This is a genomic window from Mucilaginibacter sp. Mucisp73 (assembly GCF_059491465.1).
In genome coordinates this window covers 5,938,194-5,995,864 of sequence record NZ_CP168507.1, presented here as the reverse complement: position 1 = coordinate 5,995,864, position 57,671 = coordinate 5,938,194, and the positions used below count along the sequence as shown (strand labels likewise).

The following is a 57,671-nucleotide window of genomic DNA, read 5'->3' as shown; positions in this document are numbered from 1 at the left end:
CCGCCCCATTGGATATGGGTTTATGATCATTTGTATCAGCACTAAGGATCTCATCTGCAAGCTCAAGTATCGACCGCCCGCTTTTATGGATCAGGTTGGTAAACTCCAGCACCTCTTCTATCTGGTTTGACTCTCCCTGTTCGCTGATCAGCTGGGCAAGGCCGATGATTCCGCTTAACGGCCCGCGGATATCGTGAGCTACCTTTTTTTGAATTTCGCTGGCTTCAGCAAGCTTACTTTTTAGTTTGTTAATTACTTTCAGGTCTTTTAACCTGCTTAGTATTTCATTGGCAATGATCTTTAAAAGTTCAACCTTTTCAGGTGTGAGTTCCTTAACGTTTTTATCAAGCACACATAAGGCGCCGATATTATGATCGTCGCCTACCTTTAGCGGTATGCCATAATAATATCTTAATTTGGGCCCGTCGGTTACATAAAATTTATCCCGGAAACGTTCGTCATTCCGCAAGTCTTCAACCTCAAAATACTCTCCGTCTATAATAGTATACTGACAAACCGAATCCTCACGGGGCATTTGTTCAATTTCTAAACCATGACCACTGATACTCCATTGGGTATAGGAGTCGATAAGGTTAACCAGCGAAACCTCCGTGCCGGTAACTTTGGCTGCCAGCTTGGCCAGGTCCTTAAAGCTTTCTTTGTGTTCGGTATAATCAAGATCAAACTCCGAAAGGCTTAAAAGCCTTTCCATTTCATTGTCAGGGATTGGCGGGACAGGCATATTAAATATATATTGATAACTGTTATATACGTGTTTTTTACCCACATAAGATTCAGTAGATAATAAACAGGTGTGCATTAAATTTTAGGTAAGTGTGTATACATTATCATAAATTTATGCCGGTTAATCACATTATCCCCCGTAACTAAAACTATATTATCAACGTAATTGTTTTAACGCACACCAGCATTCGTTAACATAAAATTGAACCCTATGAAAAAACTACTCTTATTAACATTATTTATCAGCTTAACCACTATAACTTTTGCGCAGCGCAAAGTAGTTTGCTGCAGCAATTCATCGGCAACACAGCAGTTTGCCATGCTGGCCTCCGATACCCGGTTCAAAATGTCGCACAAAAATCCTTTGCCAATCCGCTTTCAAAGCAGTATCGGCGAGGCCATCACCTACAAAACGCCGGATGGTAAACAGGCATCAGCATTTTTAATGAAAGCTAAAAAGCCTACTAATAATTATTTATTGGTGATACATGAATGGTGGGGCCTTAATGACTATGTAAAAAAAGAATCAGAAAAGCTATATAATGACCTGGGTAACGTCAACATCATTGACCTCGACCTATACGACGGCAAGGTAGCTACCACACGCGAAGACGCGGGTAAATTTATGCAGGCGGTAAATGACGACAGGGCCCGTGCTATAGTAAACGGAGCCATAGCATATGCCGGCCCCAAAGCACATATTGCTACTATTGGCTGGTGCTTTGGCGGCGGGTGGAGTTTGCAAACCAGCTTACTTGCGGGTAAAAAGGCGGTAGCTTGTGTAATGTATTATGGCATGCCCGAGCAGGATGTAAATAAACTAAAAACCTTAAACGCCGATGTGCTGGGGAACTTCGCCAATAAAGATCAGTGGATTAACCCTAAGGTTGTAGCTAAATTTGATGCTGATATGAAAGCCGCCGGAAAAAAGGTTTACCTGCACCAGTACGATGCCGACCATGGTTTTGCAAACCCGAGCAATCCTATTTATAACAGCGATGCTACGAAAGACGCGTATGCAAATACGCTGGAGTTTTTAAAGGCGAGATTGAAGTAAACAAAATTAACCGTGCAGTGTTGTATGGGGCAAGCTTTAGCATGCCCCATTTTTTTGTAACATTGCATAAAATTTATCTATTTGACACGCTCTGCTAAAAAGGTTGTTTCGTATCTTCTTAAGGCCGGTATATTAATAATTGCAGGGTGGTTTATTTACCGGCAGTTCAACAAAAAGAATAACGACCTAAAGCAGTTTGAACATTTCGCATCGCAAATAAGTACTACCCATGTTGTTATTGTTATGGGGCTGGTGGTTATATTGATGTTTTTGAACTGGTTTCTGGAAGCGCTTAAATGGCGCTATGTAACCAAAACATTAATCAATATTTCATTATGGGAAGCTGTTGAGGCGGTTTTTTGCGGCCTTACCTGGGCAGTAACCACACCAAACCGGCTGGGCGAATATGGCGGCCGCGTTATGTTTTTGCCGCCCCGCAAACGTATTCCGGGTATTTTTGCTATGGGCGTAGGTTCATTTAGCCAGGGTTCGGTAACCAATGTTTTGGGCGTAATAGCCATGACCTGGTTCGTAGTCAATTTCATTCATGCCAATTTATTGCTGGCCTGGGGGGTAGTTGCTATCGGCGTTATAATTGTAGCTATGCAGCTGATATTTTATTTTCATATCAAGTGGGCGGTTACTTTGCTTGACAGGGTTCCGTTCATTAAAAAATATCATCGCTTTTTTGAAGTAATGGGCCGGTATCACACCCACGAGCTTATCAAGATCATGGGTTTTAGCATTGCGCGGTATATCACGTTTTCAATGCAGTATTTCCTGGTTTTTCAGTTGTTGATGCCGCATATGGTTGTTGTACCGATGATGCTGATGCTGATGCTGTTTTTCGTGGTATCATCAGCCATCCCATCGCTTGATCTTTTTGATATTGGTGTACGCGGCTTCACTGCTTCGCACCTGTTTGTGTATGTAACCGATCAAAATATCGCCGTAATAGCCGGTGTATCGTCAATATGGCTTATTAATTTATTTATTCCTGCTATTTTAGGATCGTTTTTTGTTTTAAAACTCAAATTCTTTTGACCGCGCTGATTAGTATTATTTCATTATTTTCCATGGGCCTTTATGTGCTGTTGCTCATCTATCTCCGGATAGGCTGGGCAAAGGTCACCACCCCTCCGGTTATCGCCCAAACATTTAGCACCAAAGTTACTGTGCTTATTGCGGCCCGTAACGAGGAAGAGAAGATTCACCTTACCATTGAAGATATTTTGGCCCAGGATTATCCCAAGCACCTGGTGGAGGTCATTATTGTTGACGATCATTCAACCGATAATACCGCGGCCATCATCAGCAGTTATGCGGCACAGGGCGTAAAGCTGTTGCAACTTAGGCTTGGCGAAACACTTAACTCCTATAAAAAGAAAGCGATAGCCGAAGCCATTAAACTTTCAACAGGCGACTTAATGGTAGCAACGGATGCTGATTGCCGTATGGGTAATCAATGGCTGCGTACTATAGTTGGCTTTTATGAGCAGCATGACCTGGTTATGATTTCTTCGCCGGTAACTTATTTCCAGGAGCAATCGGTATTTGAGCGCATGCAAACGCTTGATTTTTCATCGCTTATTGGCATGGGGGGCGCGTTTTTAGGTCATGGTTTTGCCGCCACCTGCAACGGGGCAAATTTTGCCTATCGTAAAGATGTATTTTATGAAGTTGGCGGTTTTACCGGCATTGATGACCTGGCCTCGGGCGATGATGAACTTTTGTTGCACAAGGTTGGGGAGCGTTATCCTGGCAGGATAGCCTTTTTAAAACGGCGTGAGGCAATTGTATATACACACGCAAAGCCTAATTTAAAAGAGTTTATGCAGCAAAGGCGCCGCTGGGCATCAAAATCAACCAAGTACAAAAATAAAAAAATGGTTGCCTTTGCGCTCAGTATCTGGCTGTGTAATTTTATGCTATTGTTAACCGCCGTGCTGGGTATTTTCGATAGCTGTTTTCTGAAATTGTTTTTGCTTACTATCGGAATTAAATATGCGATAGACTTGTTATACATGACGCCAATCATGAACTTCTTAAAACGGCGCGAACTGCTGCTGTACGTAAGCTTTGTTTTGCCGCTTAATATCCTTTATTTCGTCATTATCGGTTTTTTAGGAAAAAATAAGAAGTATGCCTGGAAAGGCAGAATCGTTAAATGAGCTAAAAGCTGAAAGCTCAAAGCATAAAGCTGAAATTGGGGCTTAACCAAAGCAGATTGGATGTACTTGATTTAGTCATGCCAGGCTCGTAAGCTTTATGCTTTCGGCCTTCAGCTTTCCGCTTTGAGCTTTCGGCTATCTAAATGTAAAGAAAGCCGTCCTTATTGCTAATTGCACCTATTTAAGCGATATTTAGCCAGGACACATGAACTATTAACACATTGGCCGAAATTACACCAGCAAAACGCACCTGGCGTGTTTTTAAGCGTAATAAAATTGCTTTAGGCGGGCTTGCATTTATCCTGCTTACGCTGCTTGTTGCGATACTGGGCTACCTCATTATGCCCGATGATACGCCCCTGGCCAATAATATGGTCATACAGCTCAGTATAAAAAAGCCAGGCTCAACCTATATGATGTTAAAGCTCAGGAAAGCGGAGGCTGTTGATACTGTAAATTTGTTCAGCAGGATGCTGTATGGGCAGCCATCGTTTTATAAAGAAGTTCCTGTTACGGGGTATCATTTCGTTAAAGATTCTATTTACGTTAACGGATATATTGGCGATGAAGATAGGCCCGAGAAAAAAGCCTACAATATTTTTGAGGTAATGACCGGGCAAAAGCCGGTTTATAAAAACGGGAAGGTTATTTTTAATTATAACGGCCAAACAATTGCCCAGCCTGCAATCCCGGCTGTTTATCAAAAGTTTGAGGCTCGCTTACGGGAGGAGAATATCGGGGCTAAAACCTTTTTACTTGGTACTGATGGTTATGGCCGGGATATGCTAAGCCGCCTGCTGCTGGGCACACGGATCTCGCTCGCTGTTGGTTTGATGTCGGTTATCATCAGTATGCTGCTGGGCGTAACTGTAGGTGCTGTAGCGGGTTATTTTGGAGGATGGGTTGATTCATCATTAAGCTGGCTGATGAATATTTTATGGGCGCTGCCTGCCCTGTTATTGGTGATCGCCATATCATTTGCGCTGGGTAAAGGATTATGGCAAATATTTATAGCCGTTGGCCTTTCCATGTGGGTTGAAGTGGCGCGCCTGGTGCGCGGCCAGGTAATGGGCCTTAAACAGGTGGAGTACATTGAGGCCGCACGTGCATTGGGTTTTAGCAACAAGCGTATTATAGCGAAACATATTTTGCCTAACATAACCGGGCCAATACTGGTTTTGGCCTCCTCAAATTTTGCCTCGGCTATACTTTTAGAGGCGGGGCTTAGCTTTTTGGGTTTTGGTGCACAACCGCCTATGCCAACCTGGGGCGGCATGATCAAGGAGCATTATGGATATATTGTTATGGACTCGGCTTTTTTGGCTATCATTCCTGGTATGGCAATTATGCTGCTGGTTTATGCTTTTAACCTGGTTACTGTTGGCTTGCGCGATGCCTTTGATATAAAATCACAAAGTACTCGTATTTAAAAATTATTTCTTCTATTTTAGTCAGCGTACTTATATCAATATGCTGAATATAGACGACGGTTCCGGCGAAGACGAATTGATCAGGCTTTTGCTCAAACGGCAGTCGGAATTAAATTCTTTATTGGAAATTACGCGGGCCATAAACAAAAACACCGCTACTCCTATCCTCATTCAAATGCTGGAAGTTATCCTGCAAAACTATTTGCAGGTAGGTAAACTCAGGTTTTTGATTGAAAAAGATGATAAATTTGCCTGTATAGCCAAGTATGGCGGCGACGTTGAATCGTCGGTAGTGCTGGCCCGTGCGTGTAAAAAGCTGAGTAAGGTTAAAGCACCTATAGCTATTGCCGGGCACCGCGACCCTGTCCTTAAAAAATATAATTACTTTATCCCGGTATATCACAAAAGCAAGGCACTTGCCTACGCCCTTATCGGCGATTTTAATACCTCGGGCGAGATGCTTAATAATGATCTCAATTTCATCCAAACGCTGATGAACGTGATCATTGTGGCACTTGAAAATAAAAAACTTTTCCGCGAACGGCTGCAATCAGAACGTTTTTTGCGCGAGATGGAGCTTGCGGTGGAAGTGCAGAATATGCTGATCCCCATGCGTGAACATAAAGACGACAGTGTGGAGATTGGGGCTAAGTATCTTCCGCATCAAAACATAGGCGGTGATTATTTTGATTTTATCCGCCTTAATGAGCATGAGTTTTTATGGTGTATTGCCGATGTATCGGGTAAGGGTATTTCGGCTGCTTTGCTGATGGCCAATTTCCAGGCCAGCCTGCATGCCTGGGCGGCGGTTGAGGATGATTTGACCAATATTATTGACCGTTTAAATAAGATCGTGCTCAGCAATACCAAAGGCGAACGGTTTATCACCCTGTTCCTTGCGCGATATAATCAAAAAAAACGGCGGCTTAATTATATCAATGCAGGGCACAACCCAACTATACTTTATTCAGAAGGCGGGGCCATTCCACTTAAACTGGGTACCACCATGATCGGGATTTTTGAAGATCTGCCTTTTTTAAACGAGGGCGAAGTTGATGTGGAGCCCGGCAGCCTGATCTTTAACTATACAGATGGGCTCATGGATTTTGAATCGCCCAGCACCAAAATATGGAATGAGGATAAATTACTTGATTTTGTGCTTGCGCATGGCGAGCTATCGCCCGATAATTTTAACCAGGCGCTGTTGGATTATTTGAGCAACGTTTATAAAAGCAAGCCTATTGATGATATTACCCTGCTTACACTAAAAATTTTTTAAGTAAAGGATGCGTTAACCACATGTTGAAAAACTCATCATACTAATTGTTTTACTAACACGTTTACAACTCTTATTATATTTGTCGGATGTTATCAGCCAGGTACCAGTACGAATTTTTGGAAGCAGGATGCGATGAAGCGGGACGAGGATGTTTGGCCGGGCCTGTTTTTGCCGCCGCAGTTATTTTACCCCCTGATTTTGATCATCACCTGCTAAACGATTCCAAACAAGTTACTGAAGAGATAAGGTACCAGCTTCGGGCCGAAATTGAGGAAAAAGCGGTGGCTTATGCCGTAGCATCTGTTGATAATCTGGAGATAGATGAGATCAATATTCTCAACGCGTCATTCCTGGCCATGCACCGGGCCATCGAAAAATTACATCTTGAACCCCAGTTTCTGATCATCGACGGCAATCGCTTCAAAAAATACCGGAACATCCCACATGAGTGTATTATACAAGGCGATGGAAAATATTTCAGCATAGCGGCCGCATCTATCCTTGCTAAAACCTACCGGGACGATTATATGATGCAAATAGCGGCCGAACACCCGGAATATGAATGGCATACCAACAAAGGCTATCCAACCATTAGGCACCGCGAAACCGTAATGAAGATTGGTTTTACGCCCTATCACCGCCGTACTTTCAGGGTTACCGATCCGCAGTTAAGTATTTTTTAATGAAGTTTTGAATACCACGTTCAGGATGGTATTTTTGTTAAAAACCAATCCACCGTTTGAAGATCCTAATTTTAACACATCGTGTACCATTTCCGCAGAATGGCGGTTACGCTATTGTGGTTTGCAATACCATAAAAGGGCTGATTGCACTTGGGCATGAAGTTGCATTGGTAGCTTTAAACGGGAAAAGATATCATGGCAGTGTACAAACAAACGAAGATGAGCTGATGCAGAAGATCAGGTACACATCATATGACATTAACATTAATATATCTGTACTTGATTCCATAACCAATCTGTTCAGCAAAAAATCAAACGACGTTGATCGTTATTACAATGCCGAATTTGAAAAACTCCTGCTGCGCGAATTGCGCCAGACATCATACGATGTTATCCAGTTTGAAGGCCTGTTTGTAACGCCTTACCTGGCCGCTATGCGTAAGCATACCAAAGCCAGGTTGATTTACCGGTCACATAATATTGAACACCAGGTATGGATGAGGCTGGCACAACGAAAAAGCGACCTGTTTAAGAAGTGGTACTTGCATTTGCTGGCCCGCCGGGTGAAAGATTATGAACTGCAGCAGCTTAATAAATTTGATGCCATTGCTGTATTTACCAATGAAGATAAAAAAACGCTGTTATCATACGGTGTTACCATTCCGGTTGATATTTTTCCGGTAGGTATTTCCCTGACCGATTATAAGCCGGACTATAATAAAACGGAATTCCCAAGTTTGTTTTTTTTAGGTTCGTTAGATTGGATGCCCAACCGGGAAGGGATTGAATGGTTTATTGAGAATTTTTATAAAGACCTTACCGAGGGCGACCTCCGCGTAAAATTTTATGTTGCCGGGCATAATATCCCCGATAGCTTTGATGAGTATGAAGCGATGGGAAAGATCTTTATCCAGGGTGAGGTTGACGATGCTTCTGAGTTTGTGAACAGTAAGGCTATTATGGTGGTGCCCTTGCTTTCAAGCGGTGGCATGCGGGTTAAAATAGTAGAGGGTATGGCGATGGAAAAATGCATTATCTCTACCTCATTAGGTGCCGAAGGCATCAATTTTACCAATGGCACTAATATCCTTATTGCTAATAACCGGCAGGAGTTTTATGATGCCATTGAACGCTGTATTACCGACGAAGAATTTTGCCGTAATATTGGCCTCAACGCCCGCCGTTTAATTGAAGAACAGCACGATGTACATGTAATAGCACCGGGCCTTGTTGCTTTTTATCAAAGCCTGAACGTTGATTTACCTGAATGAGGGATTCCCTATACCGTTGTTGGTGTGACAACAATTTCTCCGCTGCCAACTGCCACTGAAAACTGCCACTGCCAACTAATCTACTGTTGCTGTTGTTGTTGCTGCTGAATGATCTCCATATATCGCTGATAGCTGTTTTTAGGAAATTCGGCTACCGTGTGCATAGCCGGCGATTCGTGGGTTTTATCCTCAAAAACAATAGTATCTGCATCGTCAACAATTACTGACACTTCCAGCTTGTGGCCGTAGGCGCCTTTATAAACACCTTTAACCGGCGAACAATCTGAAAAATTGCGGCCCACAGCCAGGCGTACGTGGGTTTCATTGGCAATACAGTTATTTGTAGGGTCGATGCCAAGCCAGCCATAGTCGGGCACATACACTTCGGCCCAGGCATGGGTTGCTCCTTCGCCACGCATAGCGCTGCTATGGGTACAGATATAACCGCTTACATAACGGGATGGTATTTTAAGCTGGCGGAGCATCACCATTAAAATATGGGCAAAATCCTGGCAAACGCCGGCTTTAAGCTTCCATACTTCATCCAGTGTGGTTTCAACCGTGGTAACGCCTTTGATGTACTCAAAGTTTTTGTAAACCCAGCCGCAAAAACGAAGTGCAATCTGAAAGGGCGTTTCATCTTTACGCCGTTCCTGCTCAACTATTTCCTGTAGCTCGGGCAGGCCTTCAAAATATTCCTGCTTTAAAAAATCAATATAGGGCACCATGTATTGAAGCCGCTTAAGATCCTCCCATTGCTGCTCCGGAAAAATATCATTAACCGGAAGGGGGCGCTGGCGGGTAATAACAACCAGCTTTGAGTTAATGACCAGCATGTTATGCTGGTCGCTGTAGGTGAAACTGCCAACCTCGTTGCCATAGTAATCGGTATGAGTATCAACTACCGGGCTGCCTGTTATACTTAGCTCCTGTTTTACCACTTCCTGATATTCATCTTTTATCGGGAACAGGATGATTTGGTTGGCGCTATCACGAACAGGGCCTTCATAAGTGTATTTGGTGATATGTTGGATCTTAAATTCAGGCATTTTTTTAATTTTTTAATTTGAGGATTTGAAAATTTGAAAATGAAAAGATAGACTGGCATTTTCAAATCTTCAAATCAAAACATCTTCAAATTGTGATCATGAATTAGCAAAGTAATGTTGGTTTAATGAATTGCCTATGCCGTATAGCTCACTCCTGATCTGGGTGAGGAACAAGTGCAAGCCCTCCTGCTTGATACTTTTTACCGAACTATACTTTATGCGGCTTTGCAACCGGCCTATCTGAAACGACATTTCCCTGTAGTCATCGGCATTGCTGTCATTCTTCAATCTGTCGAAATAGCGCTGAATATTATTTACCGAATAAATAACCGAGCGCGGAAAATCGTTGTTCAGCACAACCTGCTCCAAAACATTTTCGGCCTCAAAGCCTTCTCGGTATGTTTTTAAATACAGCTCGTAGCCACCCAATGAAAGCAGCAGGTGTTTCCAGTAAGTGGTATCAGTAAGCAGATCGGGGTTATCACTTATCGAGCTGAATTTAGTATCCAAAATATCAACCGACTGGATGGCCCGCTCCAGGTATTTGCCAATGTTCATAAATGCACGGCCTTCGCCGCGCTCCATAGTAATCTCCACTGTGCCGTAATAAAGCATTACTTGTTTTATCAGCACGTCCAGTACCCCTATCGGGTCTTCCCGGTGCAGGGCGCGTTCCAGCCGCGGATCTTTTACAGTGTGGTAATATTCATTCAGGCATTGCCAAAGGTCCTTGGTAATGTGCTCCTGTACGCCGCGTGCATTTTCACGCGCCAGTGTGATGATATTGAGTATGGAATTAGGGTTGTTTTTCCCGGTAACCATATACTTTAAAACCGACCGGCTGTCGTTGTCCAGCTTTTCGGCTTCACCGGCGTTTAGTCCGGCAAAGATCCGCATTACGGGTTCCCAGGTAAATTCCTGCACCGTATCCTGCGATGACGCATAATTAATTTTGAGCATCCGCAGCATACCATCGCTGCGTTCAATGTAACGGCTTAACCAATAAAAACTTGCTGCAACCCTGCTTAACATAAAAGCCCCCTAACCCCCTAAAGGGGGAATGATTATGCCGGCGGTTTTGTCGCCGGTATTTTGTTGTTTATATTTTAATTACTTTGTTCAATTAAGTTTCTGGCCCGCACACCCCCTCCCGGAAAAAAATTTAAAAAGCATACGCTCTGCAATCCTCCCCCTTTAGGGGGCCGGGGGGCTTAACACCCATGTATCCTTACTGCCGCCACCCTGCGAACTGTTTACCACCAGTGAACCTTCTTTTAAAGCCACACGGGTTAAACCGCCGGGTACTATCTCAATGCCATCGGGGCCGTACAGCGCGTATGGCCTTAAATCAACCCTGCGTGGCTTCAGTTCGCCCTGCATGTAACATGGCGCCGCCGAAAGACTGATGGTTGGCTGTGCTATGAAGTTACGCGGATCTTTCAGGATTTCCTTTTTATACTCGTCTATTTCCTGCTCGCTTGCCGCATGTCCCATCAGCATCCCGTAGCCGCCGCTACCATTGGTTTTTTTAACCACCATTTTATTGAGGTTTTTAAATACCATTTCGCGTTCATCCGGATTGCCTAACTGGTGTGTTGGTACGTTTTTGAGTATGGGTTCTTCGTTCAGATAATAGCGGATCATATCCGGTACATACGCATAAACCGCCTTATCGTCGGCCACGCCAGTGCCTGTTGCATTTACTATGGCTACATTGCCTTTGCGATAAGCGCCCATAAGGCCTGCTACGCCAAGCATACTTGCCGGGTTAAATACCAGGGGATCGAGAAATTCATCATCCACCCGGCGGTAGATCACATCAACCTGTTGCAGCCCGGTGGTGGTTTTCATGTACACTTTATGGTTGTTCACTACCAGGTCGCGTCCTTCTACCAATTCAACCCCCATTAGGCGGGCCAGCGTGGTATGCTCAAAATAGGCCGAATTATAAATACCCGGCGTAAGTAAAACAATGGTTGGGTTATGGATTTGCCGGGGTGAAAGCGCCAGCAGGTTTTTATATAGTATTGACGGATATTCGGTAACGCTGCGCACACTGCATTGCGGCAGCAGGTCAGGAAACAAGCGTTTGGTGATCTCCCTGTTCTCGAGCATATAACTTACGCCCGATGGGGTGCGCAGGTTATCTTCGAGCACGTAAAAAGTGCCGTCTTCATCACGGATAAGGTCGATGCCCGAAATATGTACATAAATATCATAAGGCACCTGGAGCTGGTACATCTCGCGCAGAAAGTGCGGACACGAATAAATAATATCAATAGGTACTATGCCGTCCTTTACAATAAACTGATTATGGTATATATCCTTTAGAAATAAATTAAGCGCGTTAAGGCGCTGCTTGATTCCTCTTTCAACAAAAGCCCATTCATCGGCAGTGATGATACGGGGGATAATATCAAAAGGAAAGATCTTTTCAATGCCTTCGCCGCTGTTATAAACGGTAAAGGTGATGCCCTGGCTCATGAAAAGGCGCTTGGCAAGCTCCTCCTTTTTGTTCAGGTCGTCGGCCGATTCCTTCGAAATGTAGTCAATAACTTTACGGTAATGCTCCCGAACATTAGCATCCAAGCCATACATTTCGTCCCAAACATTATCAATTGGGCTGTACTTGTCAAAATAAGCTGATTCTTCCATGAAAAAATTACAATAAATTAAAAATTGACAATCAGTTATCTTTCAGAATTGTAATTTATGAAGTGTTTTTGAAAAAAAAGCAAATTATTTTGAAATTTTTGAAGATATTTTAATCAAATTTTCAATTCATGGCAATTTTTAAAATATAATTCTTGTTTTATAGGGGTGTTGATACAAAACTGACGGGCTTCAAAGTATTAAACAAAGGGATGCAATTCTCCTCCCGCTTTCCTAAAATCCGAAGGATTCATACTTCTGTATTTTTTAAAAATACGGTTCAGGTGGCTCTCATCATTAAAACCAAGTTCATTGGCAATTTCAACCATACGCATGTTGCTGTGCAGTAAACGGTTCTCAATCAGCTTCAGTTTGTAATTGATGATATACTGCTGCATAGTTTCGCCGGTATGTTTTTTAAAATACTGGCCAAGGTAGTTTTCAGAGATTCCGGCTTTATCGGCTATGACTTTAGCTTTTAGTTTTTCGGGGAAGTAGATATTGGCCTGGATGTATTGCAGGATATCAAGCGTTTTTTCTTCGGTGTTCTCACTAACATCATCGGGCATGCTCATAGCCACATTACGGGCGGCGATTACTATAACCGTATTGATATATTGCTGAAGGAGCGCTTTACTGTAAAGCCCTTTTTTTTCTTTTTCACTGATGATGGCCTGCATAATGGGTTTTACAACGGCCTTGTCTTCATCGGTTTTTAATATGCATCCCGGTGCCTGGCCTGCGTTTTTTAGCAGGAAATCGAGGTGCTGGGCTGTTTCGCCGCTAAGGCCGCGATCTTTAATATAAAGTGGGTTGAAGCGGATAAACAGGAACTGCGTTTCAGTTAGTATCTCAAAATAATGTGAGTCATCAGGAGTAAGTAAAAACAGGTGACCGGGTTTATAGGTAAACTTGCTTTTGTTTATGCACTGCTTTCCGGTGCCGCTTAGGATATAAATAAACTCGAAAAAGCTGTGTGAGTGTTCGCTGCGGGGACAAGCGCTGAGTGGTTCGCGCAAAACAACTTCAAAAGGCTGGTATAAATTATCTTTTACCATAGTGTAAATGTACAAATGTTACGAGGGATTGTACAAGAAATATGGCTGCCTGCTTGTATAATTTTGTATTGTAATTAAACAACAACACAATGGAAGCTCAAAATACAACAATGCAGGCCCTTATCGCTCCTGAAGCAAATGCGCCTTTCACAATAACCGTAGTTGACCGCCCAATTGCCTCCAAAGGCCAGGTACTGGTGCGTATTATAGCCAGCGGCGTCAGCGTACTGGATAATAAGATCCGTACCGGTAAAGGCGGGCATGCCAGGCAGCCCTTACCTGCTATTTTAGGGATGGACTTTGCCGGCATAGTTGAAACCGTTGGTGCTGATGTAAATACTTTTAAACCTGGCGACGAAGTGTATGGCCTTGCCGGTGGTATTGGTGGGCTACAGGGTACTTACGCGCAATATGCTGCCTTTGATGCGGACCTGCTTGCTATTAAACCATCTCACTTAAGTTTCAGACAGGCGGCTTCGATGCCGCTTAATTTTATTACTGCCTGGGAAGGCCTTGTAGACAGGGCAAATGTGCGTGAGGGACAAAAAGTGCTGGTACATGGTGGTGCCGGAGGCGTTGGCCATTTAGCGGTTCAGGTAGCGAAAGCCTTTGGCGCGGATGTATATGCTACCGGCAGCGCGGCCCAGCAGCAATATATCGAAAGCATTGGCGCTACCTTTATTGATTACCGTGCCACAACTGTTGACGAATATGTGAACAATTATACTAACGGCGAAGGGTTTGACATTGTATATGATACCCTGGGCGGAGCCACTTTAGATGCATCATTTAATGCGGTACGTTATTATACCGGTCATGTGGTAAGTTGCCTGGGCTGGGGAGAGCATAAGCTGGCGCCCTTATCATTCCGGGGAGCTACATACTCAGGAGTGTTTACTTTGATGCCGATGCTCACCGGTAGAGGCCGCAAACATCATGGTGAAATTATGCAGGAGGCTACAAAACTTGCTGAGGCCGGCAAAGTTGTTCCGCTGGTGGACGGGCGTACATTTACATTGGCTAACGCCAATCAAGCCCACGAGATCTTAGAGAATGGTAAGGCAAGCGGTAAATTGGTGATTGACGTTGCTGAGTAAGGTGATTCGCCCTAAAATAAGTTGACCTCTCCGTTTTCAAGGCCCAGGATTTTAAAACGGCCTGAATAACGGGCGGCTGATCAACGGCGAAAACGACCAGGGGATGGAACTTAAAATAACCAGCAGGGCAATGGTTAGCCAAATGGCCGTGGTTTTAAATTTGTCCTTATCAAGTGTTTTTCGTTTGGCTTTTGATGAGGCAATGGTGATCAGCGTAATGCCGATCAGCATCATGGTAACGTGCTCCATGCCAAAAAACCTGATCTGCCGCTCGTGCACCGCCTCTTTAAAATGGCTGATGAAATAATTGGCTATCGGGCTGATGAAATACAGCCAGAGCCCAATAGTTAGCTGGATATGGGCAATGTTGGTGGTAATAACCCGTACGCGGTCGTCGAATTTTGAATAGCTTTTGTTAGTAAGCCATCCGCTGTAAGCGCGATAAATGGCAAAAAGCAGGCTGGCCAAAACAAACCAGCGCGTAAGAGAGTGTAATGCTAAAATAAAAGCGTACATATATTATATGTATGACAACCGGCAAAGGAAAAGATTTTATCCGAAATAAAATTATTTTGATACCAATCCCCTTATGTAAATTTCACCGGGTTTATCAGTTGGGCGCCTTCCGGCAACAGGGCCTTTGCGGGCTTCAGGCGCCAGTATCCATATGTTGATCGTTACACCCGGCGACCCATCTTTATTCTTTTTCCAGGTTAGGTTTATTTCGTTAATGTCCTGCGCTGAAATGAGCATACTTTCATCGTCAACAAAATAGCCGTCAACAGCAAACCTCACATTACCACTTACTCCAAACCTCCTTTTTATATCGTCAAAAGTATTTGTTTCAATTTTCACTCCTTTTTTAAGGGTTATCATTATTATACCAAACCTGCTTAGGTTAGCCAGGTTTGGAAGAACAGCCTCCCTGTCTTTCAAAACCGATAATGAAGTGATATCATTTGGATTTATATGGCCAAGACCAGTAATGATTTTGGAGTTAACAATAATTAATGGCTGCCGTTCCTTTGCATCAGGTAAATGGCGGTATAAGGAATCGGCGGGAGAATTAGACTGGTAGCTTTTATATGTATTAGTTGTGTCTTTAAACGAGGGGCTTTGATTGGGGTTTAACAAAGCTTTGCCGGTATCTGGCTTTGCCGGCAACGGTTGAGCTGATTTACTTTGCGGCGGTGGCGTTTGAGGTAGGGCTGCCTGGGCAAAAGCAGTAATTCCATAAAACAAACACACTAAAACAGGTAAAAGATTTTTCATGGTTGTATTTTATGGATAAGATGCAGACGCTGTGTGATTTCCATAAATTAAATTAATTAAAAGAAAGCAATTTGATATTTTAGTGCTCTACTAAACCTGGCCTTAAATATGAATAAAATTCAAGTCCTTTTGATCTGTTTTGCTTTATTTTTCATTGCACTATTCTGCTATATATACTATGAATATTCTATATTTGACGACAAGCAGATTAGAGCGTATACACACACCAATCACTATAAAATAAAATCAGTTAGGAACGACCATTACCAATGGTATGTTCATATTATGGTAGATAAAAGCGATGGAAAACGAATCTTTAAATTATATCCATTTGAGCATAAATATTATTCGCAGGAAATAACCCTTATCCAAAACAGAGCTGATTCATGGTATTACCGTATTTCCCAAAAGGGGGCATTATATAGCGTAATTGCACTAAGCTCTGATATGCGATCCGTTGAGATATATGAATTAACGGGCGACTAAAACCCTTTTATAACGGGTTAGTAATCCACCATGTATTTCCGAACGGATCTTTTACCCCTGCGCTCCTGCCGTATGGTTGATCGGCCGGCGGCATAATGCTTTCGGCCCCGCTATCAATGGCCTTCTGGTAAGTTTCGTCACAGTTTTCTACATATACAAACATACCTGAATTTTGCTGTTGATAAGTATCGGTACAATCGGCAAACATGATGGTGCTGCCATTGATGTTAACCTCGGCGTGCATAATGGTGTGTTCATCGCGCATGGTTTTAAACTGTTCCGTTGCACCAAAAACCTTTTGGGTAAACCCGATAAACTGCGCGCCGTTTTTAACAATGAGATAAGGCATAACAGCCTGGTAATTTTCGGGAATGTTTATTGTTGCCATAATTTGTTTTTTTCTCAAAATTAGCTGTCCCCCTGTTCTCAAAATTGTAAAAACCGGACATTATGTGTTCCGGTATTCAGTTCCCTCAGCTTTGCCTGAAAAATAAAAGCCCGGATGATAGCCTGTAAACTCCTTCACGTCATGAATAAAGTGCGACTGGTCATAATACCCGCATTCCAGCGCTATCTGCGTTAATGTTTTATCCGTATTGTATTGCTTTAACGCATCCTGAAGGCGCGTGAGCCGCATATAGGTTTTGGGGCTAAAGCCCGCGGACTCCTTAAATTTACGGTCAAACTGTCGTGCCGATAAATTATAGGCATCAGCCAGTTGAGCAACCGTTCTGTATTGTTTATTATGGATCACATTCCTGATCGCAACCGCTATGCGATCGTCTTTTAACACATTTTGACGTAACCGGGCTATTAAAAATGCAGACAGGATCTCTGCCCGTTTATAGTTATTTCCGGCTAACATGATCTGCTCTTCCAGCTCCCGGCCGGGCCGGCTTAAAAACGTATCGAAATCAAATGCGAGGTTACTGGTTTGGCTGCTGGGGGTATTAAAAAAATAAGGCACGGCAAAAGGATAAATATAGGCGCCAAAAATGCCAAAGCTTTCGGTTGTTATAAACCTGCGGTATTGTGTAGTTTGAAATTGAATGCCTGATAAGCTTGGGCTTTGCTCATTCTTCTCCTTCAATTCATTAAACGATGAATGGTAGTGAAATACCAATTCGGCACAGGCATCAGCAACAGAACGATAAATATATGACGAATGATCCGGCTCCAGCTCATGCTCCAACACCCAGTAAAATCTTACATAGGGTTTCAATTCGGCCGGTGGCTGGATCGTGAAATAGCGCATCGTTCTGATTTGGGATTGCGGATATTCGATTTCGGAATTAAATAAATTTAGGGTTTTTATTTTCAGATATTTAAGTTCTTATTCCTATTGCTGCGACAAATGTAAAATGAAAGTACCATTTACAAGAGTGTGCTCCGTTTTTATAAATTAGTTTTTCAATCTTTAAGTTTTTTCAATTCGTTATTCTAATTTAGCTACTAAATGAACCTTTCACTTTCAATTCAGGAGCAACTACAATTTCTTCTCGAACAAATAGGATATATTGATCAACAGTACCGAAAATCAAAAGAAGATAACCGGTTTAACGTTTTCAATATTCTTTCCAATAAGTTCGACGAAGTAAATCTGCATTCTAAATTTCTTTTTGAATTACTTAATCCTAAAGGCAGTCATAATTGCGAGTCTGCCTTTTTAACTCAGTTTATCAATCTGATGAATATTTCAGATTTTCCTTTAGAAAAGGCTATTGTTAGGAAGGAATACAGGAAAATTGACCTTTTGATCTCCAATGGAAAACAGGCAATCGTTATTGAAAATAAACTTTGGGCAATTGATCAGCCTGCACAATTGCAACGATATTACGAAGTGTTGATGGCTGAAGGGTTCCAGGATGTCAGGATTCTCTATTTATCGCTTGATGGAAAGGAACCGGAAGAATATAGCATCGGCACTCTTAGAACACATCCAAATCTAAACGCACTAATTACGTGTATATCTTATAAAGTCGATATTGAACAATGGCTTGAACGTTGTATAAAAGAAGCTTACTCAAAGCCAGTGCTTCGTGAGACGCTTGTTCAATACCGTGCACTAATCTGGGAAATTTCAGGAAAAACTATGTATAAGGAAGAAATGGACGAAATCGTTGAATTCCTTGCCAAAGGCGATAATATGATTAAGGCAAAAAAGATCGCTGAAAACTGGAACCACGCCCGGTGGTTCACTGAATGGTATTTCTGGCGGGATCTTGAGAAACTGATATCTCAATACTATGAAATTAGCTCCGTGATGAAATACAGTGCAGAAAAGCTGAACAGTGTTATTCACAATCGGAGGAACCAAAATCCCTGGTATGGCATTATGTTCAAAATAGGAACTTATTTAGACGCAGATGCGTGCATCTATATTGAAAGAGGTGATGGCTCAGAAAATGTTTATTATGGCTTGGGGATGGTAATTGGCAATTCTAAGGAACAAAGCGGTGATGTGCGCTTCAAACCATTAGCTGAAAAACTGGAAGATTTTTCTGATTGGCACCAAGAAACACACTGGATCGGAGGGAATTATTGCAAACCAGAAATAAATTTCTCTGAATTTTCCAATCCAGAAACATTAAAACTTTTAAATGACGACTTTAGGTTAACATATATAACTGGCCTGTGGCAACAGATAACAGAATTTATAAACAAAGTCATTCCATTAATAAACCATTTGTAAAATAATTAAAAACAATATTGGTGCCTTGTAGCATTTAGTGGCTTTCAAGATCGAGGTAAAATTTATAGCTTCCATATATCATCAAGGTTAAGTTTGGTGACTTTACCTTGATGCTCTTGCTCAATTGATTTTTGCAGATGCTGAGCATTTGCTTCTGAAGAAAGCAAGTAAGCAGTATCATCCGTTATTTCACTCGTTTTATAATCAACATGCAGGGCGTCCAAAAAAATCCGGATAGCAGTTTCCTGATCTGCATCTGCAGGATGTATGGTTAATGTTGTCATATATCAAATATACCCGTTTTTATTTCAACCGTCAAATCTGTCTAAAATACAACCCGATACAGCCCCTGCAAATAATGGGGCAAATCCGAAATCAAAATCCCTAATTTCGAAATTCCCTTACAACCCTTTAGTTATAGCCTCATATACCACGTCCTGAATCCTCGGCCTGATATTAAGGCTGCCCAATTTACTGGACACCGAGGGGTTCACCCTGTTTGACAGGAATACATATACCAGGTTATATTTAGGATCAACCCAGATACAGGTGCCTGTAAAACCGGTATGTCCAAAAGCCTGATCTGATGCCAGTTTTGAAGGATAATGTCTTTCGGCTATCGGGTCCCAGCGGTCAAAGCCCAGTCCGCGGCGGCTCACCGGCGATTGTTTGGAGGTGAACAGGTCAACAACCTCCGGCTTAAAATATTGGGCACCGCCATAGCTCCCCTTGTTTAAAACCATCTGGTATAATATAGCCACATCATTGGCACTGCCAAACAGACCGGCATGCCCGGCAACACCGCCTAAAAGCGCTGCAGTTGGATCATGTACATATCCATCCAGTAATGACATGCGGTACTCCTTATCGTTTTCGGTAGGGATTATCCTGTCGGGCGTAAAGCGGTATAAGGGTAAAAAGCCTGCAGTTTGCATCCCCAGCGGGGCATAAAAATGCTGCTGTACATAAACGTTGAGCGGCACGGCGGTAATGTTTTCAACAACCTCCTGCATAAAAAGCATGCTTACATCGCTATACACGTACTGTCCCCGTGTTTTCAGCGGCGAGTTCAGCATGTCGGGCAGCATTACATCTTTATAATAGTCTTTACGCAGGTAATAATGATCAGATACTTTTGTTGGGTAAGCGGCAGACGAATCGGTACTGTGATCAGTTGGCTTTACCTTTTCAAATGACTGGATATCGGGGATCAGGCCTGCCTGGTGCAGCAGCACTTCGCGGATCCGGATGTCGTTTTTATTGCTTTTACGGGCAAGGGGAATATAATCGCCAAGGGTTTTCTCCAGGCTTAATTTACCCTGGTCGGTAAGCTGCATGGTTTCCATGGTAGTTGCCGATACTTTGGTCATGGAGGCAAGGTCAAAAATATCGGTCAGCTTGTCTGGGATCACATTATCATAGGTGTGATAACCGTAAGCTTTATTAAATATCACCTTACCATCTTTAGCAACCAATACTACGCATCCCGGGGTGGCATGCTCACGGATAGCTTCCTGTGCTATTTTATCAATGCCCTGCAGGTTGGCAGCATTTATACCGGCTTCTTCAGGAACAGTATATTGCAGTCTCGTTTTCTCGGTAGCAAACCCCATCCCGGTTTTATAAACGGCACTATAGCTTTTTGCTAATTTTTGAGAGATACTTACCCCGCCGAATATAGCTTCGGCGCTGTACATGGCCGACACCTCGGATACCCGTTCTGTCCAGATCACGGGGGCGGTTATAACATCAAGCTTGCCCAATAGCGAACCGCTGCCAAAAGCCGCGACAATTATATTCTTGTTTTTTTGATTGGTACTGATAAAATCAATCACATCCGGATTGCTTAAGTCGGCATCGTTTACCTGTACTATAATGGTGTTGTAAAACTTCAGATCGGAAGTAAGATTGGCCAGCGTTTTATTACCCCAATAAGCGGCACCATCAAACAGCTGTACTTGGTTATATTTATTAAGCAAGCTATCAAAAACGGCGGCGTACTGGTTATTAAAATGCACACTGGCAATTTTTAAATCCTCCAGCTTTTGCAGCGGCACCAGGTATGAGGCATTGTTAAGCAACACGGTAGAGTTGCCAACCAACCTTTCTTCGGCAATGAAGGCCTGCCCTGTTAACGGCGGATTTTGCGCACAAGCGGTATTAAATAATGCAAACCCTAATAGTACTAAAGGAACACGGCCCCATTTATTTTTTATCATATACTTTAACTCCGTTTATATAGGTTTGGGTCACTTTGGTTGCCGGGATCTCGCTGCCTTTTACTTTCATAATATCTTTGTTCAATATCACAAAGTCGGCGTATTTACCGGGTTCAATGCTGCCTTTTTCTTTTTCTTCAAAATTGGCTTTGGCAGCCCAAATGGTCATTCCCTTTAATGCTTCAATCCGGCTTAGGGCGTTTTCAGGCTGAAAACCGCCTTCCGGGAAACCTTTCAAATCTTTGCGCTCAACCGCTGCATAGAACGTATAAAGCGGGTTAATGTTCTCAACCGGGAAATCGGTACCCAAAGGGATCCAGCCGTTTTGCTTTAACAATTGTTTATAGGCATAAGCAGTTTTAAGCCGTTCGCTGCCCAGTCTTTTACCGGCCCAGTACATATCTGATGTCGCGTGTGTAGGTTGTACTGATGGAACAATACTGTATTGACCAAACATGTCCAGGTCTTGCGGTGATACGATCTGCGCGTGCTCGATACGCCACCTCAGGTCGTTTTTGCCTTTTAAATTAGCCGCATAAATCTTAAGCATTACCCGCACTGCCGAATCACCAATGGCATGGGTACACATCTGGAAACCGCGGGCCGCTATTTTTGGAGCTATTTCTTCAAAATGTTTTGGGTTACTCAACAAAAAGCCGCTCCATTTGGCCGAGTCGGCATAAGGTTTTAGCAGGCAGGCCCCTCTTGAACCGAGGGCGCCATCGGCATAAACTTTAAAAGCCCTTACATTTAACCGGGGTGTTTTAACAGCTCCCTTCTTAAACAGGTAATCATAATTTTCCTGCCTGTCGGCCAGCATCACGTACAGGCGCATTTTCAGGTCGCCTTTATTTTGCAGCTCGGCAATGGTGTTTACCATGGTATAAGGCAGCCCGCAATCATCAACAGTAGTTAGGCCAGCGGCAAAACAATTTTTCTGTGCCGATAGCAAGGCTGTATCTATAATAGCAGCCGTAGGTTCAGGGATTTTACGGGTAACTATACCAACCGCGTTGTCAATCAAAATACCGGTAAGTTTCCCGTTACTGGTTTCTATTTCGCCGCCATTAATGGTTTGCCCCGGTTTAACACCGGCAATGTTCAGTGCGGCCTGGTTAGCTATCGCCGCGTGCCCGTCAACACGGCTAAGGATCACCGGCCTCATCGGGAACAGCGAATCCAGCTTTGCCTTATCGGGGAAATGTTTATTAGTCCAGTCGTTTTGGTCCCAGCCATTACCAATGATCCAGCCATCGGTATTACGTTCGGAATAAGCTTTTACCGAGTCGATAATTTCGGGCCAGCTGTGGGTGCCTACCAGGTTTACTTCCTGCAGGCCCAGCCCATAGTCATAAAAATGGGCGTGGGCATCAATAAAGCCGGGATAAACCGCGGCGCCCTGCGCGTCAACTACTTCGCGGGCGTTGTATTTTTGTTCAAGGGAATCGGCATTGCCTACTGCAAGTATCTTTCCTCCGCTTACTACAAATGCGCCTGCTGTTGTAAAATTGCTATCTACGGTGTACACAACCGCGTTTTTTACCAGCATATCGGCATTGTATTCCTTTTGTTTGCAGGCCGCTGCCAGTAATAGCAGCGCGGGCAATAGTCTCTTCATAAAGTAATTGTATGTTTATTGTAATTGTATTAAACCACAAAAGTATATACAACTATCAAATCATAAAGTTATGCCTTCAAATATTTAATTTAGCATCGAAATAGAAATTGGAGGGAGTTTTTTTTAGATGTCAGACATTATTCAGCTTTTACCGGATGCCGTTGCCAACCAGATTGCCGCGGGCGAAGTAGTGCAGCGACCGGCTTCTGCGGTAAAGGAATTGGTTGAAAACGCTATTGACGCAGGTGCGGATAAGATCCAGCTTATTATTAAAGATGCGGGTAAATCACTGATCCAGGTTATTGATAATGGCTGCGGCATGAGCCTTACCGACGCCCGTATGTGCTTTGAGCGCCATGCAACTTCAAAAATACGCAAGGCCGAAGATCTGTTCGCGATCCGTACCATGGGTTTCAGGGGTGAGGCTATGGCATCTATCGCCGCTATTGCCCAGGTAGAGCTGAAAACCCGCCGCCATGAAGACGAACTGGGCAGTTGTATAACTATTGAAGGCTCTGAAGTGATAAGCCAGGAACCATGTGCTGCTAACGCGGGCACATCAATCTCTATAAAAAACCTGTTTTATAATACCCCTGCCCGCCGTAATTTTTTAAAGAGCAACCCGGTAGAGATGCGGCATATTATTGACGAGTTTCAACGTGTGGCCTTAGCACATCCCGAAATCTTTTTCACCCTTCACCATGATAGCCAGGAAGTTTATCATTTGCCTGGCACCACGCTTAAACAAAGAATAGTACACCTGTTTGGTAATAATTATAACCAGCGGCTGGTACCTGTTGAAGAAGATACAACCATTATCAAGCTCCGCGGCTTTGTAGGCAAGCCCGAGTTTGCGCGCAAAACCCGTGGCGAACAGTTCTTTTTTGTAAACAACCGCTTCATCCGCGATTCGTACCTTAATCATGCTGTAACTACAGCGTTTGAAGAACTATTGCCCGATGATTGTTTTCCGTTTTATGTTTTGTTCATCGATATCGACCCTTCAAAAATTGATATCAACGTACACCCAACCAAAACAGAGATCAAATACCAGGATGAAAAGGCTATTTATGCCATAATCCGGTCGGCAGTGAAGCGGTCATTGGGCAGATATAATATTACGCCCAGCCTGGATTTTGACCAGGAAAACAGTATCGAGCACCTGATAACCCCCAAACCATTTGAGGAGATCATCGCCCCTACTATTTCCTTTAATCCAAACTTTAACCCCTTTGCCGATAAAGCAGAAAAACCCCGGCAGGAGCATCCATTTTTAAGAGAGAGCGGGGGTTATAAAAAAGACCCTATTCCACAAAACTGGGATACTTTGTATGAGATCAGCAAAAAGGAAACCCTTTTTCAGCACGAGATCCACGAGGAAAAAACCATAGCGGTTGATGAGCAGGATGTAAGTAAACCAAGCGAGCGGCAACTGTTCCAGATCCATAACCGGTTTATCCTGTCGCAAATAAAATCGGGCTTTATGCTCATTAACCAGCAGGCCGCGCATGAACGTATTTTGTACGAACGCTTTTTACAGCAGCTGCAAAATCATTCGGGGGTGAGCCAGCAAAGCTTATTTCCGCAATCGGTAACACTAAACGGTGCCGATTTTGAGTTATTGAAAGAGCTTTTGCCCGATATCCGGTCGCTGGGTTTTGACATCCGTGAATTTGGAAAAAACACCGTGGTAGTAGAGGGAATCCCGGCCGAACTGAACAACGTTGGTGAGCATGAGCTTTTAGAACATTTACTGGAAGGTTTTAAAAACAATATGGCCATCCTTAAATTAGATAAACGGGATAACCTGGCCAGGTCACTGGCCCGTAACGGCGCTATTAAATCAGGAACAAAGCTATCCCTGGAGGAAATGAACCAGCTTATCGACCAGCTTTTTGCCTGTGAATCACCTAACCAGGCATTGAATGGTAAGCCCGTAATCAGTACCTTTACGATGAACGAATTAATGGAACGATTTGAAAAATAGCCCCAGGCTAAATTATATATGAACGGATACAATCAATCGCCTTTTGCTAACCTTACACCTGTTGTTAAAAACCTGCTGATTATAAATATAATATGCTTTTTGCCATTTGTATTGTTTGGGCAATTTTATGAGGCCAAAATAGTGCCATTGTTAGGCGGCTTTTATTTTAATTCACCTTATTTCAAGCTATGGCAAATCATTACTTACATGTTCCTGCATGGGGGGTGGGGCCATATTTTCTTCAACATGTTTGCCTTGTTTTCTTTTGGCCCTATTGTAGAATATGCTATCGGCTCAAAAAAGTTTTTTAACCTCTATTTTTTATGCGGAATAGGGGCAATTCTGTTTCAAATTGCGGTACAGGCCATAGAGGTGCATGGCATAACCGGCAGCTTTACCATTGCCCATCCCTCACTTCAGTCATCATATGCAGAATATGGCGAAAATGCTGAAAAACTTATTGATATTTATTCGACACCGATTGTGGGGGCATCGGGAGCAATATTTGGTTTGCTGATTGCTTTTGGCATGCTTTTCCCAAATCTTGAACTGATGATATTGTTTATACCTGTGCCTATCAAGGCAAAATATATCATTCCTGTATATGTAGTGATAGAATTATTTTTAGGGGTAAAGCAATTTTCAGGAGATTCGGTGGCGCATTTTGCACACCTTGGCGGTGCGCTTATCGGGTTTTTACTGGTTAAAATTTGGCGATTACAACGGCCAAACAATTTTTATTAATAACAGTAGTTATCTTTGTAATACAGCTTTATTATGAGCACCCTTTGGCAAAATATCCACTACAAAATGCTGCGCTCCGGCAATAGGCTGAACCTGCTTATCGGCATTAATGTGATTGTTTTTCTGGCGATAAACATTTCGGCAATAGTTGAACAGTTACTAACGCATTTTGGGGGCAGTATCATTTTACTTTATGCCGATAAATATTTAAACATGCCGGCATACCTGCCCGATTTGCTGAAGCGCTTTTGGACGCCTTTAACCTATATGTTCATGCATGCAGGTATACTTCATATCCTGTTCAATATGCTTTGGCTTTATTGGATGGGGCAGATATTTGAAGAGTACCTTGGTAATAAACGTACTATAGGTTTATACTTAATGGGCGGCCTGGCCGGTGCTTTGTTATACCTGCTGGCCTTAAATCTGCTGCCTGCATTTACCAGTGCTAACGCTGCACAGAACAGTACTATAGTTGGTGCATCGGCCAGTGTAATGGCTATTGTTGTGGCAACGGCCACACTGTTGCCCAACTACACCATATCGTTAATTTTATTTGGGCCGGTAAAATTAAAATGGCTGGTATTTGTAATCCTGGTTATTGATTTTTTGGGTATAGTTGGTGCAAACGCGGGCGGCGAAATAGCCCACCTGGGTGGTGCTTTAATGGGGTTTGTGTATATTAAGCAATTACAAAGAGGCCATGATTGGGTGGGCGGAATAGCCGGGCTGTTTAAACGGAAACCCAGGTTAAAAGTGGTTTCAAATAATATGGGCAAAAACGCATCCGACTACCCGCGCCAGGAAGAAGTTGACCGTATTTTAGACAAAATATCGCAATCGGGCTATAATAGCTTAAGCAAACAGGAGCGGGAAATTTTATCGCGTGCAAGCAAACAGGAATAAATGATAAAAAAAAAGCAAAGTATTTTTAGCAGGGTGTTGTTATGGATAAACCTGTTTTTTTGTTTTGCTTTACTAATAGGATATTTAGCCCCCTCGGTTGATCCGCGCAAGTATTGGTTATTCGCTTTCTTCGGCCTTGCCTATCCTCCTATACTGTTGGTTAATATAATCATGATGCTGTATTGGCTGCTGCGCAAGCGCTGGCAGTTTTTATTTTCGCTGGTCAGTATTTTAATTGGCTGGGGAGTACTTAATAATAATATCGGGTTCAGATTTAAATCAAGTTTTTCGCTGCCCCCCGGGCTCAACGTTGTACATGTCATGACCTACAACGTGCATAACTTTAAACATTTTGGCTTCAATAACGATATATCAACCAAACATGAGATCCTGGAGATCATCAATAGCGAACAGCCGGATGTGATAGGGTTCCAGGAGTTTTATACCCGCAATAAAGGGCAGTATGAAACACGCGATTCGATCAACAAAATATTAGGCAGCAATAACTTTTACTTTGAACCCTTTAGTTTTAACAGCCGTGAAGCCATTGGCATGGCTATCTTTTCGAAATTCCCTATTCTATCAAGAGGTATGATCCGCCTTGCGGCCGACAGAACATCCGGCAACCAGTGCTTATATGCTGATATAAAAAAGGGAGATAAAATTTTCAGGTATTATAATATCCACCTGCAATCCATTAATTTTAACCCGGACGATTATAAATATATCGACAGCGTATCAAAAAAAGGAAAAACCGACATTAAATCAACCAAGCGCCTTGGGAGCAAGCTTAAAATAGCTTTTATGAAAAGGGCCGAGCAGGTTTTTAAAGTAAAGGCGCATGCTGCCCAATGTCCATATCCTTATATTATAGCCGGTGATTTTAATGATACCCCATCATCATTCGCGGTTAACCAAATGGCCAAAGGCTTAAACAACTCATTCCGCGAAAAAGGTTCGGGCTTAGGGCGCACATATAACGGCGACTTTCCCAATTACCAGATAGATTACATTATGAGCAGCCCGCAATTCTCAGTTTTTAACTACAAGGTGATCGAGAAAAAGCTTTCAGACCATTATCCTTTACGCAGCGATCTCGTACTGAATTAACATAGGTCATTGCTCTTGGTTTGTAAAAATAAACCTGAAAGCCGGCAGGCAGTAACTTAAAATTGAAAAAATCGTAAGTTTGCGCTCATGCAACAAAATTTGTTTGTTTACAACACTTTAACCCGTAAAAAAGAATTATTTAAGCCCATTAACACGCCGCATGTTGGCATGTATGTTTGCGGGCCTACTGTTTATAGCGATGTTCACTTAGGCAACTGCCGTACTTATATATCTTTCGATCTTATGTTCAGGTACCTTACAGCTATTGGCTACAAGGTACGCTACGTACGTAATGTGACCGATGCGGGCCATCTTGAAGGTGATGCCGGCGACGAAGGTGAAGACAAAATTGCAAAAAAGGCCAAGCTTGCACAGCTTGAGCCAATGGAGATAGTGCAAAAATACACCGTTGGCTTCAGGGATGTGATGAGGATCCTGAACAACCTGCCCCCAAGTATTGAACCTACAGCTACCGGCCATATCATTGAGCAGATAGAAATGGTGAAGGAAATACTTGCCAGGGGCTATGCTTACGAGGTGGATGGTACTATTTATTTTGATGTTGAAAAATATAACAAAAGCCAGGATTATGGCATATTAAGCGGCCGTAATCTCGAAGATCTTTTAAATAATACCCGCACGCTTGGCGGTCAGCAGGAAAAACATGGCAAGCTTGATTTTGCCCTGTGGATAAAAGCCAAACCCGAACACCTGATGAAATGGCCTTCGCCATGGGGTGTGGGCTTTCCGGGCTGGCACCTGGAATGCTCGGCCATGAGCCAGAAATACCTGGGCAGCCACTTTGACATTCATGGCGGCGGGATTGATCTTGTGCCAACGCACCATACCAATGAAATTGCCCAAAATGTAGCTTGCTGCGGTACCAACCCGGCCAATTACTGGGTGCATACCAATATGCTTACGGTAAACGGGCAAAAAATGTCGAAATCATTAGGTAACAGCTTTTTACCGCATGAACTGTTCAGCGGTGAAAATTCGATACTAAATAAAGGCTACAGCCCTATGACGGTAAGGTTCTTCATGCTGCAGGCCCATTACCGAAGTACACTTGATTTTGGCAACGAAGCAATGGAGGCATCCGAAAAAGGGTTTAAACGCCTTATGAACGCCTTCACCCTGCTAACCGATGGATTAAAAGCCTCTGCCACTACCGAAGTTGAAATAGCACCATTAATGGAGCGTTGCTATGCGGCTATGAACGATGATTTTAACAGCCCCGTTTTAATAGCCGAGCTCTTTGAAGCATCGCGCATTATCAATTCGGTGTATGATGGTAAATTGAAAATTGATGCCGCTAACCTTGAGCAGTTAACCGCGCTTATGAATTTATTTGTGGTTGAAGTACTGGGTTTACAAAATGAGCAGGCAGCTAATGACGATCTGCCAAAAGTGTTAAATTTTATCGTCGATCTGCGCAGCGGTGCTAAAGCCAATAAGGATTATGCCACGTCGGATAAGATCCGTGACGGTTTATCACAGATAGGTTTCCAGCTAAAAGATAGTAAAGAAGGTACCACCTGGAGCAAAGCCTGATAACAGGACATGATTTTAAAGCGAGTTGTAGTAGCTGAATAATTTAGCTAAGGCAGCATCGCTTTTAAAATTAACTTTGTTGGTTTTGATATACTCCTGCATTTTATCGCCCTTGTCGCTCATTGCTGCGAGGATGGTTTTTTGCGACGGCCTGATCTTTGTCATTTGGTTATTGGCAAAAATGTAATAGCTGTTGGCCAGCGTGAAGGTTTTGGTGGTCACCTGCGAAGCAAAACCCGTTGATTCAAGTACTTTTTTCTTGTAATAACGGAGCAGTTTAACCTTTCCGTCTCCTACTACCTGGTAAAAAGTTTTTGAGGTTTGATCGTCCACAGCCGGGAAGCCGCTGCTAAAGTTCATATCCGTTTGGTCACTTTCATCAAGCGCAATGCCTTTTATTGAAAAACCTTTCACCGGGTCAACAAAGGCCTGTACCGATGAATCCCGGGGGCTTTTAAACAAAAGTTCATCCCCGTAAATATTATAGTTCAATATTGCATTAGCTGTTTTGCCGTTAACGAAATAAACAGTGCCATTCAGCCAGTTATCGGTAAGGAGGGCGCTGCCTTGTATGCCATCATTGGTTTTAAGATAATATGGACGGCCGGTATAGTCAGAAAGGTATTGCGCTTTAGCCTTTGTACCTAACAATAAAAGTACAAATACACAGTATAGCTTATACTTTTTCATGAAAGCAATTTATATTGATTTAAACAAAAACAGGTTAATTGGGTTATGAAGTTAAGTGTTTTTTTATTCAACTTCATTATTAAGTAAATTTAAATATTTACGCATATTTTATATGATCAAACCCGCGCTCTGCAATTATTTGCCCATATCTTCGTTTCAGGATAAAACAAAAATAATGCAATTGTTAAATTATGCCATGCTGTTTAATGCATTTTGACTATTGAGTTTCCGACTTAAAATTTATTACTAAATTGCTCCCTAAAACCCGAATATAAATATGAAGAAAATAATATTAGCTGCTACATTTATTGGTTATAGTGCTTTTGCCCTGGCGCAGGACGCTGTTAATGTAAACAAGGTGGTTAGTGTTGAACAAGCTTTTGATAAGTTAGTTGAACGTAAAGGAATAAAAGATGGTTTCCTGGCAGTTGCCGATCCCGATGGCATCATATTTAAGCCCGATGTAGTAAAGATTGTTGATTTTTATAGTAAGATTGATAAACAGGCAGGAAAGCTTAGCTGGCAGCCCAAATTTGCCCGGATCTCGGCCAATGGCGACCTGGCTTTCACCGCGGGCCCTTATATATATCAAAACGGAAAAACTGATGATGATAAGGTGTTTGGCGATTACGTATCTATCTGGCGTACTAACGCCGATGGTAAATTAAAGCTACTCATCGACCTTGGTATCCAGCATCCTGAAGCTGAGGAAGAAGTTGTTACCGATTTTAAAGAACCCGACCCGGCGCACCGTTCAGGCCCAAGTAAGGATCCATTCGGCGCCAAAAATGTTATTATTGGTACCGATAAGACATTTAATCATGGGTTAACATTATCTGCCATGGCCAGCTATAAGGAGTTTTTAAGCCCTGAAGGCCGCTATTATTTCCCCGGCTTTCCGCCAATGACAGGAACCGATGTGGTGATGAAATTTATCAATAACGAAGCCATCAGCATCACTGCCGAAACTACTGATGGCGGCCGTGCCGCGAGTAATGACCTTGCTTATACCTATGGCCACGCCCGCATTACCAAAGGAAATGTTGTAGGCAACTACAATTATGTAAGGGTTTGGGAAATTGACAAAACAAAAAAATGGAATATCCTTCTTGAGATTTTCTCGCCTATTGAGAATGAATAATTAGTTTCAGTGATTAGAGGTTGGAGATCAGAGATTAGTTCTCAATAAAACTCATAAAGAAATAAAAGGAAGGCCTTGCAAATTAACTTTGCAAGGCCTTCTCTTTTTTATCATTGTATTAAAACTAATCTCTGATCTCCAACCTCTAATCTCTTGAAGCAAGCAGCCTCTAATCACTAAAATCAAAACAACTGCTCAATAATATCAGCTGCTGATAATCCTTCGGCTTCCGCATGATAGCTTCGCACTATACGGTGGCTTAAAATAGGTTTGGCCACTGCCTGTACATCTTCAATATCAGGCGAGTATTTACCGTTAAGTACCGCGTGGCATTTAGCACCTAATACTAAAAATTGCGATGCTCGTGGTCCTGCGCCCCAGCTTAGCAAACGGTTAATTTGTGGTGTGGCAAACTCGCTGTTTGGACGGGTTTTGGATACCAGTTTCACCGCGTACTCCATCACATTATCGGTAACCGGAATATTGCGTACCAGTTGCTGAAAATAGATGATCTGCTGGGCGTTTAATATTTTATTTACTTCTGCTTTATTAGTACTGGTGGTGTTCTTAACAACCAGCAATTCCTCTTTAAATGAAGGATAGCTGAGGGCTACATTAAACATAAACCTGTCCAGCTGTGCTTCGGGCAATGGATAAGTACCTTCCTGTTCAATAGGGTTTTGGGTAGCCAATACAAAAAAAGGCTGTGCAAGTTTGTGTGTTACGCCGGCTGCGGTAACCGCTTTTTCCTGCATGGCCTCAAGCAGGGCTGCCTGCGTTTTTGGCGGTGTACGGTTTATCTCATCGGCCAGGATAATGTTTGAAAAAACCGGCCCGTGGATAAATTTAAAATTGCGGTCTTCACCTAATATTTCAGAGCCAATGATGTCTGAAGGCATCAGGTCGGGCGTAAACTGAATTCTTTTAAAGTCAAGGTCAAGCACCTGCGATACCGTTTGCACCAGCAGGGTTTTTGCAAGCCCGGGCACACCAACCAATAAACAATGCCCGTTACTGAAAATAGAGATCAGCACAAATTTTATCACTTCATCCTGGCCTACTATTACCTTACCTATTTCGGCGCGGATTTGCTGGTAGGCCTGTTTTAAAGCGTTTGCGGCTTCTACATCAGAGCTGTGTTGCATAAAATTATTTAGATGATGATTTGGTTTTGGTTTCGGGTATTACAGGCGAGGGATTAGTATTTACCCATTTCTTCAACACATCATATGCCTGATATTCTTTATCAATTTTAATGAAAGTTTCCTTGCGGCGTTTTTCGAACCATTGAGATACAGTTCTGTTAACTTTATCATTATAGGCATATTCCTTAAGTTTAGGGAAATCCTGCTCTAAATTGGCTTTATGGGCATTTGTGGCCGATTTAAGCATCAATATTTTGTAGCTCTTTTTACCATCGGCACCGGTAAACAGATCAGGTTTTGAAATGCTGCCAATTTTCATCGTATCGGTAATAAGCGCCACTTTAGGATCAAGTTTATCGGTAGGGATAAATGTTGAACGGCTTTGTACGTCTTCGGCATTAAGCATCATACCACCGTTGTATTTAGTGTCTTTATTGTCTGAGTAATAGGCTGCGGCGCTTGAAAAATCGACACCTACATTTTTGTCTTTTATAAGTAAGTTGTAAATACTATCGGCTTTTGCTTTTGCCCTATCCAAACTGGCCTGGGTAACAATGGGTGTAATGAGAATATGCCTTACGTGAACCTGTTCGCCGCGGCGCTCAATCACCTGTAAAAAGTGGAACCCAAAATCCGTTTCAAACACCGGGGAAATTTCACCAGCTTTTAACTTGAAGGCGTTTGCGGTAAATTCCTTTACAAAAGTGGTGCGGTCGGCAAAACCAAGATCGCCTCCTTCAGGTGCCGAACCCGGATCCTGCGAATAAAGCCTGGCCAGTGTACCAAAGTCTTCGCCCTTTTTAACACGCTGCCTTAACTCTTCGGCCTTAGCTTTGTAAAGGTCTTTTTCTTCTTTAGTTAACTTAGGCTGAAAAACAATCTCACCAACTTCAACTTCTTTATTAAATGAAGGCAAGCTGTCCTTAGGGATTCCATCGTAATATTTTTTAACATCCTGAGGGGTAACATTCAGCTTCTCGGTAATGTGCTGCTGCATTTTTTGAGCAACCATCTGCTCTTTCAGGTCGGGCCTGATCTCATCTTTGTACTGGATAACCGAACGCCCTAAAAATGCTTCCAGTTTTTCCTGCCCGCCCGCGCGCTGTGTCATTTCGCGCATACGGCGGTCAACGTTGGCGTCAACATCTTCTTCCTTTACTTCAATACTATCAATTGCGGCTTGCTGGGCAAGCAGTTTTTGGGTTAACAAAGTTTGTAAAATACGGGCTTTAACAGATGGGTCAGGTTGGTTTCCCTGCACCAGGAAGTTAGCGTAAGACAGTTCAATGTCTGATAGCAGTATCGGGCTGTTACCAACTACCGCTGCAATTTTATCAAGCGTTTTGCCGGGTGTGGGGGCAATAACCGAATCTGCCTTAACCAGTTTTTTTGCTGCTGTATCTGATGCTACCTGTGCCTTTGCAAATGTTATTGTTAAAATAAAACTTAGTACTAATACTCCTAACTTTCTCATGTAACGCTGTTATACTAAATAAAACGGGATAGTTAACCCGTTAAAAACTACGAATTTCGGTAAAATTTATTAATTATAACCGAACAAATATTTTCTGCAAAACCAACCGGCTATAATTGTGCTAATATGCCTATAAAGCTTGAAACCGTTTAACTACTTTTGGTTAAAATTTGTTAAAGTGAAAGTTGAGAACCCCGCCGCGTTTCGTTTTGTATTAGAGGATGAGCTTTACCTGCTCAATGCAGATAAACTGTTATATGATAAAATTACTGAATCCGAACCTGCCGCGGCGGTACCACTACCTCCTGTAACTGAAAATGCCAAACCGGCCCCGGTAACCATTATTACATCTTTAGCTCCTGAACCTCAGGCTGTAATAAAAACGCCGGTTGATGACTTTAAGTATCTGGGTAAAAACTTAAAGAATTTTTTGGTGCTAACATGGTATAAAAATGCCGGGTTTATAATAGCCGAACATTTGACTGCCCTTGAAAACATCTTGAAGCGTAAAGAACTTAACCCCGACGACGTGGCGATATTCAATCTGGCAAATTATAGTGAAACCAAATTCAGTCAGTTAAAAACATTTTTTAAACCAACCAAGGTGCTGGTTTTGGGCGGGCACGCCCTGCCGCAGGATATAAAGGTGCTTAAACCAAATAAACCGGTAACCTCAAACGGGATCACTGTGCTTTACAGTTATTCATTTGATGAAATGATGGATAATGTGGAGTATAAAAAAACCTTTTGGGAGTTGGTTAAAACATTATAAATAAAACACGCCACTAAGATATATGCAGCAATTAGTTTTTGCTACCAATAACCGCCATAAGCTTGATGAGGTTTCGGCCAAGCTCAATGGAGCTATCCAGTTACTAACCCTGAACGATATTGGTTGTCATGATGATATTGAGGAAACAGGTACAACTTTTAAAGCTAATGCTTCCATCAAAAGTCACCATGTGTATGCCGAATATAAGCTTAACTGCTTTGGCGATGACAGCGGGCTGGAAATTGATGCCCTGAACGGAGAGCCGGGCGTATACTCGGCCAGGTATGCTGGTGCCCATGGCAATCATGCAGCAAACATCAGTAAAGTGCTCGATAATTTGAAAGGCGAAACTAACCGTAAAGCCCGCTTTCGTACGGTAATTTCATTGATATGGAACGGCGAAGAGCATTTTTTTGAAGGCACTGTTGAAGGTAGCATCCGGCAGGAGTTAAGCGGGAGCGGCGGTTTTGGTTACGACCCCATTTTTGAGCCCGAAGGATATGACATTACCTTTGCCGAGATGAGCATGGAGGAAAAAAATGCCATTAGTCACCGGGCAAAAGCTATGGAACGCTTGATCGCTTTTTTAAATGAAGCCGGTGAATGACCGCTTTAAGGTATCAGCCTCAATTTTAAACTTAGCACTTTACCATACGGAAGTTTACCGGTTGTGAGGTTTTTTTTCTGTTTGGAAAACGTTAAACTAAGTTTATTCGATATTCGTGGCATAAACGAAACCTTGCCGGCATATCCCTCGTAAAATAGAGCTATAAGGAATAACCTATGAACATTATTAAGCAAATCGGTAAAATTTTATCGGAAAGGGATACTAATCCTAAGTTTATTAGTAGCCTTAAAAAAGTGCGGGAAGCCGACCAGATTGCCGAAACAATCAGTAAAAGGCTAACTGAATTAGAAAAACGCGCCCGCAAGCAAGCGGTGAATTTATAATTACACACTTTGGCAGGATTTATGCTATTTATGCATAAAAATATACTGTCATGAAAAAGTTAATTCAGACCTCAATCGCAATCTTTTCACTTGTTTTGGTCATTTCGGCCTGCTCGTCAACCAAAAGCACAACTACGTCTAATGTATCGCGCGGTAAATTTGTTGGTACCTGGACCTGCAATAATGTAAGTTATGACGGCCTTGTACAAAATGCAGTACAGAGCGTATTTGATCAGGCTCCCCCCGAAGCCTTTGTTGGCAGCACATGGAAACTCACCAACAGCGGTAACGGTATCTACACTTTGACCAACGGAACATCGCAAACCATTTTCTGGTCGGTTTATAACGGTGGTACAACCGGTACCCAATTCCAGTTCAAAAAACTTTTTGAAGGTGATAAAGCCAAAAACGTATCAGAAGGATATCGTTTGGATATTGCCAGCAACGATGGCTCAACCATGACCCTGAAATCACCCGTTACTGTAGGCAACAGTACCGGATACATTGTTTATTCGTTTACTAAAAACCCTTAATTGAGGTTAAAGGTAAAAGGCGAAAGGATAAAGGTTAAAGGTTTCCTTTCCAGCTGATAAAATGAAAAAGGCGAAGTTCGGAATATCTCAAACTTCGCCTTTTTCATTTTCAGCGCGAGGCCAAACCTTTCGCCTTTTACCTTTATCCTTTCGCCTTCTTACTCCGCTGGTGCAAATTTTAAGCATACCGGGTTGCCAATATCAACTCTGATACCTGTCTGGGCAAGTTTGCCGGTGTTTTGATCTATTTTGAATACCCACATGTTATCGCTGTTCTGATTAGCTACTATCAGGAAATTACCTGTTGGGTCGATAGCAAAATCGCGTGGGTTTTTGCCATAGGTGGACTGGCGCGCTACAAAAGTAAGCAAGCCTGTTTCCTGGTTAACAGCATAAATATTGATCTCGTTGGTTTCTAAACGATTTGAAGCATACAGAAAACGGCCATTGGGCGATAGGTGGATAGCGGCACCTGCAGTTTGGCCGGTAAAGCCATCTGGCAGCATGGTAATGGATTGTTTTTGTTTTAGCTTGCCGTTATTGTAATCAAACGCGATTACGTTCGATCCCATTTCAGTTACCAGGTAAACAGTCTTTTTGTCGGCCGAAAATTCCAGGTGCCTTGGGCCCTCACCTGCAGTAGCACTTACAAAGGCCGGTGTTGCGGGTACAATACGGGGCTCTTTTGAAGGACGGTAGCGGTAAACATTTATTTTATCGGTGCCAAGGTCATTATACAATACATATTTTTCATCGGGTGTAAGGACCGCCATATGCGCGTGTGCAGATTCTTGCCTTTCCTTGTTTATGCTATGGCCATCATCATGTACCGTTTGAATTCCGTTAGCTATCGAACCATCTTTATTTAAAGGCATCACCGCAACGTTGCCGCTTGAGTAGTTAGCTATGATCAGGTTTTTCTGTGCTTTATCAACCGAGATATGGCACGGATCGGCGCCCAGTGTTGATTGCTTGTTGATAAAAGTCATTTTGCCCGTTTGGGGCTCAAATGAAAATGCGCTTACCTCGCCCTTAGGCAACTCATTAACTGCATAAATAAATTTATTATTGGCGCTTAATGTTAAATACGACGGATTATTTACGCCATCAATTTCACTAAGGTAGGCCAGCTTGCCAGTTTCGGCATAAAAACGGTATACCACAATACCTTTACTTTTGCCGGTGGTGTAAGTGCCAACCACAAGGTCGAAAGTTTTAGGCCCTGTTTTTTTATTTTGTGCAAATGTTAGCGCCGGTGAAAGCATAGCTATGATCAAAAGAAATTTCTTCATGGTCGATTATATAAGGTCTATTTAATTAATTCACAAATAGCAAAAATACTGACAATCATATAGCTTTCAGCTTTATGCATTCAGCTTAGCCTTACAATTATTGCTGTGCAAGATAACAAAATAGACAAAAAAAATGCCCCGTTGTTTAACGGGGCGTTTTATTATTTCATCAGGTGTTTTAACTGTATCACCTCTTTTTCATCAAGGTAACGCCAGCGCCCCCGTGGAAGGTCTTTTTTGGTTAGGTTGGCATAAACCACCCTGTCCAGTTTTACCACTTCATATCCCAGGTGCTCAAACATGCGGCGCACAATACGGTTTTTGCCGCTGTGGATCTGGATCCCAACTTCACGTTTTGATCCGCCGGCTACATACGATACCGCGTCTGGCTTAATTACGCCATCTTCCAGCTCAAGGCCAAAAGTTAATTTATTCAGGTCGCCCTGGGTTAAGCTTTTGCTCAGTTCAACCTGGTATAATTTAGTGATGCTGTTACGCGGGTGCGATAGCTTATCGGCCAAATCACCATCGTTGGTCATTAATAACAAACCGGTGGTGTTACGGTCAAGGCGGCCAACAGGGTAAATACGTTCGCGGCTTGCCTTTTCAACCAGGTGCATTACGGTACGGCGCTCCTGCGGATCATCTGTAGTTGTGATATAATCCTTTGGCTTATTTAACAATACATAAACCATTTTCTCGCGTTTCAGCGTTTCGCCGTTATATTTAATAGTATCCTTAAACGGATCAACTTTGGTACCTAATTCTGTTACCACTTCGCCGTTTACAGATACCACGCCCGCGGTAATCAGCTCATCGGCCTTACGGCGCGAACAGATACCCGCGTTTGATATGTAACGGTTCAGGCGGATCAGCCCATCGTCTTCTGATTTTTTTGCAGGAGAATTTTTACGCCCGCGCATGGTTTTAGGGGCATCCTGTTGGTTTTCCCTGTCATGCGGCCTGTGTGCCGGTCTTTCGCCAAATGGTGATTTCTCTTTAAAGCCGCCTTCGCGCTTTTTGAAGCCGCCCTCGGTTCCTCTTGGTGCAAATTTACGTTCGCCCCCTGCATCACCGCCAAGGCTTCTTTTAGGTTTGCCTTCAAAGCTGGCTGATGAACGGGTACGCGGAGATGAGTAAGGTTTTCTTTCGCCTTGTGATTCGCCGCCGAAACTTCTTTTCGGCCTGTCGTTATCACCGGCTGTTGGCCTGCCGCTGTAAGGTTTACGCGGGCCGCTGCTAAATGACTTCCTTTCGCCTGTGCTATCGCCGCCAAAATTTCTTTTTGGCCTGTTGTCGCTGTCGGCTGCCGGCCTGCCAGAGTAAGGCCTCGGCTTAGCGCCTGATCTTTTATCGCCAGATGATTCACCGCCCCTAAAATTGCTTTTGGGCTTATCGTCACTGAATCTATTGCTTTGGAATGTTTTTTCCGGTCTGGAAAGTATTTTTTTCTCTCCGTTTGGAGTAGCTTTACCTTTTGGGGTTGATGCTGATTTTTTTGGTCGGTCGTCGGATCTTGAACTCCTTGATGACGACTTTCCGGGTTTGTCGTCGCGACTACCTGCTGGTCTCTTAAATACCATAATTTTTTGTTTAGCGCTTTCGCAGCGTGAGGGTCAAAGTTACGCTTTTTTGCCAATTTTTATCTAAAAAGATCAAAAAAATATCCGCTTGCAAAATCGCCGTTTAAACGGTTTTAAACGCCGTTTTTGAACCAAAAACCAACTCTAAAAAAGTTAGCAAAATGGTAAGTATTTGATTATGTGATCTGTATAGCCTACCTTTGCAGCACATTCTACCAAATGTATAGTTAAATGATAGGAAAAGAAATGATTAAAAAACACTTACTTACGTGCTCCGTAACACTGGTGCTGGTTCTCATTTCAGAGCTTAATATTTTCGGTACAACGATCATCGAAAAGGCTGCAAAAGCGGCAACTTTAAGCGCCCGAACCTCAGATTTTATTTTTCTCAAAAGCTCAAAGGCAGTTGCTTACAACTTTGCCAATGAGGCTTTACCAGTTAATGACGCAAGGGTTACACGTAAACTCAACAAATCGCTTAGGCAGCACGACTTTAAAAGTGTGCAGAGCAATGTATTGCACAGGAAAGCCGAGCTATGGTTTCCGATCATCGAGCCCATTTTAAAGTTTTACGGTATCCCGGAAGATTTTAAGTACATCCCTTTGGTTGAGTCGGGCCTTAAATCGGGCACATCACCAAAAGGCGCGTCGGGTTTTTGGCAATTTATGCCGGGTACTGCACGTACCTACGGACTTAGAGTGGGCCATGGAGTTGATGAGCGGAAAAACCTTCGCAAATCAACTATTGCAGCCTGCAAGTATATCAAAGAACTATACGATGAATTTAACAGCTGGACACTGGCGGCTGCCGCTTACAACAATGGCTCGATCAAATTAGCGCGTGCCATTAACAAGCAAAAAGAAGATAACTATTTTCGCATGAAGCTGAACCGCGAAACCGGTTCATATGTTTACAAGCTCATTGCAATGAAAGCTATTATCGAGCAGCCAAAAGAGCACGGGTATGATAATTACTTTGTCATTCCGCCTGCATCACAGTTGCTGGCAATTAATTAACAGCAGGTAATCATACTGTAAATTAATTAAAAGATTACATTACGGAGCACTTTGAGGCCGGTCATCCACAGTGGATAACCGGCCTTTTTTGCTTATATTTGTAGCAAATTGTTGATGGTTTAAGCCAAAAATTTTAGGAAAGCAGGTTTTGTAAAAAACTGGTAACTATAATAATTAGCTTCAAACAATGTCAATAAATCCATATTAATAAAGTATGAGTACAAAACCTCTTGTTGACCTGGGCGAGCAAAGTGAAGTTGAAGTTTATGGTGCCCGGGTGCATAACCTGAAAAATATAGATGTTTCGTTTCCTCGCAACCAACTGGTGGTAATTACCGGCTTGAGCGGCAGCGGCAAGTCATCACTGGCGTTTGATACTATTTATGCTGAGGGCCAGCGCCGTTATATGGAAACATTTTCGGCCTACTCACGCCAGTTTATGGGCGGGATGGAAAGGCCGGATGTGGATAAGGTATCAGGCTTGAGCCCCGTTATTGCTATAGAGCAAAAAACTACCAGCAAAAACCCACGCTCCACTGTAGGTACTATTACCGAAATCTATGATTTTATGCGTTTGCTCTTCGCCCGTGCGGGTGATGCTTACTCGTACACCACCGGCGAAAAGATGGAACGCATGAGCGAAGACCAGATCCTCAAAACCATCAGCGAAAAATTTGACGGGCAGCCGGTTAATATCCTGGCCCCGGTGGTAAAGGCGCGTAAAGGCCACTACCGCGAATTGTTTGAGTCTATCCGCAAGCAAGGCTTTTTAAAGGTTTGGGTAGATGGCGCCATTGCCGATGTTGAACCCAAAATGCAGGTTGACCGTTACAAGATCCACGATATTGATATTGTGGTTGACCGCCTGGTGGTAAGCGAGAAGGACAGCAAACGTTTGTACACATCCGTTCAGCAGGCTTTAAAAATTGCCAAGGGCATTATCCGTATTGCCGATAAGGATAATAATGTATCCTATTATAGTAAATACCTGATGGATCCGGTTTCGGGCATCTCATATGATGAGCCTCAACCCAATACATTTTCGTTCAACTCGCCTTATGGTGCCTGCGAAAAGTGTAACGGACTGGGTTATATTTTTGAGGTTGATGAAGCTTCGGTAATCCCTAATCCGAAACTGAGCATCATGAATGGCGGTTTAGCCCCTATTGGTGAATACCGCGAAACATGGATTTTCCAGGTGTTGAAATCGCTGGCTAAAAAGTATGAGTTCTCGCTCTCAACCCCTATCGAAAAGCTGAACCGCGATCAGTTGGATATGATCCTGAACGGCGCCCCTGAAACATTGAGTGTTGCTGTAGAATATAACAAGTGGAATGTTCAAAGCTACCAGATCACGTTTGAAGGCATCATCCGTATGCTGGAGGAGCAGCAGGAACGCCGCAATGACGAGGGGATGGACGATATGGAGAACTATCGTGTGCTCCGTACCTGCCCGGTTTGCGAAGGCGCAAGGCTTAAAAAAGAGTCGCTGCATTTTAAGGTAGATGGTAAAAATATTTTCGAGCTGGCCTGCATGGATATCAATCACCTGCAGGAATGGTTTGATGGCCTGGAAGACCGCCTTAATGAACGCCAGAATGTGATTGCTAAAGAGATCCTGAAAGAGATCCGCGCTCGTATTGTGTTTTTGCTGGATGTGGGTTTGAGCTATTTAACGCTTGACCGTACAGCCAAGACCCTATCGGGCGGTGAAGCGCAGCGGATCAGGCTGGCTACACAAATTGGTTCACAGTTGATGAATGTGATGTACATTTTGGATGAGCCAAGTATCGGTTTGCACCAGCGCGATAACGAACGTTTGATCAACGCCCTTAAAAATCTGCGTGATTTAGGAAACACGGTACTGGTTGTTGAGCACGATAAAGACATGATCCTGGAGGCCGACCACGTAATTGACATGGGCCCGGCGGCAGGTGTACATGGTGGCCAGGTTGTTGCCGAAGGTACTCCGGCGCAGCTAATGGAAAAGCATACGCTTACCACTTCATATATCAATGGCGAGCGCGAAATAGCTGTACCTAAAAAACGTCGCGAAGGTAATGGAAAAACCCTGAGCCTGAAAAAAGCTACCGGTCACAATCTTAAGAAAGTATCGGTCGATTTCCCTTTAGGTAAACTGATCGGCATAACCGGTGTATCTGGTAGTGGTAAATCAAGCCTGATCACTGAAACTTTATACCCAATCTTAAACCACCATTTTTTCAGGGCGAAGAAACAACCGTTGCCTTATGAAAAAATTGAGGGGTTGGAGCATATTGATAAAGTAATTGAGATAGATCAAACACCAATCGGTCGTACACCGCGCTCAAACCCTGCCACCTATACCGGGGTGTTTTCGGACATCCGCAATCTGTTCGTGGCACTACCGGAGTCAAGGATCAGGGGATATAAACCAGGTCGTTTCTCGTTTAACGTAAAGGGCGGCCGTTGCGAAACCTGCCAGGGTGCAGGCATGAAGGTAATTGAAATGAACTTTTTGCCCGATGTGCAGGTACCATGCGAAGAATGCGGCGGCAGGCGCTACAACCGCGAAACGCTGGAAGTGCGTTACCGGGGCAAGTCCATCAGCGATGTGCTGGATATGAGCATTGAGGATGCTACACCATTTTTTGAGCATATCCCCTCTATCTATCGTAAAGTAAAAACGCTTAACGATGTAGGTTTGGGTTATATAACTTTAGGACAGGCTTCAACCACACTATCGGGCGGCGAGGCGCAACGTGTTAAACTGGCTACCGAGCTATCTAAAAAAGACACAGGAAACACCTTTTATATATTGGATGAACCTACTACAGGTTTACACTTTGAAGATATCAACGTATTGTTAGGTGTACTTAACCAATTGGTTGATAAAGGCAATACTGTTTTGGTAATTGAACATAATCTTGATGTTATTAAAGTGGCCGACCACGTAATTGACCTTGGCCCGGAGGGCGGCTCGGGCGGCGGTAATATCCTGTTCTCCGGTACACCCGAAGGCTTGTGCAAAGTGAAGAGCAGCTTTACAGGCAAGTTTTTGAAGAAGGAAATGGGATTGTAATCCTATCAAAACTTACGAAGTTTTAAAAACTTCGTAAGTTTGAAACAAAAACAACATGTACAGAATCTTGTACATATTGTTTTTGTTTTGTACCTTTATAAAAAGCATTCAAATGGAGATCACAACATATACGACTTTCAGGCAGCAACTAAAATCTTTTTTAGATAAGGTGCGTAATGATCATAAACCTCTTATAGTGACCAGTGCTAATGCCGAAGATATTGTGGTAATATCGAAAGCTGATTATGAAAGCATGGAAGAAACTTTCTATCTTTTGAAAAACCCTAAAAATGCAGAACGATTACTTCAGGGTATTCAAGAATATGAGAAAGGTTTAGGCAAGGAAAGAAAGCTACTTGAAGAGTGAAGATAATTTTCCAAAGCCCTGGTTGGGAAGACTACCTGTATTGGCAAATTACAGATAAATCCACTTTAAAGAAGATTAACTCCCTCATCAAAGAGATAGAAAGAACCCCATATGAGGGAAGCGGGAAACCAGAGTCGTTGAAACACAATTTAGCTGGCTGGTGGTCACGCCGGATAAACCTCGAACATAGGTTAATCTATAGGGTTGAAACGGGCTCAATATTTATTCTGCAATGCAGATACCATTATTAAATCTCCATTCCATTTTCTTAGCTTTATCTTTTTAACAACGCCCTCATGAAAAAAATACTACTCATGCTATTCATAGCAGGTTCGTTTGCAGCCTGTAATCAACCTAAATCAACAGACACCGCCAGCGGCATTCCGGCCAATAAAGACCTCGCCAAAGTTTTTGAAGATTATTTTCAGGACGGCTTAAAGCTTTACCCACTAAATGCCACCTACATTGGCGACAGGCGCTATAATGACTTGCTACCTAACGATGGGTCTGCTGAGTTTTTGAAAAAGGCGCATGATTATAACTCGGTTTACTTGTCGGAAGTAAAAAACTTTGACCGCGCAGAACTGAACGAAGACGATAAGCTATCATATGATATTTTCACTTATGAGGTGCAACTGGCCCTTGATAATTTCAAGTATCATTTTGAGTACATGCCTTTTAACCAGTTTTATGCCCTGCCAATTACCATGGGGCAGCTGGGCTCGGGCTCTGGCGCGCAGCCCTTTAAAACGGTTGTTGATTATAACGACTGGCTGAAACGTTTATCTGCTTTCCAGATCTGGGCGGATACCGCCATCTCCAATTTTAACAAAGGCATCAAAACAGGCGTAGTGCTGCCAAAATCGTTAGTTGTTAAAATGATTCCCGAAATGCAAGACCTGGTATCAAAAGATGTAGAAAAAAGCTTGTTCTACGGACCAGTTAAGAATATGCCGAAGGATTTTTCGGATGCAGATAAAAAACAGCTGACCGAGGCTTACAAGAAAGCCATTACCCAAATTGTTAACCCAACCTATCAAAAACTGGCCGATTACCTGAAAAACCAATATCTGCCCCACGCACGTGCAACCTCGGGCTTTTCATCCCTGCCGGATGGTACCGCTAAATACACCTATTTAGTTAAACAACAAACTACCACAGATAAAACCCCTGAAGAAATTTACCAATTGGGTTTGAAAGAAGTTGCCCGGATCCGTGGCTTAATGGATAGCATCAAAAACAGTGTTGGCTTTAAGGGCGATTTGAAGGCGTTTTTCGAATACATGAAAAACGACCCTAAGTTTACTCCTTACAAAACCCCGAAGGATGTGCTTGATGCTTTTGAAAACATTCACAAACGCATGGAGCCAAACCTGAAAAAAATGTTTAACCATGTGCCTAAAACCCCTTTCGAGATCAGGCAAACCGAAGCCTTCCGCGCGGCATCAGCCAGTGCCGAATATAACCAGGGTTCGGCAGATGGTACCCGTCCCGGTATTTTTTACGTGCCGATATTAGATGCCACCAAGTTTAACACCACATCGGGCATGGAATCGTTGTTTTTGCATGAAGCAATTCCTGGTCACCATTACCAGATTTCGTTAACCCAGGAAAACGCTTCATTGCCAAAGTTCCGCCGCTTTGATGGCGGGGAAACGGCCTATGTAGAAGGCTGGGCGCTGTATTGCGAATCATTAGGGAAAGAGCTCGGCTTATACACCGATCCGTACCAGTATATGGGCGCGTTAGGCGATGAGATTCACCGTGCCATCCGTTTGGTTGTCGATGTGGCTATCCACACCAAAGGCATGACCCGCGAGCACGCTATTAAATATATGATGGATAATGAAGCCATCAGCGAGCAGGGTGCAACCGCAGAGATTGAGCGTTATATGGCCATCCCGGGTCAGGCCTTGAGCTATAAAATCGGCGCGTTGAAAATCCGTGAGCTACGCACCAAATATGAAAAACAGTTAGGCAGTAAATTTAATATCGCCGAATTTCATGACCAGGTGTTAAAAGATGGCGCCATGCCAATGGCGGTTTTTGAGGCTAAAATGGATGCCTGGGCTGCGAAGAAGTAATATTTGATGATATTAATTTAGTATAGACCTCGTGGATGAATAAACCTCAGTTCAAACTATCAACGGTAATAGTCATCTTGATACCATTGTTGATTTTTTTTGCCGTTTTACGATCTGAGTATTTTGATATTTATTTGTTATCGTTGAATGGGAGGGTGAGTAGCATCAGAATTGATATAAAAGAATCAATGTATATTACTGTAACTGGGGAAGAACACATACTTTACCACGATTGGCCGAAGTTTCAGAGGAATGTTAAAGTTGGAGATTCAGTATATAAACAGCCGAAGAGTTATGATATTATTCTTGTAAAGAAGAATGGGATGAAATTTCTCTGTCCACGTGAAGATAAATAGGTGCCATTAAAAACATACGAAGTTGTTAAAACCTCGTATGTCTGGGCCCCAATTCTTTTATCAACTAAACACCGCCAGCACCCCAAAATAAACCAGCATACAACCCGAGCTGATGAAATTCATACGCATGGCGTTTTTAAAATTAGCGTTGGCTGTCGATCGCCCTACTTTATAAAACCAATAATTAAAAAAGAAAAATATTGGCGCGGCGCATACTATAAAGAAATAAAAGTTAAGCATCATCCCAGCCAGGTGCCAATACCAGTAAGAAAGGGCTATCCCCGCGGCAAACAATACGCCCGAAAAAATAAAGGACCCTTTGTAACCTAAAACGATACTAAGCGTTTTATCGCCCCGCCTGCTGTCTTCTTCATGCTGATAAACCTGGGTTAAGGGGTATGATGCCCCAATGAGGCAGGAGCTGATAGCCCCCGGAATAATCAGGCCTAAATCCCAATGACCAAACAGGCTTGTACCAGTCAAAGCGGTGTAGGTGGTGTAATAAATAAAGCATCCCTGGAAAATGAACACCGTTAAAAAGCTGATGATGGGATATTTTTTTAACCGGGTAGCAGGATGGCTGTATAATTTTGACATAATGCCATAAATGAGCACCGCAAAGGCAAACTCCCAGCTAATGATAAAGCCAAGCAAAAACGCAATAACCTCCAGCAGAATGGAAAAATAATACAGGCTGAGATCCACTTCGGGCGGTTTGGCTAACAGGGCAATGCTATCTTCATCCTTATCAAAATAACTGTTATAGCCATTGCTGGCCGGGAAAGCAAGGAAATGCCATATAAAAAATACAAGTACGGCTGTTGAAGCTTTCACCACATCGGCCTGGCTAAAGGCAAACAGGTACACCGGCAGCAAAAAAACAGAAAACACAAACCTTAAATGCGCAAATGCCGACCGGGTAGGGATAAATTGTTTAAACTTCATGGCGTGTTTTTACATTATAATTACTGCCGGAGGCAACATCAGGTTGCCTGATTACGGTTATAAACATACAACCTTAAGTACAAAATTCCTTCAGTATAAATTATTATGTTTGAAACAGCGTTAATGTAACATGAATAAGAAAATTTATATAGCTGCGCTTTTAATATTGGCAGCAACAACGAGCTTCGCACAAACGGTATCTAAATCAGATATCAGCTTTAAAATTAAAAACCTTGGCTTTAATGTTGGCGGTACCTTCGGCGGTTTGCAGGCCGATATTAAATTTAAACCTAATGACCTGGAAGGCAGCTCTATTGAAGCGTCAGTGTTATCCAACACCGTTAATACCGATAACGAAAGCCGTGATAGGCATCTTAAAAGCGAAGATTATTTTGACGTAATTAAATATCCAAAGATCACGCTAAAGTCAGTTTCCTTTAAGCGTAAAAGCGGGAGCAACTATACCGGCAATTTTAACGTAACTATAAGAGATAAAACAAAGTTGATTGAAGTGCCTTTTACGTATACGGAATCAGGTAATACAGCACAACTGAAAGGAAACTTTATGATTTTGAGGACAGATTTTGGCATAGGCGGCAAAAATCTGATCCTTTCAAATGAGGCCAATGTTTCGGTTGAGGCGGAGATCAGCAAATAAAACGCTTAATCATTTTTAATGGAGAGTTGCATTAGTGCTATCGGGATAGCAAATCCCGCCAATCGGATTGCCCAGCAGGATATTTACCATTTCATGGCTAACGCCTTTGGGCTGGATGCAACCAATGCAGCAAGATTAAAGGGGATTTATGACCATTCGGGAATTGATTACCGCTATTCGGTAATTCCTGATTTTGGCTATCGGGATGCGGCAGATTTCACCTTTTTTGAACAGTCGGCAGGGCTCGAACCATTCCCTGACACACAGAAAAGGTTGAAGCTTTACGAAAAGGAAGCTATCGCCATAGCTGTAAATGCCGCAAAAAACTGCCTTCAAAAATTTGGAGATGACATTACCGGCAACATTACACACCTGGTAACCATTAGCTGTACGGGTATGCACGCACCTGGGATTGATATCGAACTTGTAGACCGGATGCAACTAAACCGCGATACCGAACGTACCTGCATCAACTTTATGGGCTGCTACGGCGCCATAAACGGGCTCAAAGTAGCCGACTATATTTGCCGGGCCGATGCCGGCGCCAAAGTGCTTGTTGTTAGTGTAGAGCTTTGTACGCTCCATTTTCAAAAAGTGAATACGCTGGATAACTGGGTTGCTAATTCGCTATTTTCAGATGGGGCTGCTGCCGTTTTGGTCGAAAATACGTCCAATCGTTTAGGCAGTGGTAATTACTTTTTACTCAAAAACTTCTATTCAGAATTTGTTACTGAAGCACGTAATGAGATGGGTTGGTATGTGGGCAACACAGGTTTTGAAATGAAACTCACCTCCAGGGTATCCAAGCAAATTAAGAAACATATCAAATCACTTACCCAGCGCTTTTTGCAAAAGGCCAAAACTGAGATGGATGATATTACTGCTTATGCTGTTCACCCCGGCGGGCGTACCATTTTAGAAGCAGTGGAAGACGCCTTGGAATTACCTGAAGAAAGCAACGCCTTTGCTTACCAGGTTTTGCAGGAGTACGGTAATATGTCGTCGGCCACAATTTTGTTTGTACTGGATAAAATGCTGAAGGCAGGTAACCTGGTCGATCAAAAGATCCTGAGTTTTGCCTTCGGTCCGGGTTTAACCGTTGAAGGGATGATACTTGAAATGCATTAAGCCATCATGAGCGATGTAGTTGTAATTGGCGGGGGCCTGGCCGGGTTGTTTAACGCCATATTGTTGAACCGTGCCGGTCTGAAGGTTACAGTTATTGAAAAAAAGACTTACCCCATGCACCGCGTTTGTGGTGAATATATCTCGAACGAGGTGATCCCTTTTTTGTCTTCGTTGGGCATCGACCTTGAAGAACTAAACGTTGCCCGGATCAACAGGCTGGAGGTAACAGCAGCATCTGGTACCAAACTTTCGCAAAAGCTTGACCTGGGCGGTTTTGGTTTAAGTAGGTTTACTTTCGATAATTTTCTGTACCAAAAAGCCCTCGCCGAAGGAGTTGATATTTTAACCGGCACACGGGTGGAGGATATTCGTTTTGCTGGCGAAAAATTTGAAGTGGTAACTCCCGGCGGAACATTAACAGCCCCGTTGGCTATCGGCTCGTTCGGTAAACGCTCCAATCTCGATCAAAAACTTAAACGACCCTTCTTTTATAAACGCAGCCCATACCTGGCCGTAAAATTCCATTTGCAGATGGATTTCCCACAGGACCTCATCCAGCTTAATAATTATAAAGACGGCTATTGTGGGGTAAGCAAAACCGATGGCGACAGGTATTGCATGTGCTATATGGCCCATCGTGATGACCTGCGCAAGTATGGTACTTTACAGGCTTTAGAAGAGAACGTGATCCGCAAAAACCCTTACCTCGATGAGATCTTTCGTAACGCCAGGTTTTTACTGGATAAACCTGAAGTGATCAACGAAATCTCCTTTGAAAAAAAGGCGCCTGTTGACAACCACATCCTGATGAGCGGAGACACCGCCGGGATGATAGCCCCGCTTTGTGGCAACGGCATGACTATGGCCATCCATTCGGCCAAGATCCTTTCCGAAAAAATTATTATACACTATAAACCTGGCAGCTTTAATGCTGAAAAGCGCGCCAACCTTGAGCAGGATTATGCCCAAAGCTGGAACAAACAGTTTGCACAAAGGCTTTGGGTTGGCCGGCAGTTACAGCGTTTGTTTGGCAACGATAACATGACGGCCCTTACTTTAAATACGCTCAATCACCTGCCTTCTGTTGCACAATACCTGATAAGTAAAACCCACGGCCAACCATTTGTATAGTTCAGGCGTATATATTATATGCCCGATTTAAGTTACCGTACCGATATGCTGGAGATCATGGATGATTTTGATCTCCCATTAGCCGAAATAACCCCTGTGCTTGAAGGCCTGGGGAAGATGAACGCGCTATTCGGTGGCCATAAAAGCATCATCAACGCATTGAAAAAATTTGCGGTAAGTAATAATTATGCGGTAAGCGATTGGGGGTGTGGCGGGGGCGATGCCTTGATAGCTATTGCAAAATGGGCTGAAGAAAAGAAAATACACCTTAAACTAAACGGTATTGATGCAGCGCCAACGGCAGTAAATTACGCACGGCAACAGGCCTCCGGATATAAAAACATCAGCTTTACCCGGGCCGATGTTATTGACGAGGTATACCTCATTAAACCGGCCGATATAATTATATGCAGTTTGTTCACTCATCATTTTGATGATGAACGCTGGATAACGCTTATTCAAAATATGCACACATCGGCACAAAAAGGAATTATCATTACCGACCTGCACCGTCACTGGCTTTTATACCATGCCATAGTGTTTATAACCCGTGTTTTTACCCGTAATGCCATGGCCCGTAACGATGGTCCGCTTTCGGTTAAGCGCGGTTTTAAAAGGCACGAATTGTTGGCATTATTGAAAAAAGCACAAATTGATAACTTTAAATTAACATGGCGCTGGCCTTTCAGGTGGGAGTTAATCATCTATAAATCGTAGCTTTACGCTATGAATTTGCGTGTACTGGTTTTAACAACCTCGCTTGGCGTGGCAATTACGCTCTCGGCCGTTAATTTTTATTTTCAGCATAAATGGTACGATGTAATGGTTACTTTCTCGGTGGCCCTTGGTGTAAGTTACTTCGTTTTTTACTATCTCATCGAAAAATACATCTACTCCCGTATCAAGTTAATTTATAAACTGATCCATAACCTGAAATTAGGCCGCGACCTCAGGGATGCCCTCGGCGAACATGTAAGCGCCAATCCCATTGCCGATGTAGAGCAGGAGGTAAAGGAATGGGCCAAACAGAAAAAGACCGAGATAGACGAACTTCGCAAACAGGAAAAATTTCGCCGTGATTTTTTATCCAATATTTCGCACGAGTTTAAAACCCCGTTATTTGCTATCCAGGGTTACATTGAAGCCTTGCAGGATGATGATTTTGACGACAAGGAAATGGCCCGCCAGTTTTTGGAAAAAGCTTCAAAAAATGTTGACCGGCTAAGTTACCTGATCAAAGACCTTGATGAAATTTCCAAACTTGAATCGGGCGAGATGCCTATCAATTATACTAAATTCAAGATCAACGACCTGATCAAAGAGGTTTTTGAATCATTGGAGATCAAAGGCAAGCAGTACCACATTAAACTTATATTTAAGCAAAAGTACGATGAGCCTATTGTGGTGAATGCCGACAGGGAAAAAATAAGACAGGTGCTCGTGAACCTGATAGATAATTCGTTTAAGTACGGTAAAGAAGAAGGCAGCACTTCGGTAAGCCTTTTTGTACTGCACGACCAGGTTTTGGTTGAAGTTACCGACGATGGTATAGGTATTGAAGAAAAGTTTTTGCCAAGGTTATTTGAGCGGTTTTTTCGTACAGACAGCAGCCGTTCAAGGCAAATTGGTGGCTCCGGGCTGGGGCTTGCTATTGTAAAGCATATTATTGAAGCCCACCAGCAAACCATCAATGTGCGCAGTACAGAAGGGCTTGGTTCAACCTTTGGTTTTACCTTGGCAAGGGCTAAGCAAACCATTCCTTTCCCGAATTTACCTGTGTTAAAAAGTTAACAATAATTTAACATACTAACTGTACCTTTACACCAATTTCAAATCACTATGTCGCTAAACAGTATATTCCAGTATTTTGTACCCAAGGATAAAAAAATATTCTTCCCGCTGTTTGAACAAGCCGCGGCCAATGTTGTAGCTATGGCTACCATACTGGTTGAAGCAGTTAACTCAAACAACCCTGCAACCCGCGAGGATTTATATAAACAGATTGACAAGCTTGAAAACAAAGGCGACGAATATACTCACCAGATTTACCTGGAGCTTGGCAAAAACTTCATTACGCCTTTTGATCGTGAAGATATCCATGCCCTTGCAACAGCTATTGATGATGTGGCCGACTATATACAGGGTGCGGCCAACCGCATGAGCCTGTACAGGATAGATGATTTGAATGAGCATATCCGTAAGCTATCTGACCTGATACTGCAGGCCAGTGTTGATTTGGAAAAAGCTGTAAAAGAACTGAAAGACCTTAGGAATGTGCGTAATATCGCCGATTCATGCATCAGGATAAACAGTGTTGAAAACCAGGCCGATTATGTTTTTGACCGCGCTGTAGCCGACTTGTTCCTGTATGAAAAAGATGCTATCCGCCTTATCAAATACAAAGAAATATTAGCCGCCCTTGAAACCGCTACCGACATGTGCGAAGACGCAGCTAATGTTATGGAGTCAATCTTAGTTAAAAACGCTTAAGTAAATCTTATCCCCAGCTAAATGGTTACTTCCCTACTTGTAGTTATTGTTGTACTCGCCCTGTTGTTTGATTACACCAATGGCTTTCATGATGCCGCAAACTCTATAGCTACCATTGTATCTACCAAAGTATTAACACCGTTTCAGGCAGTGTTAATGGCCGCGGTATTCAACTTTGCAGCTTACTTTTTTATAAAAGATCATAAGGTTGCTAATACCGTATCTAAAATCGTACTGGCGCACTATGTTACCCTGCACGTGATCCTGGCTGGTTTGGTAGCCGCCATCACCTGGAACCTGTTTACATGGTGGTTCGGAATCCCTTCAAGCTCGTCGCATACCCTTATTGGGGGCTTTGCCGGTGCCGGTATGACTAACGCGCTTTACATGGGTGCCAACGCACTGCATGCCGTTGAAATGCAATACGTGCTTAAAATTATTGCCTATATCGTACTTGCCCCGTTTATTGGTTTAATTATAGCTTATGTGGTAACCATTTTAATATTACACCTGTGCAAAGCTGCAAGGCCTGCCACTGCCGAGCGCTGGTTTAAACGCATGCAGTTAGTATCGTCGGCAGCTCTGAGTTTTGCTCACGGTGGTAACGATGCACAAAAAGTTATGGGGATCCTGTACGTAAGCCTTATTGCTTCAAAAGTGATAAAGCCAGGCTCAGTAATGCCGGAGTGGATTCCTTTAGCTTGTTACTCAGCTATTGCTGCAGGCACCATGTCGGGTGGTTGGAAGATCGTTAAAACCATGGGCTCAAAAATAACCAAGGTTACCCCGCTTGAAGGTGTAAGTGCCGAAACTGCTGGTGCTATCACCCTGTTTATTACCGAACGTTTCGGGATCCCGGTTTCAACAACACATACTATTACCGGCTCAATTATAGGCGTAGGTTTAACTAAACGTGTATCGGCCGTGCGCTGGGGCGTAACCATTAACCTGGTTTGGGCCTGGATCATTACCATACCTATTTCGGCCCTGATTGCCGCCGGTGTATTTGCATTATTACATTTCTTTGCTTAAACAAACCGGTAGTAATTTTGTTAGTTTTACTACTATGAAAACAAGACTACTCATTATCCCCATCTTAATAGCTTTAATTACATTTACCAGCTGTGATACGCTAAACCAGGTAGCTAACGCAACTATTCAAAACCAGGGAACACCAACGTCGCTTGAAATAGGCAACGGTTTAAAACAGGCCCTTGAAATAGGCACAGGTAAAAGCTCGGATCAACTATCGGCAGTTAACGGATTTTTTGGCAATGCCGCTATCAAGATCCTTTTTCCGCCCGAAGCGCAAAAAGCTGAAAGAACCTTACGCGGACTTGGCCTGAACAGCCTTTGTGATAATGTGATCCTTTCGCTTAACCGCGCAGCCGAAGACGCTGCAAAACAGGCAAAACCTATTTTTGTTGATGCTATTAAGCAAATGACCCTGCAGGATGTTACCAATATTTTATTGGGCAGCCAGGATGCGGCAACACAATATTTTAAACGTACCACTACCGCGAAGCTAAGCCTGCAGTTCAAACCCGTTATTCAGGGAAGCTTAAATAAAGTGAACGCTACCAAATACTATACTGATGCCGCCCAGGCTTACAATAAGATTCCGTTTGTATCAAAGCTTAATCCTGATATCAGCGATTATGTGACCCAAAAGGCTATCGATGGCTTATTTGTGGAAATAGCCAAAGAAGAGCTTAATATTCGTCAAAATCTTGGGGCTCGTACAACGCCTTTATTGCAAAAAGTATTCGCTTTTGCTGATAGGAAAAAAACTACCGGACAATAAATAGAAAAAAGAAAGAGATACAAAAAAGGCTGCGTCGATGTTATTCAACGCAGCCTTTTTATTGGGCATATTATTTTTGCTTTTGGAATTTAACCTTTACAGTAACAACTTCGGGTTTGTTGTTAGTGCTACCAACCCATGAGGGGCCATTTTTGATAAGCTCGATAGCTTTTTGATCGGCCGCTTCATTCAGGCCTTTTTTAATGCTAAACTCATCTGTGATGCCGCTCGGGAATACCGTAAATGTTACGGTCACAGTGCCGGAAGTACCGTCGGGCAGCACAGCATTAGTTTGTAAATATTTTTTCAGGCTGCCCCAGCCCAGTTGCGGATGTGCCGCGGTGACACTTACCTCACCGCTGTCATCGTCTTTTTTAGTTACAACCACCTCGCTAAGGGCCCTGGAATCGGGCTTAAGCGCTACTTTAATACTATCGCCGCGTGTGGCGTTAACCTGCCTCGGCTCATACCCAATATAAACCACATCAAGCGTAGCCTTATCCCCCGGAGAGCTTAGCGCGAATTTTCCGTTAACGTCAGTTACCGTGCTCCGGTTGGTGCCTTTGATCCTGATTGCCGCACCAATTAAAGGCGAGCCGTCATCTCTCGAAATAATAGTACCGGCAATGTATAATGATTGTGCCGCCGCTTTACTGCTGCCAAAAATAGTTGCTGGTGAAGATGTAACACCGTCAACCTTTCCGGGTAATTTAAATTGCAGCGGAGCTTTTGCTTTCGCGACGGTCGTATTCGCTCTTAACGCTATCACATCCTGGCTTACTGTATCTTTTTTTGCAATCGGCGCTGTGTATCCTGCCACTATCCGCTCACTTAAATTGCCTTCTTCTTTCAAAACAACTTTATCTTTAGCGGCAGCGGGCGGAGTTGCCGGTTCTGCTAAAGGATTGCTGCCCACAGGAGGCGGAACATCATTCGAAGCTGTTTTATTGTCGCCAGCGGAGATTTCCTGCTGATAAAGCGCATTAGCCGATTGCTTTGCCCGTCTTGATTTTTTATTTACTGCAACTGATGGGGCCTGTATGGGCGTATTGGCACTCGCTTTTTTAACTGTATCGCCGGTCTTTACGGTATCGGCGGCAGCTGCCATGGGCGGAATGGAATTTTTGTTTCCTGTAATGTTATTACTTTGCAGCTCAGCTTTAGGAGATCTGTTAAGATAAAGGCCTCCCAAACTTAGTGCTATTAAAACCGAAGCCGCTATGGGCCAAACGGTCCACGGTATTACACGGCCTTTATTTTCTCCGGTGCGCTGCCGCAGTCTTGAGCTAAGGTCAGCAAGGTTTAATTGTTGACTTGTCCCCATGTTTTCATATCCTTCCAATGCATCCATCAAAAAAGGGTCGTTTAGTGCCTCCATCTCCAGTTTATGCATAGCACGGGCATCAAGCTCTCCGTTGAGATACTTCTGTATTTGCAATATATTTGCCTTTTTACTATGCACTGTTCCGTTCGAGGCAAATTTTCAAATTCCTCTTACCGTTCTGGATATAACTCTTTACCTCATTTAAAGTATATCCTGTTATCCCGGCAATTTCTTTATAACACTTCTCTTTTAAATAAAACAGGTGAATACTTTGTTTTTGCCCGCCGGTTAACCCTGCTATGCAGTGCTCCAAAGCTTTCAAAGCCTCTTCCCTGTTATTATCCTCAGGATGCAAAAAGGGGGTAAATTCCATAACTTCATCTAAATTAACCAACTCCATCTTTTTACCGCTTCTTAACTGCATCAAGCAATAATTGCGCCCAAGTACATACACCCAATTCCTGAACTGGTTAATCTCATGCTTTTTAACCTTATCAACCAGCTCCTCAAAAATGCCCATTATCGCGTCTTTGGCCAGTTCTTCATCTTTCAGATATTTATGGCAAACGCCATAAACAAGGGGCATATATCTTTCATATAAGCTGCCCAAAACTGTTAGGTTACCGCTTGCGCGATAATCACTAAGTAGTTCTTCGTCTGTTGATTTCCCTGGTTTTTGGGGTTTTATAAATAGGCTCATTAAACATACAAAATTAATTTATTAAAATGGTTTATGGAAATTAACTGCCTGCAGACCATTCTATTTAAAGAAAATAAGCTAATAACAAGGTGTTTTTACAGGTATTGGTTCATTCCTGTTATAAACCGTGGATACACTAAGTCAGGGCTGGAATAACAATAGCATAAAGCACAAACAAAAAAAGCGATGCCCGGGAGCATCGCTTTTCTATAAATATCGTAACAGTTTTACCTTGCGGGTTGTGGCTTTGGCAGCTCTTTGCGCGGGATCATTTCGGCACGTTGTGCCGTATGGTAAACAAATGAAGCAACAATAGTAGCGGCTTGTTTCAGGTCGTCTTCAATAAGGCGATCGTAAGTATCCTGATTACTATGATGGGTACGTGAACCGTAATCAATAGCATCCTGGATAAACTGGAAGCCCGGAATACCAACGGCATCAAATGAAAGGTGATCGGTACCGCCGGTATTACGAATGGTAAGCGTGGTGGCGCCAAGATCTTTAAAAGGTTCAAGCCAGGCTTTAAAGATAGGTGCCGCGGCCGAATCTCCCTGCAAATACACTCCACGGATCTTGCCGGTTCCATTATCAAGGTTGTAATAGGCCGAAAGCTTTGCTTGTTCGGGTTTAAGCTCCATCGTTTTAGGATCGCCAAAATGATTGGCCACATAACCGCGCGAACCAAATAAGCCCTGCTCTTCCGAACTCCATAAAGCTATGCGAATGGTGCGTTTGGGTTTAAAGTTAATCGCTTTTAAAATACGCATGGCCTCCAGCATTACCGCGCTGCCCGCTGCATTATCGGTAGCACCGGTAGCGGCATGCCATGAATCAAGGTGGCCGCCAAGCATTACTACCTGGTCTTTCAGCTTTTTATCCGTACCGGGAATTTCAGCGACTACGTCATAGCCCTGCAGGTCGTCTGTAATGAATTGGGTTTTAATATCAGCTTCCAGTTGTACCGGCTGACCGCCTTTTATAAGGCGCAAAATGCGCTGGTAATCTTCGCTGCTGGTTTCAAGCTCGGGTGCTACCGCTTTTGCGGTATCGGCGTAGGAAGCGCCGTTGGTGGTAAACACTGTACCATCAGTACCGCGGGCCTGGCTTAACACCAGGGCAGCTTTTTCATCAACCAAAAATTGGCTTAATGCCGTCCTGAAAGCACGTAGCTTACGGAAAGAGGCCATTTGAGCGGCGTTGGGGTCCACAGCGTTCCTGCGCGGGCCGGCAGGCGTAGCTTTCGCGTTGGCCATTTCGGTAAGTTCCTCATCGGTATAACGGGCGGCATCCACTTTCCAGGTACGTTCTGTTGGTGCTTTAGTATCAAATATCACGATCTTGCCGGCCAGCTTACCTTTATATTGCTCAAGCTCTGCTGCCGAATCGGCTTTGATTATCATCACTTCGCCTTTGATCAAACCATTTGTACCCGGTGTCCATGCTTTAGGTATGGCGATGATAGCGTGATAGTAAGGAACCGTGATAGCCGCATAGTTTTTTTGAACCTCCCAGCCTTTGCCAAATTTACCCCAGGCTTCCAACTTAGAGTTAGCCATGCCCCAGGTTTTAAGCTGATTAACAGCCCAGTTTTGGGCGCGCTTCAAGCCCGGAGAATTGGCAAGCCTTGGGCCCGAAACATCTGTAAGATAAAAAGCCGTTTCCATTACCTTTGAATGGTTAAGGCCTTCTTCCCTTATTTTTTGAACCATTGCCGCATCAACAGGTTCCTGTGCAAACGACGGTACTGCAATACCAGCCGTAATTAAACACGAAAAGAGTAGTTTTAATTTCATATATAATAAATTATAAGATCAGTTAAAACAAACCTATTTATTATAAATTAAAATTGGGAATATATTGTGTTAACAAAGTTGTTACACGAGAGTGGATTACACAAGGTTTCTGGCGGGATACAGTAACTTGTTAAAGTCACGCCATTGCTAAAC

General features: G+C 43.1%; 53 protein-coding genes (1 of these 53 only partly in view). 32 read left to right on the top strand and 21 right to left on the bottom strand.

Going from position 1 to position 57,671, the window contains the following annotated elements:
- Positions 1-712: the 5' portion of a sensor histidine kinase gene (locus ACEN82_RS24825; protein ID WP_413321079.1), read on the bottom strand. It extends 470 nt beyond the left edge of the window; only the first 712 of its 1,182 coding nucleotides appear in the window; the start codon lies at positions 710-712; the stop codon falls past the left edge of the window.
- A 243-nt stretch (positions 713-955) separates the two neighbouring features.
- Between ACEN82_RS24825 and ACEN82_RS24820 the strand changes: the two genes are divergently transcribed.
- From ACEN82_RS24820 to ACEN82_RS24790, 7 genes are all read left to right on the top strand, one after another.
- Positions 956-1,801 carry a dienelactone hydrolase family protein gene (locus ACEN82_RS24820; protein WP_413321080.1) on the top strand — a complete coding sequence of 282 codons (846 nt, stop codon included), beginning with the start codon at positions 956-958 and terminating at the stop codon, positions 1,799-1,801.
- 81 nt (positions 1,802-1,882) lie between these two features.
- Positions 1,883-2,845, top strand: a complete 963-nt coding sequence (locus tag ACEN82_RS24815) for a hypothetical protein (protein ID WP_413321081.1) — start codon at positions 1,883-1,885, stop codon at positions 2,843-2,845.
- A complete protein-coding gene (locus ACEN82_RS24810) occupies positions 2,842-3,972 on the top strand; it encodes a glycosyltransferase family 2 protein (RefSeq protein ID WP_229701675.1) in 1,131 nt (376 codons plus the stop codon). The genes ACEN82_RS24815 and ACEN82_RS24810 overlap by 4 nt, the downstream gene beginning before the upstream one ends.
- A 221-nt stretch (positions 3,973-4,193) precedes the next feature.
- A complete protein-coding gene (locus ACEN82_RS24805) occupies positions 4,194-5,402 on the top strand; it encodes an ABC transporter permease subunit (protein WP_413321082.1) in 1,209 nt (402 codons plus the stop codon).
- 40 nt (positions 5,403-5,442) lie between these two features.
- The gene (locus tag ACEN82_RS24800; RefSeq protein WP_413321083.1) at positions 5,443-6,681 is read left to right on the top strand and encodes a PP2C family protein-serine/threonine phosphatase; all 1,239 of its coding nucleotides are present in this window, start codon (positions 5,443-5,445) and stop codon (positions 6,679-6,681) included.
- Positions 6,682-6,767: 86 nt separating this feature from the next.
- Positions 6,768-7,364, top strand: coding sequence for a ribonuclease HII (rnhB, locus tag ACEN82_RS24795; RefSeq protein WP_090532602.1), 597 nt, complete (start codon positions 6,768-6,770; stop codon positions 7,362-7,364).
- Between the two features lie 56 nt (positions 7,365-7,420).
- A complete protein-coding gene (locus ACEN82_RS24790; protein ID WP_413321084.1) occupies positions 7,421-8,635 on the top strand; it encodes a glycosyltransferase family 4 protein in 1,215 nt (404 codons plus the stop codon).
- A gap of 80 nt (positions 8,636-8,715) precedes the next feature.
- On the opposite strand, the gene ACEN82_RS24785 is transcribed toward ACEN82_RS24790, so the two are convergent.
- The 4 genes from ACEN82_RS24785 to ACEN82_RS24770 form a co-directional block, all read right to left on the bottom strand.
- Positions 8,716-9,684: a transglutaminase family protein gene (locus ACEN82_RS24785; RefSeq protein ID WP_413321085.1), complete on the bottom strand. Its 969-nt coding sequence runs from the start codon at positions 9,682-9,684 to the stop codon at positions 8,716-8,718.
- Between the two features lie 96 nt (positions 9,685-9,780).
- Positions 9,781-10,716, bottom strand: a complete 936-nt coding sequence (locus ACEN82_RS24780; protein ID WP_090532596.1) for an alpha-E domain-containing protein — start codon at positions 10,714-10,716, stop codon at positions 9,781-9,783.
- A 162-nt stretch (positions 10,717-10,878) separates the two neighbouring features.
- On the bottom strand, positions 10,879-12,339 hold the full coding sequence (locus ACEN82_RS24775) for a circularly permuted type 2 ATP-grasp protein (protein WP_413321086.1): 1,461 nt from the start codon (positions 12,337-12,339) through the stop codon (positions 10,879-10,881).
- A 197-nt stretch (positions 12,340-12,536) separates the two neighbouring features.
- Positions 12,537-13,394, bottom strand: a complete 858-nt coding sequence (locus tag ACEN82_RS24770; RefSeq protein WP_413321087.1) for an AraC family transcriptional regulator — start codon at positions 13,392-13,394, stop codon at positions 12,537-12,539.
- A gap of 89 nt (positions 13,395-13,483) precedes the next feature.
- Between ACEN82_RS24770 and ACEN82_RS24765 the strand changes: the two genes are divergently transcribed.
- On the top strand, positions 13,484-14,491 hold the full coding sequence (locus ACEN82_RS24765; protein WP_413321088.1) for a zinc-dependent alcohol dehydrogenase family protein: 1,008 nt from the start codon (positions 13,484-13,486) through the stop codon (positions 14,489-14,491).
- A 51-nt stretch (positions 14,492-14,542) separates the two neighbouring features.
- Here the strand turns inward: ACEN82_RS24765 and ACEN82_RS24760 are convergent, their stop codons facing one another.
- The 4 genes from ACEN82_RS24760 to ACEN82_RS24745 all read right to left on the bottom strand — a co-directional run bounded on the left by ACEN82_RS24760 (position 14,543) and on the right by ACEN82_RS24745 (position 17,504).
- Positions 14,543-15,007: a hypothetical protein gene (locus tag ACEN82_RS24760; RefSeq protein WP_188833712.1), complete on the bottom strand. Its 465-nt coding sequence runs from the start codon at positions 15,005-15,007 to the stop codon at positions 14,543-14,545.
- 51 nt (positions 15,008-15,058) lie between these two features.
- Positions 15,059-15,763 (bottom strand): hypothetical protein, encoded by a 705-nt coding sequence (locus ACEN82_RS24755; protein WP_413321089.1) that lies wholly within the window; start codon positions 15,761-15,763, stop codon positions 15,059-15,061.
- A 493-nt stretch (positions 15,764-16,256) separates the two neighbouring features.
- The gene (locus tag ACEN82_RS24750) at positions 16,257-16,637 is read right to left on the bottom strand and encodes a VOC family protein (RefSeq protein WP_413321090.1); all 381 of its coding nucleotides are present in this window, start codon (positions 16,635-16,637) and stop codon (positions 16,257-16,259) included.
- Between the two features lie 60 nt (positions 16,638-16,697).
- A complete protein-coding gene (locus ACEN82_RS24745) occupies positions 16,698-17,504 on the bottom strand; it encodes a helix-turn-helix domain-containing protein (RefSeq protein WP_413321091.1) in 807 nt (268 codons plus the stop codon).
- Between the two features lie 201 nt (positions 17,505-17,705).
- Here ACEN82_RS24745 and ACEN82_RS24740 point away from each other — a divergent pair, with 201 nt between their 5' ends.
- The gene (locus ACEN82_RS24740; RefSeq protein WP_413321092.1) at positions 17,706-18,941 is read left to right on the top strand and encodes a PDDEXK-like family protein; all 1,236 of its coding nucleotides are present in this window, start codon (positions 17,706-17,708) and stop codon (positions 18,939-18,941) included.
- A 62-nt stretch (positions 18,942-19,003) separates the two neighbouring features.
- Here the strand turns inward: ACEN82_RS24740 and ACEN82_RS24735 are convergent, their stop codons facing one another.
- The 3 genes from ACEN82_RS24735 to ACEN82_RS24725 form a co-directional block, all read right to left on the bottom strand.
- Positions 19,004-19,225, bottom strand: coding sequence for a DUF2683 family protein (locus ACEN82_RS24735; protein ID WP_090532581.1), 222 nt, complete (start codon positions 19,223-19,225; stop codon positions 19,004-19,006).
- Between the two features lie 117 nt (positions 19,226-19,342).
- Complete coding sequence (locus tag ACEN82_RS24730; RefSeq protein WP_413321093.1) at positions 19,343-21,160, bottom strand: serine hydrolase domain-containing protein; 1,818 nt, start codon at positions 21,158-21,160, stop codon at positions 19,343-19,345.
- On the bottom strand, positions 21,147-22,778 hold the full coding sequence (locus tag ACEN82_RS24725) for an amidohydrolase (RefSeq protein WP_413321094.1): 1,632 nt from the start codon (positions 22,776-22,778) through the stop codon (positions 21,147-21,149). The genes ACEN82_RS24730 and ACEN82_RS24725 overlap by 14 nt, the downstream gene beginning before the upstream one ends.
- A gap of 127 nt (positions 22,779-22,905) precedes the next feature.
- Here ACEN82_RS24725 and mutL point away from each other — a divergent pair, with 127 nt between their 5' ends.
- The 5 genes from mutL (at position 22,906) to cysS (ending at position 29,079) form a co-directional block, all read left to right on the top strand.
- Positions 22,906-24,765 carry a DNA mismatch repair endonuclease MutL gene (gene mutL, locus ACEN82_RS24720; protein ID WP_090532576.1) on the top strand — a complete coding sequence of 620 codons (1,860 nt, stop codon included), beginning with the start codon at positions 22,906-22,908 and terminating at the stop codon, positions 24,763-24,765.
- Between the two features lie 18 nt (positions 24,766-24,783).
- The gene (locus tag ACEN82_RS24715) at positions 24,784-25,509 is read left to right on the top strand and encodes a rhomboid family intramembrane serine protease (protein ID WP_413321095.1); all 726 of its coding nucleotides are present in this window, start codon (positions 24,784-24,786) and stop codon (positions 25,507-25,509) included.
- A gap of 33 nt (positions 25,510-25,542) precedes the next feature.
- Entirely contained in the window at positions 25,543-26,415 is an 873-nt protein-coding gene (locus tag ACEN82_RS24710) for a rhomboid family intramembrane serine protease (protein WP_413321096.1), read from the top strand.
- Positions 26,416-27,525 carry an endonuclease/exonuclease/phosphatase family protein gene (locus tag ACEN82_RS24705; protein WP_090532570.1) on the top strand — a complete coding sequence of 370 codons (1,110 nt, stop codon included), beginning with the start codon at positions 26,416-26,418 and terminating at the stop codon, positions 27,523-27,525.
- An 87-nt stretch (positions 27,526-27,612) separates the two neighbouring features.
- Complete coding sequence (cysS, locus tag ACEN82_RS24700) at positions 27,613-29,079, top strand: cysteine--tRNA ligase (protein ID WP_413321097.1); 1,467 nt, start codon at positions 27,613-27,615, stop codon at positions 29,077-29,079.
- A gap of 15 nt (positions 29,080-29,094) precedes the next feature.
- On the opposite strand, the gene ACEN82_RS24695 is transcribed toward cysS, so the two are convergent.
- Positions 29,095-29,769, bottom strand: a complete 675-nt coding sequence (locus ACEN82_RS24695; protein ID WP_413321098.1) for a hypothetical protein — start codon at positions 29,767-29,769, stop codon at positions 29,095-29,097.
- A 277-nt stretch (positions 29,770-30,046) separates the two neighbouring features.
- On the opposite strand from ACEN82_RS24695, the gene ACEN82_RS24690 reads away from it, so the two are divergent.
- Positions 30,047-30,910 (top strand): Cif family virulence factor, encoded by an 864-nt coding sequence (locus ACEN82_RS24690; protein WP_090532564.1) that lies wholly within the window; start codon positions 30,047-30,049, stop codon positions 30,908-30,910.
- A 182-nt stretch (positions 30,911-31,092) separates the two neighbouring features.
- Here the strand turns inward: ACEN82_RS24690 and ACEN82_RS24685 are convergent, their stop codons facing one another.
- Entirely contained in the window at positions 31,093-32,055 is a 963-nt protein-coding gene (locus ACEN82_RS24685; RefSeq protein WP_091169195.1) for an AAA family ATPase, read from the bottom strand.
- Between the two features lie 4 nt (positions 32,056-32,059).
- The gene (locus tag ACEN82_RS24680) at positions 32,060-33,529 is read right to left on the bottom strand and encodes a peptidylprolyl isomerase (protein WP_373615533.1); all 1,470 of its coding nucleotides are present in this window, start codon (positions 33,527-33,529) and stop codon (positions 32,060-32,062) included.
- A gap of 178 nt (positions 33,530-33,707) precedes the next feature.
- Here ACEN82_RS24680 and ACEN82_RS24675 point away from each other — a divergent pair, with 178 nt between their 5' ends.
- From ACEN82_RS24675 to ACEN82_RS24660, 4 genes are all read left to right on the top strand, one after another.
- Positions 33,708-34,301 carry a hypothetical protein gene (locus ACEN82_RS24675; protein WP_413321099.1) on the top strand — a complete coding sequence of 198 codons (594 nt, stop codon included), beginning with the start codon at positions 33,708-33,710 and terminating at the stop codon, positions 34,299-34,301.
- Between the two features lie 22 nt (positions 34,302-34,323).
- Positions 34,324-34,908: a non-canonical purine NTP diphosphatase gene (locus ACEN82_RS24670; protein WP_413321100.1), complete on the top strand. Its 585-nt coding sequence runs from the start codon at positions 34,324-34,326 to the stop codon at positions 34,906-34,908.
- Positions 34,909-35,084: 176 nt separating this feature from the next.
- Complete coding sequence (locus ACEN82_RS24665) at positions 35,085-35,252, top strand: hypothetical protein (protein WP_413321101.1); 168 nt, start codon at positions 35,085-35,087, stop codon at positions 35,250-35,252.
- A 50-nt stretch (positions 35,253-35,302) separates the two neighbouring features.
- Positions 35,303-35,785, top strand: a complete 483-nt coding sequence (locus ACEN82_RS24660; RefSeq protein ID WP_413321102.1) for a hypothetical protein — start codon at positions 35,303-35,305, stop codon at positions 35,783-35,785.
- Between the two features lie 158 nt (positions 35,786-35,943).
- Here the strand turns inward: ACEN82_RS24660 and ACEN82_RS24655 are convergent, their stop codons facing one another.
- Positions 35,944-37,077, bottom strand: a complete 1,134-nt coding sequence (locus tag ACEN82_RS24655) for a lactonase family protein (protein ID WP_413321103.1) — start codon at positions 37,075-37,077, stop codon at positions 35,944-35,946.
- A 161-nt stretch (positions 37,078-37,238) separates the two neighbouring features.
- Positions 37,239-38,660 (bottom strand): pseudouridine synthase, encoded by a 1,422-nt coding sequence (locus tag ACEN82_RS24650; protein ID WP_413321104.1) that lies wholly within the window; start codon positions 38,658-38,660, stop codon positions 37,239-37,241.
- 231 nt (positions 38,661-38,891) lie between these two features.
- On the opposite strand from ACEN82_RS24650, the gene ACEN82_RS24645 reads away from it, so the two are divergent.
- From ACEN82_RS24645 to ACEN82_RS24625, 5 genes are all read left to right on the top strand, one after another.
- On the top strand, positions 38,892-39,677 hold the full coding sequence (locus ACEN82_RS24645; RefSeq protein WP_495644032.1) for a lytic transglycosylase domain-containing protein: 786 nt from the start codon (positions 38,892-38,894) through the stop codon (positions 39,675-39,677).
- 214 nt (positions 39,678-39,891) lie between these two features.
- Entirely contained in the window at positions 39,892-42,738 is a 2,847-nt protein-coding gene (gene uvrA / locus ACEN82_RS24640) for an excinuclease ABC subunit UvrA (protein ID WP_413321106.1), read from the top strand.
- A 112-nt stretch (positions 42,739-42,850) separates the two neighbouring features.
- Positions 42,851-43,105 (top strand): type II toxin-antitoxin system Phd/YefM family antitoxin, encoded by a 255-nt coding sequence (locus tag ACEN82_RS24635; protein ID WP_413321107.1) that lies wholly within the window; start codon positions 42,851-42,853, stop codon positions 43,103-43,105.
- Complete coding sequence (locus ACEN82_RS24630) at positions 43,102-43,356, top strand: Txe/YoeB family addiction module toxin (RefSeq protein WP_413321108.1); 255 nt, start codon at positions 43,102-43,104, stop codon at positions 43,354-43,356. The genes ACEN82_RS24635 and ACEN82_RS24630 overlap by 4 nt, the downstream gene beginning before the upstream one ends.
- Positions 43,357-43,401: 45 nt before the next feature.
- A complete protein-coding gene (locus tag ACEN82_RS24625; RefSeq protein WP_413321109.1) occupies positions 43,402-45,189 on the top strand; it encodes a DUF885 domain-containing protein in 1,788 nt (595 codons plus the stop codon).
- A 416-nt stretch (positions 45,190-45,605) separates the two neighbouring features.
- Here ACEN82_RS24625 and ACEN82_RS24620 read toward each other — a convergent pair whose 3' ends face one another.
- Complete coding sequence (locus ACEN82_RS24620; RefSeq protein ID WP_090532542.1) at positions 45,606-46,490, bottom strand: UbiA family prenyltransferase; 885 nt, start codon at positions 46,488-46,490, stop codon at positions 45,606-45,608.
- A 130-nt stretch (positions 46,491-46,620) separates the two neighbouring features.
- On the opposite strand from ACEN82_RS24620, the gene ACEN82_RS24615 reads away from it, so the two are divergent.
- The 8 genes from ACEN82_RS24615 to ACEN82_RS24580 are packed head-to-tail and all read left to right on the top strand — an operon-like array spanning position 46,621 to position 53,701.
- Entirely contained in the window at positions 46,621-47,148 is a 528-nt protein-coding gene (locus ACEN82_RS24615) for a YceI family protein (RefSeq protein WP_413321110.1), read from the top strand.
- Positions 47,149-47,166: 18 nt separating this feature from the next.
- Positions 47,167-48,276 (top strand): type III polyketide synthase, encoded by a 1,110-nt coding sequence (locus tag ACEN82_RS24610; protein ID WP_413321111.1) that lies wholly within the window; start codon positions 47,167-47,169, stop codon positions 48,274-48,276.
- A gap of 6 nt (positions 48,277-48,282) precedes the next feature.
- Positions 48,283-49,407, top strand: coding sequence for an NAD(P)/FAD-dependent oxidoreductase (locus ACEN82_RS24605; protein WP_413321112.1), 1,125 nt, complete (start codon positions 48,283-48,285; stop codon positions 49,405-49,407).
- 18 nt (positions 49,408-49,425) lie between these two features.
- Positions 49,426-50,124, top strand: coding sequence for a methyltransferase domain-containing protein (locus ACEN82_RS24600; protein ID WP_413321113.1), 699 nt, complete (start codon positions 49,426-49,428; stop codon positions 50,122-50,124).
- A gap of 9 nt (positions 50,125-50,133) precedes the next feature.
- The gene (locus tag ACEN82_RS24595; protein WP_091169237.1) at positions 50,134-51,198 is read left to right on the top strand and encodes a sensor histidine kinase; all 1,065 of its coding nucleotides are present in this window, start codon (positions 50,134-50,136) and stop codon (positions 51,196-51,198) included.
- Between the two features lie 48 nt (positions 51,199-51,246).
- Positions 51,247-51,897, top strand: coding sequence for a DUF47 domain-containing protein (locus ACEN82_RS24590; RefSeq protein ID WP_090532530.1), 651 nt, complete (start codon positions 51,247-51,249; stop codon positions 51,895-51,897).
- 21 nt (positions 51,898-51,918) lie between these two features.
- Positions 51,919-52,929 (top strand): inorganic phosphate transporter, encoded by a 1,011-nt coding sequence (locus ACEN82_RS24585; RefSeq protein ID WP_413321114.1) that lies wholly within the window; start codon positions 51,919-51,921, stop codon positions 52,927-52,929.
- A 34-nt stretch (positions 52,930-52,963) separates the two neighbouring features.
- Complete coding sequence (locus ACEN82_RS24580) at positions 52,964-53,701, top strand: DUF4197 domain-containing protein (RefSeq protein WP_413321115.1); 738 nt, start codon at positions 52,964-52,966, stop codon at positions 53,699-53,701.
- A 70-nt stretch (positions 53,702-53,771) separates the two neighbouring features.
- On the opposite strand, the gene ACEN82_RS24575 is transcribed toward ACEN82_RS24580, so the two are convergent.
- The 3 genes from ACEN82_RS24575 to ACEN82_RS24565 all read right to left on the bottom strand — a co-directional run bounded on the left by ACEN82_RS24575 (position 53,772) and on the right by ACEN82_RS24565 (position 57,518).
- Positions 53,772-55,139, bottom strand: a complete 1,368-nt coding sequence (locus tag ACEN82_RS24575; protein ID WP_413321116.1) for a carboxypeptidase-like regulatory domain-containing protein — start codon at positions 55,137-55,139, stop codon at positions 53,772-53,774.
- Between the two features lie 16 nt (positions 55,140-55,155).
- The gene (locus ACEN82_RS24570) at positions 55,156-55,725 is read right to left on the bottom strand and encodes an RNA polymerase sigma factor (protein ID WP_413321117.1); all 570 of its coding nucleotides are present in this window, start codon (positions 55,723-55,725) and stop codon (positions 55,156-55,158) included.
- Between the two features lie 227 nt (positions 55,726-55,952).
- Entirely contained in the window at positions 55,953-57,518 is a 1,566-nt protein-coding gene (locus ACEN82_RS24565) for a M28 family metallopeptidase (protein WP_413321118.1), read from the bottom strand.
- Positions 57,519-57,671: the final 153 nt, after the last annotated feature.

Excerpts from the sequence above, each read along its gene's own strand:
- ACEN82_RS24820 (WP_413321080.1), top strand. The coding sequence starts at position 956 with ATGAAAAAACTACTCTTATTAACATTATTTATCAGCTTAACCACTATA.
- ACEN82_RS24800 (WP_413321083.1), top strand. The coding sequence starts at position 5,443 with ATGCTGAATATAGACGACGGTTCCGGCGAAGACGAATTGATCAGGCTT.
- rnhB (WP_090532602.1), top strand. The coding sequence starts at position 6,768 with ATGTTATCAGCCAGGTACCAGTACGAATTTTTGGAAGCAGGATGCGAT.
- ACEN82_RS24785 (WP_413321085.1), bottom strand. The coding sequence starts at position 9,684 with ATGCCTGAATTTAAGATCCAACATATCACCAAATACACTTATGAAGGC.
- ACEN82_RS24780 (WP_090532596.1), bottom strand. The coding sequence starts at position 10,716 with ATGTTAAGCAGGGTTGCAGCAAGTTTTTATTGGTTAAGCCGTTACATT.
- ACEN82_RS24775 (WP_413321086.1), bottom strand. The coding sequence starts at position 12,339 with ATGGAAGAATCAGCTTATTTTGACAAGTACAGCCCAATTGATAATGTT.
- ACEN82_RS24770 (WP_413321087.1), bottom strand. The coding sequence starts at position 13,394 with ATGGTAAAAGATAATTTATACCAGCCTTTTGAAGTTGTTTTGCGCGAA.
- ACEN82_RS24765 (WP_413321088.1), top strand. The coding sequence starts at position 13,484 with ATGGAAGCTCAAAATACAACAATGCAGGCCCTTATCGCTCCTGAAGCA.
- ACEN82_RS24760 (WP_188833712.1), bottom strand. The coding sequence starts at position 15,007 with ATGTACGCTTTTATTTTAGCATTACACTCTCTTACGCGCTGGTTTGTT.
- ACEN82_RS24755 (WP_413321089.1), bottom strand. The coding sequence starts at position 15,763 with ATGAAAAATCTTTTACCTGTTTTAGTGTGTTTGTTTTATGGAATTACT.
- ACEN82_RS24750 (WP_413321090.1), bottom strand. The coding sequence starts at position 16,637 with ATGGCAACAATAAACATTCCCGAAAATTACCAGGCTGTTATGCCTTAT.
- ACEN82_RS24745 (WP_413321091.1), bottom strand. The coding sequence starts at position 17,504 with ATGCGCTATTTCACGATCCAGCCACCGGCCGAATTGAAACCCTATGTA.
- ACEN82_RS24740 (WP_413321092.1), top strand. The coding sequence starts at position 17,706 with ATGAACCTTTCACTTTCAATTCAGGAGCAACTACAATTTCTTCTCGAA.
- ACEN82_RS24735 (WP_090532581.1), bottom strand. The coding sequence starts at position 19,225 with ATGACAACATTAACCATACATCCTGCAGATGCAGATCAGGAAACTGCT.
- ACEN82_RS24730 (WP_413321093.1), bottom strand. The coding sequence starts at position 21,160 with ATGATAAAAAATAAATGGGGCCGTGTTCCTTTAGTACTATTAGGGTTT.
- ACEN82_RS24725 (WP_413321094.1), bottom strand. The coding sequence starts at position 22,778 with ATGAAGAGACTATTGCCCGCGCTGCTATTACTGGCAGCGGCCTGCAAA.
- mutL (WP_090532576.1), top strand. The coding sequence starts at position 22,906 with ATGTCAGACATTATTCAGCTTTTACCGGATGCCGTTGCCAACCAGATT.
- ACEN82_RS24715 (WP_413321095.1), top strand. The coding sequence starts at position 24,784 with ATGAACGGATACAATCAATCGCCTTTTGCTAACCTTACACCTGTTGTT.
- ACEN82_RS24710 (WP_413321096.1), top strand. The coding sequence starts at position 25,543 with ATGAGCACCCTTTGGCAAAATATCCACTACAAAATGCTGCGCTCCGGC.
- ACEN82_RS24705 (WP_090532570.1), top strand. The coding sequence starts at position 26,416 with ATGATAAAAAAAAAGCAAAGTATTTTTAGCAGGGTGTTGTTATGGATA.
- cysS (WP_413321097.1), top strand. The coding sequence starts at position 27,613 with ATGCAACAAAATTTGTTTGTTTACAACACTTTAACCCGTAAAAAAGAA.
- ACEN82_RS24695 (WP_413321098.1), bottom strand. The coding sequence starts at position 29,769 with ATGAAAAAGTATAAGCTATACTGTGTATTTGTACTTTTATTGTTAGGT.
- ACEN82_RS24690 (WP_090532564.1), top strand. The coding sequence starts at position 30,047 with ATGAAGAAAATAATATTAGCTGCTACATTTATTGGTTATAGTGCTTTT.
- ACEN82_RS24685 (WP_091169195.1), bottom strand. The coding sequence starts at position 32,055 with ATGCAACACAGCTCTGATGTAGAAGCCGCAAACGCTTTAAAACAGGCC.
- ACEN82_RS24680 (WP_373615533.1), bottom strand. The coding sequence starts at position 33,529 with ATGAGAAAGTTAGGAGTATTAGTACTAAGTTTTATTTTAACAATAACA.
- ACEN82_RS24670 (WP_413321100.1), top strand. The coding sequence starts at position 34,324 with ATGCAGCAATTAGTTTTTGCTACCAATAACCGCCATAAGCTTGATGAG.
- ACEN82_RS24665 (WP_413321101.1), top strand. The coding sequence starts at position 35,085 with ATGAACATTATTAAGCAAATCGGTAAAATTTTATCGGAAAGGGATACT.
- ACEN82_RS24660 (WP_413321102.1), top strand. The coding sequence starts at position 35,303 with ATGAAAAAGTTAATTCAGACCTCAATCGCAATCTTTTCACTTGTTTTG.
- ACEN82_RS24655 (WP_413321103.1), bottom strand. The coding sequence starts at position 37,077 with ATGAAGAAATTTCTTTTGATCATAGCTATGCTTTCACCGGCGCTAACA.
- ACEN82_RS24650 (WP_413321104.1), bottom strand. The coding sequence starts at position 38,660 with ATGGTATTTAAGAGACCAGCAGGTAGTCGCGACGACAAACCCGGAAAG.
- ACEN82_RS24645 (WP_495644032.1), top strand. The coding sequence starts at position 38,892 with ATGATAGGAAAAGAAATGATTAAAAAACACTTACTTACGTGCTCCGTA.
- uvrA (WP_413321106.1), top strand. The coding sequence starts at position 39,892 with ATGAGTACAAAACCTCTTGTTGACCTGGGCGAGCAAAGTGAAGTTGAA.
- ACEN82_RS24635 (WP_413321107.1), top strand. The coding sequence starts at position 42,851 with ATGGAGATCACAACATATACGACTTTCAGGCAGCAACTAAAATCTTTT.
- ACEN82_RS24625 (WP_413321109.1), top strand. The coding sequence starts at position 43,402 with ATGAAAAAAATACTACTCATGCTATTCATAGCAGGTTCGTTTGCAGCC.
- ACEN82_RS24620 (WP_090532542.1), bottom strand. The coding sequence starts at position 46,490 with ATGAAGTTTAAACAATTTATCCCTACCCGGTCGGCATTTGCGCATTTA.
- ACEN82_RS24615 (WP_413321110.1), top strand. The coding sequence starts at position 46,621 with ATGAATAAGAAAATTTATATAGCTGCGCTTTTAATATTGGCAGCAACA.
- ACEN82_RS24610 (WP_413321111.1), top strand. The coding sequence starts at position 47,167 with ATGGAGAGTTGCATTAGTGCTATCGGGATAGCAAATCCCGCCAATCGG.
- ACEN82_RS24605 (WP_413321112.1), top strand. The coding sequence starts at position 48,283 with ATGAGCGATGTAGTTGTAATTGGCGGGGGCCTGGCCGGGTTGTTTAAC.
- ACEN82_RS24600 (WP_413321113.1), top strand. The coding sequence starts at position 49,426 with ATGCCCGATTTAAGTTACCGTACCGATATGCTGGAGATCATGGATGAT.
- ACEN82_RS24595 (WP_091169237.1), top strand. The coding sequence starts at position 50,134 with ATGAATTTGCGTGTACTGGTTTTAACAACCTCGCTTGGCGTGGCAATT.
- ACEN82_RS24590 (WP_090532530.1), top strand. The coding sequence starts at position 51,247 with ATGTCGCTAAACAGTATATTCCAGTATTTTGTACCCAAGGATAAAAAA.
- ACEN82_RS24585 (WP_413321114.1), top strand. The coding sequence starts at position 51,919 with ATGGTTACTTCCCTACTTGTAGTTATTGTTGTACTCGCCCTGTTGTTT.
- ACEN82_RS24580 (WP_413321115.1), top strand. The coding sequence starts at position 52,964 with ATGAAAACAAGACTACTCATTATCCCCATCTTAATAGCTTTAATTACA.
- ACEN82_RS24570 (WP_413321117.1), bottom strand. The coding sequence starts at position 55,725 with ATGAGCCTATTTATAAAACCCCAAAAACCAGGGAAATCAACAGACGAA.
- ACEN82_RS24565 (WP_413321118.1), bottom strand. The coding sequence starts at position 57,518 with ATGAAATTAAAACTACTCTTTTCGTGTTTAATTACGGCTGGTATTGCA.